The organism is Cyclobacterium qasimii M12-11B, from assembly GCF_000427295.1.
Lineage (GTDB): Bacteria > Bacteroidota > Bacteroidia > Cytophagales > Cyclobacteriaceae > Cyclobacterium > Cyclobacterium qasimii.
The window spans coordinates 1-57,671 of sequence record NZ_ATNM01000097.1; the positions used below are offsets into that span (position 1 = coordinate 1).

Below are 57,671 nucleotides of genomic sequence, written 5' to 3' on the forward strand. Positions count from 1 at the left end.
AAAGAGAATATAGTCATAGAACCTGTAAGGTAATTGCTAAAATTAGTAATGGTTTAAAAGCATTTGATAAGAATTATTATATAAAGGGGGATACCCTATTTCCAAAAAAATGGAAATATTGGGGGAATGATGATTTGTATATTTTAAGTAGATATTTTAAAGCAAATTTTGTTACTGTAACGTGGATATTAGGATTGATTACAATCTTAATTTTATGGCTTTAACCTTAAGATTAATAGATGGGCTCTAACATCTATTACATTGAAAAGTAGCCTACACTTTAGGTTAGGACTTCCTATTCAGCCTGTATTAAGGTGGGAAAAAGAAAATCTTTCAAAATCTGTTTTACAATTTTTTTTTCAATGATGCATGATTTATTAGTTTATGATGACTAGGTTTTATCAGGCATAATTGTAATATTTATTTAGAGATATTATAATATTTAAAGATTAATTAAACCTTTTTAAGGTGGTATAGTAGAGATTACCTGAATTTTTTTTTGATAACTTACTTTTCTCCCACAATTATAAGCAAACCTAAATACCGTTTCGGATTGATTTTTTTAATATATCAAGAAGTGGTTTTTCAATCCATCCTCAATATTCACCTGTAAAACATTTTTTTACATTTAAAATACAAAAAAGTTGGTTTAAAAATAATTTAATTATTAGTTTTGCCATCTGTTATTCTTTCTTCAAATAGATTTGATACCGTCTAATCATTGGATTGGGCTTTAATTAGGCTGGGTACATATCTTAACGGTAGGAAGTAGCAGAAGGTGGGAATGAGTAAAGTGTAAGGAATTGTAGCTGTTGGTTCTTTTTTGAATAAAGTAGCTGGATTTTTTGACTTTTATAAGCGTGTTATTTTAAATAATTTTTAACAAAAACTTTAAGAGAATGAAAGTAAAATTTTACTTGGTGGCATTGATTTTCTTGGCACTTAATCTTGACTTGCTTGCACAAGAGAAGACAATAAACGTGGAAATTACAGATCCTACTTCAAGAGGACTTTTAACTGGTACAATTGGCGTTATTGGTACGGCAGAAGATGGATACTTTTTATTGCGAGCCATTTCCAAAGGTTTTTCATTGTATGGAGTGGGTGTAGGTACCAAAGGGGTGTTGGTTGTCGAAAAGTTTAACAAAGACTATGTACTGGAAAAAAGCAGAAAAATAGAAGACATTCCGATGACTGTCATGAATAAGGCCAATGACAAAAGTTTTGAGTTTTTTTACCAAGACAGCAATAAAGGCATTTGGTTGTTTTATTCAGATGAATCCAATGATAAAAACCGTTTGTTCAGGAAAAAACTGGACCAACATACCTTAGCTTTTGGTGCGCCAATATTGGTTTCTGAACAGCCTATTGTAGACAAAAAACTGGACAGAAGATCAAGCTATAGTATTGTCCCTTCTGAGGACAATAGCAAATTTGCTGTTTTCTCCTTTGTGGGTAACAAGAGCAATGAAGGGTCCGAAGCATATGTCGAAGTGTTTGATTCCTCGATGAACTCCGAATGGCAAATGAACACCAGCATACCAGAATACAATAAGGGTGGATTGGATACGAAATTATATGGTATTATAAAATCCTTAAATAGCAATGGAAATGTTCGCCTTTCTAATGAAGGGGTGTTTAATATGTTGAGTAAGGTGGATATAGTAAAAGGGGGCAATGAATTTATGCACTTCATGTATTCATTTTATAGGGGAATTGATGATCCAGTCATTAATTATTTGAAAAACACGGACAAATACCTTTTGAGAATGTCACTGGTTCAGGACAAGAACAAGGATGTTAGATTGGTTGGTTATTACTCCAATGATAAGAAACTTAGACAAATTGATGGGATGTTTGTTCAGAGTTTAAACCCTTTTACTTTGGCAATAGACAATGAAAAATTCATCCCATTTTCTGACCAAAATAAAATGGATTTTTTATACCAAAGTGAGGAATACTTAACCGGTAAAGACAAAAGAAAAGTAGAAAAGGGGAAAGAAATGGATGTTCCTCCCAATACTTATATCAAGTCGATTTTTGTCAATGATGACAATAGTATTACGTTGTCTTCAGAGTATTATCAGGCCTATACCTATAATGGTAAACTGTATCATGTTAACGAAGATTTTCAGTTTACCAACATCTCGGAAAATGGTGAAATCAATTGGATTCAAAATTTCAACAAACGACAAAAAGACATTAGCCTGCATACGAATGGTATTTACCAAATGTATGAAAATGGCACCATTTATTTTATTTACAATGAGCCCCTTAAAAAGGAAATTCATGTAGGTCATATAAATAGTGACGGGGAAATAAGTTCTAAAACGGTTTTGAAATCTAGGAAAGGTGGTGAATTGAAGAGTTTTTGGTTGGTTCCTGGCACCATATCAAGAGTAGGAGATAACACTTATGTAGGAGTAGCCGCCAAATTTTTTAAAGAAAGATTGGTGAAAATTAAGATTGAGTAGTTTATAGCAACATCATTACTTCTAAAACCAAATATTAAATCACTTGTTACCATGGGCTTAAAGCCTCTGGTAACAAGTGATTTATCCTTTCATTAAAAAAGTAAGAAATTAAATTATCAGGCCTTAGGCTTTCAAACTCCCATATCTATAACGATTTTACTTAAAATTGCTTCTGGTTTTGTTAAATTGGTAAGGATAACATAGCGGAAATGGCAATTGAAAGACACTTACTGAAAGGCACATTAAACCAGTACATTGAGGCAATATTTCACTTTAAGGATTTTATGACTAAACATTCTATTGAGCGTGTAGTTCCTACCGGGAATGTATTTATCATTTTTGAGTTAGATGGCTTCCTTAGAAACACCTATGACAATGAAATTTTAAAACCGATAGCCTTTATTTGATAAGTTCCTTATTCAATAATTTTTATTTGTTATGATTCCTAAAACTGTTTTTGCCATTTAACTTTCAGTTTGTTGTAACTGCCCTTAAGTTTAATATTTTTTATAACTCTTTAAGAAAATCTCACTCATTTTGTCAGAATTATTTATAGTATTTTTTTGTAAAAGCACTTATTGGAGATAAAAATTAATTAGCTTAATTTCAGATGAATTTTATCCTAGTTTCAGGAATTTCATTTTCAATTAATAATTTACCCAATAACCACATGAGATCAATCCCATTCCTGTTGACCATAGCCTTAATTTTTAGCTATAATTTTAGTGTTGCTCAAAATGAAGCAACGAAGGAAGCATCTGAATCAAGCCAAAGTGTTTTTTATATAAAAGAGGTTCTACAAGATGGAAAAGGGGATTTTGACCCTTGGAATACCCAACGCTGGTCTGCTTGGTACAATGAAAAGGGAGAAATAATACGACAGTTTGATGTGGATACTTCTGTTAAATTCAAATCAAGAAATGAGCCTTGGTTAGTGAAGATTAGTGAGAAGTTTACCAATAAATCTCTTTTTACCATCGCCAAACAAGGCATAGTAATGGATGGCAATGGACTGATCATGGATGTGAGAACCGAAAGGCAAAAGCTTCCCCTTGATGAATTGTATGCTTTAAAAAAGGAGCCATGGACAGATGGAAACGAACTTAGGGGAATTTTTTATAATCTTCCCCAAATAGAAGGAATCCAAGCCACAAAAATAAAGAATTTCACGTTTATGGGCTGGAAACGAGGCATTAAAATCAATGGCACAGGTGATCAGGAACAGCACCGGTTGATTGTGGAAAATTGCGTTTTTACTCGAAACAAGATTGGGTTCTATACGAATGGTTACAATACACTTTTGAGGAATTGTGACCTCTTTGAGAATGGCTATGGGGCCATTTATTCAGGAAGTCGCAGTCGGCGCAATCAATTTATTGGCAATACCTTTCGAGACAATACTTTGAGTCAAAATCAACATTCCTATGGGGATTTTATAGGTGATACTTTTTTTGACAGTGAAATAAGCAGCAATACGTTTGCTAAATCCCATATAAAAACCGATCAAAGGAGAATTGGGATTTCCATGTTCAGAAATATGGGGGAAAGCAATAATTTGAGGGAACAGATGCCCCACAATAACATTATTCGTGGCAACCATTTTGATGGTTATTCGGTAGCCATTCATATAGGTTCACGCATGGGAAGGGACACAAGAAATGACATTACGGACGAGGGGCGTGACTATGCTTTTTATAACCTTATAGCGGACAATACCATTGAGAATTCAACCATCGGAATAAAAATCAACACTGAAGGAAACACAATCAGTGGCAATGCCTTCACCAATGTAGAAGAAGAAATTGTTTTGCAATGTGTGTTCTTTAAGCTAGAGAATACCACGATCAATTATCAAAAAGATGATGAAGTGAAACTCTGGTATGTCACCGAAGATTATGCCCAGTATTCGGATTGGTTCAGGTTTCAGGATGATCTGAATGGAAGTATCAAAAAGGAAGAGAAATTGATTACGGTGTTTTCGCAAAGGGAGGGTCCTAGTTTCTCGCAAAACCAAGATGAAAATTTTAAGCTTAATCCGGTAAAGGCCAGTGGTAAAAACCTCCTGGAAGACTACAGGCTAGGCGTTCCTATGGCCACTGCTACTGGAGAGTTCAGTTTGGATTTGCCGGGGAACGAGTTTGTTGCCATCTGGGATCAACCAATTTCACGTATCAATGAAAAGGATTATTACAGCATCTTATTTTTTGACGACAAGGGTACGGAGATCAACAGGTGTGGAAGGTCTGAGGTGAAATGGAAGGAGATTGCTGTAGGATACTTTACTAAAAAAGAGGGGGAAATGGAAGTTGCCGCCATTCCTGCAGAAGCAATTGAAGGCAAATACCCTGTGTATATTTTTGACCGGGGATTTCAGGTTCCTAAAGAAATCCTATATGGGGACAATGAGAATCCAGATATTACCATTAAGACAGATATGAATCAGGAGCTTATGGTGCTGTTTCAATAGCGCTAACCCAAATTGATGTAGTGAATGAAATTTTGTTTGTTTAAAAGGAGAGGCTTTATCGAAGCTTATAGCTTAACATTCTATGGTGATGTTTATTGTGGCTTTTTGTATTCTGGGGCCAGAGCTTTTCTTGTTAACCAACCATACCGTTTTTAGGCTACAATAGTCAATCCATGGCATTTATTCTATTTGGGAAATATTTTAACGCATATTAACGTTATGAAACGCACACATGAGTTGTATAACTCATGTGTGCGTTATATATTTATGCTATGAAAGAATTAACGCAAAGAGAATTGGCAGTATTGGAGATTCTTTGGGAGATAGAAAGCGGTTTTGTAAACGATGTGCTTGATAAGTTTCCAGACCCAAAGCCCCCCTATACAACGGTGTCTTCCATAATTAGAATTTTGGAAACCAAAGGATATGTAAATCACAAGGCCTTTGGAAAAACCCATGAATACGCACCTTGCATTTCTAAGGTTAAGTACAAAAAAGGGTTATTGAAAAATATGGTCTCTCATTTTTTTGAGGGTTCTTTTGATAATGTGGTGTCCTTTATGGCCAAGGAAAACGAACTAACAGAAAAAGAGATTACAGAGATTTCTACCCTTATTGAACATTATAAAAACAAGGGCAATGAATAACTGGCTAGTTTATTTGCTTGAAGTTTCTGTTTGCCAGATCCTATTTGGTCTTCTTTATTGGACTGTCTTTCGTAATCTTTCTTTTTTTCAGGCCAATAGGGTCTTGCTGTTAACAGTTACCATATTAAGTTTTATCATTCCGCTATTAAGTATCCCTTTTTGGAATGCACCTGCAAGTGAGGCATCACTGACCGTTTTTCAGAGACTTCAGCATATAGAATTGGCATTTGTACCAGATAAGCCCTTGTCAACGCATGCTACTGGTTTTAATGTTAACTGGTTGGTGACCATTTTGGGTTTGGTTTATTTAATTGGGTTTTCATATCGCCTTTGGAAACTCTTCAGTGGAATTATCGCGGTTGTAAAACTTACCCGAAAATATGAATCCTACGAAGAGGATGGCATTAAAATCATATACATAAACAGTGGCCCCTCATTTTTTTCGTTTTTGAATTATATATTCATTAACAAGAGCCATTTAGCTATTTCAGAGGAGGAATTTTCTCAAGTAATTGAACACGAAAAAACACATGTTACTCAGCGACATACCCTTGATAACCTCCTAATGGAAGTGTCTATCCTAATATGTTGGTTTAACCCAGTCTTAAGGCTTATAAAAAAGGAGCTCAACAACGTCCATGAATATTATGCCGATGCAAAAGCCTCAGCATTCAAAGGAAATAATGAAAGCTATTCTAAGCTCATTTTAAAACTTGCCTCTAACAACGGGAGTAGTTTATTAACGCATCAATTTTCAATGAACACTATAAAAAAACGAATCATTATGCTAAATGAAACAAAATACAATAAGCGTATCGCGCTACGATACATGCTGGTGGCGCCATGTTTAATCCTGCTATTGGTAGCATTTTCCTTCGTCCAAAAGAACCCCAATTCTCCTGAGATTCTTGCTAGCTCAGAAACACCCCATGTAATTGGAAGTATATCTTGGGAAGGGAATACCCTTTACTCCGATGATTATTTGTCTGGATATTTAGGGCTTAAAAAAGGGGGTCAGTTCAATGAAGAGGGAATTAATGAAAGTCTTTCCTACCAGCCGGAAGGAGGTGATCTAGGTTCTTTATTTATGGACCAGGGTTACCTGTACTTCACTATAGAAATGAAAAAAGAGATCACAGGAAATAAAGTTGATATAACTTTTGAAATTTCAGAGGGAAAGGTATCGGTAATTGACAAGGTTTTAATTACTGGAAACAATAAGGTGCCAACTGAGCAAATCCTGAAAATGGTAGATACTGTGAAGGGTGAACTGTTTAGCAGAAGTAAGCTGGTGTCTTCTCAAAAGAAGATCATTGAATCAGGTCTATTTGATTCAGAAAAGCTTACTCCTAATATTATTCCTCATCCAAGCGATGGAACGGTAGATATTGAATTTAATGTAGTAGAGCTTTAACGAGTACCAACAGCCATTCCCACCAATTATTCTTTCAAGTTTGTTTTGGGATCAGGGAGTGGCTGTTATTTTTATTGACTATAACTAAAAGTGTGATATATCAAAAAATGATTTTTTAGATTTTACCATAGTATTGATTTTTTCTTCGCTCTATTGCTGAAATTCTATAAGAAATTACTATTTTGTAATTGACAATGAACAGCTTATGCGATTGTTTCCAGAAATTGCTTTTTAGCATGGGGTACTGAGGGAAGTAATATAAGTCTATTTCAATAATTACGTTAAATAGGTGCATTTAGGTTAACTATCCTGATTTTTTGAGAGAATCTTACACCTGATGAAAATTTCACGGTTAGGATTTGTTTAAAAAAACATAAGGGTAGAAAGAGTGTTATGAATACCATTTGTATAAATAAATGAGCGAAAGCTCAAATTGAATTTGTAAAAGATTTAAAATAATAAACTTTTCAACTATGGACAATAACAAAAACCCGAAATCATCAGAGGATGAAAGCAAATGCCCACACCATCCAAATCAGGAGGAAGGAGTAACCATTGCTGAAGGCAACGATAATTCGTCTTCCAATGGCGGTTCTGCTGGTAAATGCCCTGTGATGCATGGCGGAAATACTTCCACCAAAGCATCTGTTATGAGTTGGTGGCCTAATGCCCTTAATCTTGATATCTTGCATCAACATGATGTTAAAACAAATCCTTTAGGGCAAGATTTTGATTATCATGAAGAACTTAAAAAACTAGATGTTGAGGCATTAAAAAAAGACATGCATGCCTTAATGACCGATAGTCAGGATTGGTGGCCGGCAGATTGGGGACACTATGGAGGATTATTTATACGAATGTCTTGGCACTCCGCAGGATCCTACCGTATTTCTGATGGTCGTGGTGGTGGTGGATCAGGAAATCAACGCTTTGCACCGTTAAATTCATGGCCTGACAATGTAAGTCTGGACAAAGCAAGAAGATTGCTATGGCCGATTAAAAAGAAATATGGAAATAAAGTTAGTTGGGCTGATTTAATAATTTTAGCAGGGACCATTGCTTATGAGAGCATGGGATTAAAAACCTATGGTTTTTCTTTTGGACGGGAAGATATTTGGCATCCTGAAATGGATACTTATTGGGGAGCTGAAAAAGAATGGTTGGCACCTAGTGACGAACGATATGATAACGTAGAAAACCCTTCTACAATGGAAAACCCTTTAGCCGCTGTACAAATGGGGCTAATTTATGTGAATCCAGAAGGGGTTAATGGCAAACAAGATCCTTTAAAAACAGGCGCTCAAATTCGTGAAACGTTCGCAAGAATGGCAATGAATGATGAAGAAACGGCAGCCTTAACTGCAGGTGGACATACAGTAGGCAAAACACATGGCAATGGGGATGCAAGTATATTGGGGCCTGCCCCTGAAGCTGCGGATGTAGAAGAACAAGGAATGGGCTGGCACAATCCTACCAAATCCGGAAAAGGTCGCTATGCAGTAACAAGTGGGCTAGAAGGTGCATGGACTACCCACCCAACAAAATGGGACAATGGGTTTTTTGACATGTTGTTCAATCACGAATGGGAGCCTCGTCAAAGTCCTGCTGGTGCGTGGCAGTGGGAACCGGTGAGTATCAAAGAGGAAGACAAACCGGTGGATGTTGAAGATCCAAGTATCCGTCTTAATCCAATGATGACGGATGCAGATATGGCCATGAAGGTAGATCCCATTTATAAGGAAATCTGCTTAAAATTCATGAAAGATCCTGAATACTTCTCAGATATCTTTGCACGTGCCTGGTTTAAATTGACGCATAGAGATATGGGGCCAAAAGTAAGGTATTTTGGTCCGGATGTGCCACAAGAAGATTTGATTTGGCAAGATCCCGTTCCAACTGGAACTACTGGCTATGATGTACAAGCCGTAAAAAATAAAATAGTTGCTTCAGGTTTATCTATTTCAGATAGGGTAGCTACCGCCTGGGACAGTGCACGTACTTTCCGTGGTTCAGATATGCGTGGCGGCGCCAATGGTGCCCGCATACGTTTAGCGCCTCAAAAAGATTGGGAAGGCAATGAGCCACAACGTTTGGCACATGTTTTATCTGTCCTTGAGCCAATTGCAGCTGAATTTGGGATTAGTATAGCTGACACCATCGTACTTGCAGGTAATCTGGGTGTAGAGCAAGCTGCTAAAGCAGCCGGTCATGACATTACTGTTCCATTTTCACCTGGTAGGGGAGATGCTACAGATGAGATGACGGATGCAGAATCTTTTGCTCCTCTGGAACCATTGGCTGATGGGTATAGAAACTACAGCAAAAAAGACTATGTTGTCAGTTCAGAAGAATTGATGCTAGATCGAACACAGCTAATGGGATTAACTGCACCAGAAATGACGGTGCTTGTTGGGGGAATGCGCATGCTGGGTACCAATTATGGCAATACCAAGCATGGTGTCTTTACCGACAATGAAGGTGCTTTAACCAACGATTTCTTTGCCAACTTAACCGATATGGGGAACGTTTGGAAACCGAAAGAGCAAGGACTTTATGATATTTGCGACCGCAATACAGGAGAAGTAAAATGGACAGCTACCCGTATGGATCTGGTGTTTGGTTCCAATTCTATTTTGCGTTCGTATTCTGAAGTTTACGCACAAGACGACAGCAAAGAAAAATTTGTAAATGACTTTGTGAAGGCCTGGACAAAAGTAATGGATGCGGATCGATTTGATTTGAAGTAAAGAAAAAGACGTTAGCGTTAATTGTGTGAAAATAATGGCGGCTTCGATTCTGTATCGAAGCCGCTTCTTTATTTTCACGTAACGATGCTTAGGATTTCTCTATTAAAATTTGCTGTTTATTAGCGTTAGTCTAATAGGTCAAAGGTTAAGAAAACGCTAAGCTAAGTTTTAAAGAGTTTTATGGGATTCTCAAAGCTCAATAAAAGAAGAGATTTTGGCGGTATTGTTGCAGAAAAAAAGCAACAATACCGCCAAAATCGTGTTGTGCTCATCGTTTTACCAGGGGCTGATGCCTCTGGCTATAATCATTTCACCCCTGTCTGGGTTTTTAGGATTCGTTGAATTTAACAGTTAAAATCACTATAGAGTGTGATTTTAAGCTATTAAGCTATAGGTTGAATTAGGTGATAGGGTTTGTAGCTTCTTTCCCGTTTTTCAGTAAGGGATTCAGTCACTTATTTGCTGGTTCAGTTTTAAGCGGCCAACTTTTCTTTTGTTACTTTATCTAAAACGATGGCAATAGCGCCGTCGCCGGTAACATTACAAGCAGTACCAAAACTATCCATAGCGATGTATAAGGCAATCATTAAACCTATCATCTCTTCGTTAAACCCTAACATAGATTGAAGGATGCCTACAGCAGCCATTATGGCCCCTCCTGGAACTCCTGGTGCTGCTATCATGGCAATTCCTAATACAAAAATAAAGCCCGAAAAGAGCGCAAAAGTAAATGGCATCCCAAATAATATCATTAATGCCATGGCACAAGCAGTGATTTTCATTATGCTCCCGGATAGGTGAATAGTTGCACATAATGGAATGACAAAACCTGCAATTTTCTCTGAAACACCATTCTTAATTGTTTGTTCCAAGGTCACAGGAATGGTGGCTGCAGAAGATTGTGTGCCCAATGCCGTAAAGTAAGCAGGCATCATCGTTACCAATAGTTTAAAAGGATTTTTCTTCGTAACCAACCCTGCAATGGTGTATTGAAGCAATAATAGTAAAATGTGCAAGGCGAAAATGACGCCGATTATGCTTATAAATACGGATAGAATTGAAAAGACTTGTCCGCTAAATGACATGCTTGCAAATATGCCTAGGATGAATAGTGGCAAAAGCGGGATGATGACATTCTCTATCACTTGCATGATGATTTTCTGAAAGTCTTTAACCACCGATTTTAAACTGGAATTCTCTTGATAGGAAAGCCCTATGCCGATCACAAAAGCAAGTACCAAGGATGACATCACATCTAGTAAGGGTGGTATAGTAATGCTAAAGTAGGGCGTTAATTGCGGGCCCTCCCCGGCAATTGGGGCAACATCATTAACATGTGATGCCAAAAGCATTGGAAAGAGGTTGGATGTTGTGAAATAGGTCATAAACCCAGAAAATAGAGTCGAACCATAAGCCACTGCGGCGGTTAGCAATAATAACTTACCGGCCCCTTTCCCTAAATCAGCTATGGCAGGCATTATTAATCCCATGATAATTAAGGGGATAGCGAAATTTAGAAACTGTCCGAAAAATGCATTGAATGTGGTAAATATCCGATTGATTGATTCCGGGAGGTATTGCCCGAAAATAAGTCCCAATACTATGGCCAGAAAAACTTTAAACAGTAAGTTTGAAAATATTCGCTTCATAATTTATGCTATATGATAGGGAATCTCGTCCCAAAAGTAATTTTACGTTTGCTAATATACAGCCATTGTCAGAAAGGAGCATTTTCTAGCATGGCTTATTTTGTGTGAAATGCGTATAATACCTTATGGCTTTAATTGCCAATTTCTCAATGAGACCGTATTTCTATTTAACATCCCTTAAATAAATTGTTCATTGTCAATAGGTGTCAGTTACCTGTTCAGTTATCGTAGGGCCTTTAAAAACAAGGGGAGAATTAGCATTAATGCGATTTTAAAGGAATAATAAATTAATTAACAATTTGTTATTCAGTGTTCTACCTGTTATTGTGGGTTTTGATACAAAAAGCCCCAAAGCTTTGAGCCATTACTTTAATTTATTGAATGGTGTGATTATTCCAGACGAGGACTTTCAAAAACACATTTTCCCAGCAGTAAAACAGCTTTTTTTGGCAAGTTTAAATGTGGAATTGAATAAATAATTATGACAAATGTAACAAAAGCAGTATTTAAAAAAATGTATGGCAACTTTATTGGCGTTAAATTAGAGGTACTTATTCATGATAAACTTTAGAATGAAAGTTTCCCTACAGGTAAGGAGAACCAAGACGGTCCTAAATATCGTAGATTGAGGTGCTAATTGGTAAATTGCCCGAAGCTATAAGTCGCAGCTTGAAAGAGGGGAGATCAAGTTGAAGTATCACGAATCAATTTATGTCGCAATTTAAAAGTGAAAATCAGAAGAAAACACTAAAATTGTACCTTGGGATACAATTTTAGTTGCCTAAATACCTTAACTTAATAGTATTGTGGATTAAGTAGACGACATTGCAGCTTAATTGGAATAGTTTCATTTGAGGGAATTGATAAATCGATTTGTAGTATTTAATTTACCTGGAAGTTGACTCTTTTCAGGGTCTATTTTCTGATACTAATGCAAAGGTTGCACCCATTTTATACCTATTGTTTATTTATCGCAAGATCGAAGTCACTAGGATTTTTATTGAAGTCACAGTTGTTATAGGTGTTGTTTAAAAATTCAATCAAAACCGACATTGGAATTTCTGTAATGTTTAAGTGATTGTTAATGAATAGTTTGGTGATTCATTCAATATTGAAATAGATAAAAACCATTTAAAAATTGCTGAATACGTCACAAAAAAATTATACTTAAAAAGAATGAATTATAACCCGATAACAGCCCTTGCCATATTTTTTGGAATATGTTTGCTGCTTTATTTTGCTTTTAGACCTAAAAAAGGGATTTACTTTTTACTTAAAAGCATGTATAAACAAAAGGATAAAGTTATCATAGAGGACATCTTAAAATTTTTGTACCACAATCAATTGTCCAATAACTCCATAACAACTATTGGCCTGACAAATTCACTAAACTTTTCCAATTCATTGATTATCGAAAGTCTCAAAAAAATGATGGACAATGAGTTAATTGTTTTAGAAAAAGACAGCTATAAGCTAACTCCAAATGGCAATGAATATGCTTTTCAAATCATAAGAGCACACAGGTTGTGGGAAAAATATTTATCAGAAAAAACGGGGTTCCATAAAGAAGAATGGCACGAAAGAGCAGAAGACAAAGAACATGAATTAAGCGAATCTGAAATCAACAAGCTTTCTGATCTTTTAGGCAATCCAAGATTTGACCCACACGGAGACCCCATACCCACGAGTAAAGGGAAAATGAAAAGCAAAAGGGGGGTGTCTTTGTCTTCACTTAAAGAAAATGATATTGGTCAGATTATTCATATTGAAGATGAACCAGATATTATTTATAAGCAGATTTTAGCAGAAAACATTCACCTATATTCCACTATTAGAGTTATTGAAAATAACCACACCAGGGTAGTTTTCCATTCAGAGGGGGAGCAATTTGTTTTAGCGCCAATAGTAGCAGGAAATATTACCATATCTGTATCAGAGAAAAATGAGACTCTGGAAGAAAATATTGCTCGGTTATCCAGTTTAAAAATAGATGAACAGGCAAAAATTGTTGGTTTATCAAAAGAATGTAGGGGAGAAAGTAGAAGGCGATTATTAGATTTGGGTTTTGTAAAAGGGGCAACTGTAGCCATTGATTTATTAAACCCTTTGGGTGATCCTAAAGCATACTATATAAAAGGAACTGCCATTGCTTTAAGGAAAGACCAGGCTTCAAAAATTTTAATAAACAGAATTGAGTAATGGAGAATAAACCGAATAGTGCTTGCGAAACTTGTGGCCTTTTCAATGCTGATGGGCTTAAAAAGCTTGGTGTGAAAACGGATGATTTTGACTTTGTTGTTGCCCTTGCTGGCAATCCAAATACAGGTAAAAGTACTGTTTTTAATGCCCTTACTGGTTTGCGGCAACATACAGGAAATTGGCCTGGGAAAACTGTCCTTAGAGCTGAGGGTGCTTTTGAGTACAATCAGCAAAAATATAAATTGGTAGATTTACCAGGTACTTATTCTTTGTTATCAACTTCAGAAGATGAAGAAGTTGCAAGAAATTTCATCCTATTCGGCAAACCCACAGTAACGGTAATTGTTGCAGATGCCAGCAGGTTAGAACGAAATTTAAACCTCGTTTTGCAAATTTTAGAAATCACCAATAATGCTGTTTTATGCCTGAACTTAATAGATGAAGCAGAAAGAAACAATATTAAAATAGATACCAGGATTTTATCTAAAGACCTGGGAATTCCCGTTGTGCCGACAAGTGCACGGTTTCAAAAAGGAATTCCAGAACTTATTCAAACGATAAGTGAATTGGCTAATGGAAAGATTCAGTGCAAACCACGCAGGATAAAAAACATCCCTAAAAACATTGAGAATTCTGTTCAAAAATTGAGTGATTCCTTGACAAAAGAATATCCCAACATTTCTAATAGTAGGTGGATTGCTTTTAGACTTTTAGAAGGAGATACTCAGATTATAGAGGCGTTAAAAACAGGTAATATAGCAACCAATGAGTACTAAGAATATAGATGATATAATCGCATTATCAGAAGAATTGCGTTGGGAAATTGGTGATGATTTTCACGATAATTTAGCCGAAAGTATTTATTCGGATGCCTCTAAAATTGTAGAGGATGCTGTAACAAAAGACAACAATAAATCTAAATTTAGATTAGATGCTAAAATAGACAAAATTGTTACGAGTAGAATTTGGGGCTTTCCGATCATGCTTTTTATTTTAGGAGCCGTATTGTGGCTTACTATAATAGGTGCCAATTACCCATCTTCGATGCTTGCTATATTATTATTAGACACCATTCAACCAATGTTGAAAAGTTTTGGTGCCAATATTGGCTTTCCCTGGTGGCTAAGCGGTTTTTTATTCGATGGCGTTTATTTGGCTGTTGCTTGGGTTATAGCAGTGATGTTGCCGCCAATGGCTATCTTTTTTCCTTTGTTTACCCTCTTGGAGGATTTTGGTTATTTGCCAAGAGTCGCATTCAATATGGATAACCTATTCAAGAAATCTGGGGCACATGGAAAACAAGCATTGACAATGAGTATGGGGTTTGGTTGTAATGCAGCAGGAGTGGTTGCGACGCGTATTATTGATAGTCCCAGAGAACGTTTAATTGCCATAATTACCAATAATTTTTCATTGTGTAATGGTCGTTGGCCAACACAAATATTATTGGCCACCATATTTATAGGTGCGGTTGTTCCAGCCTCTTACTCTAGTTTGGCTTCCTTAACTGCCGTTATAAGCATAGCTGTTTTAGGCATTGCCTTTATGTTTTTCTTTTCCTGGGCATTGTCCAAAACCGTATTGAAAGGAGAGGTTTCGACCTTTAATTTAGAGTTGCCTCCTTATAGACCACCTGTTTTTTGGAAAACAATTTATACCTCATTAATCGATCGAACTTTGATTGTGCTATGGCGAGCGATTGTTTTTGCAGCCCCGGCAGGAGCAGTCATTTGGTTGATTTCTAATATTTATTTAGGAGATGAAAGTATAGCTTCTTGGTTAATCGGTTCCTTTGATGGGTTTGGATTCCTGATAGGTTTAAACGGTGTTATTCTGTTGGCCTATATTGTTGCCATTCCTGCCAATGAAATCGTAATACCTACCATTTTAATGCTTACCGTAATGGTTACAGGTGTAGCTGGTGGCGTAGGAGATGGGGTAATGTTTGAACTGGATTCTGTATCAGCCACTGCAGATATCCTGAGGTCAGGTGGTTGGACTTTACTTACAGCTGTAAATGTAATGTTGTTTAGCTTATTGCATAATCCATGCAGTACGACAATATATACCATCTACAAAGAGACAAATTCTGTGAAATGGACCGTAGTTGCGTCAATATTACCGGTTATTGCTGGTTTTATTGTTACTTTTTTAGTGGCTCAAATTTGGAGAATTTTTGTTTAATAGCTATTCTTAAGAAATGAAAATTTAGAATAGCTAGCTTCCCAAAGTTTTAACAAATAGGCCCATCCAAACAAAAGCTTTTCTGAAAATTTATCAAAGACGATATTGGTCATTTCTTTATTAATTGAAAAGAAACCCAATTTACTCTATACTGTAAGCCGGATTTAATCGACGCTAATTTCAATTTTTTGGTGTTTACTTACAAGATATTGCTCTAATCCTGGTTTAGTATTCCCCAAATAAACCTTTTCATTAAACTATTGTCAAACGATTCAGTAAGCTTAATCATTTATAACTATGGATAAATATTTATTTTCTATTTTATTATTAGTGCTTTTTTCCTGTAATACGATTGAAGACGATATAATTGAAAACAATAGCAATGTTTACAAACCCAAAGGTTTGTATTCCAGTTCTTTTGGCAATGTTTCAGCATTGGACAATGAGGAGGTTCAGGGCACTTTAATTCGTGTTACCTGGAGTGATCTGGAACCAAGTGAAGGCGATTATGATTTTTCAAAAATAGAGCAATTTCTTGTCTCAATTAAATCAAGAGACTTAAAATGGAGTTTGGGGATTATTGCTGGGGGTAGTAGTCCATACTGGTTATTTCATTCGCTTAATGTGGATTCTTTTGAAATTACAGATTATTACAATAATGTAAAGAAAATCCCTAAAATTTGGGATCCTATAGTCAATCAAAAATTAGCGCAGTTGGCCCAAGCATTGGCAAAGGAGTATGGAAATGATGAAGACTTAGCCTTGGTATATGTCCCTCAAATGACTGCAAATGGCATTGAAGGGCATTTTAATGGGGTCCCTGTCTCCTTGCTTACTGATGCTGGATTCACTGCTGACAGGTGGGTAAATTCTGTTAAAGAAACAGCTGAAAATTTCGCATTGGCCTTTCCTGATAAAGCCATTGCAGTCGAAGTACATGATGTGATAAATGATACCTCTATTCCAAACCGAATCATTACGGACTTGTGGAATGACAGTTCTTTGAATCAACGTGTTGGGGCTGCAATTTGGTGGATTTCTGGGAAGACAACTTACCAACCCAATTTGTTGGATGTGTTAACCGCTTTTCCAGGAGATATCTATGCCCAGGCCATTGGTAGGTCTGACCAAACCGAAAGGTTTAAAGACGATGATTACAATAGCATGTTTGTTCAGGCAAAAACCATGGGAGTAAGGTACATTGAACTTTGGGAATATGAGTTTGTAAACAATACCTACCCCCAATATTTTGCTGATTTTAATGCTTATGCCAACAGTACTTATGAATAGCGATTAGAGCCCGGAAGGCATTAAAAGTTTTTAAATTCCAGTTGGTGTTTTATTGATGGGGTGGAATGTACCCATCAATAAAAACGTAAATGGAATGCCATTTTAAGATTATCAGGATCACCTTTCGTTTGAAGCTAAGAGGTCGTCCTTTACTTGTCGTGGTAGGATTTGTTCACTTTGCAGTAGTTACTATTAAGGTTTAAACCTTAGACAAAGTTTATAAATTAGTTGCCTTAATTTCGATAAGGTAAAAAGCGGCATAAGATGAAAACAATCGCAAAGTTTTGGCTATTACTAATGGCATTAAATGCTTTTTTAGCCTGTTCCGAACAAGAACAAGAAGAGCTGGATCTCTCGGAGGCAAAAATCTTGATATCTCCCCAGATTAAATCACCTATCAAGGATACCGCAGGAGATATTCTTCTGGAAGAAATTGAAAAACGAACAGGGCTTCATCTTGGCTTAACAAATAACTGGGATGCCAAAACCACCATTGCGCTGGCATTAGCAGAAGAAATTGAATTGTTTGGGGAAGAGGTTCCTGCACGGGGTGCTAAAAGTGCAGAAGAACTACAAAAAGAAGGCTATCGCATTTTCAATGAAAACAAAGGAGGTAAAAACACCATTTGGATCCTTGGGGCAGATGCACGAGGGATTTTATACGGAATAGGCAAATTGCTGAGAACTGCCAAAATGAGCAATGGAAATATAACTATTGATTCCAAAATTGATTTTTCCGAAGCTCCTGAATATACCCTCCGTGGCCATCAGTTTGGCTATCGGAATACCGCCAATTCCTGGGATGCCTGGACGGTGGAGCAGTTTGACCAGCATTTTAGAGAACAGGTGCTTTTCGGCGCCAATAGTTTTGAGAACATTCCTTTTCAGGAAGTAAATTCGAGTCCTCATTTTAAAGTAGATCCACAGATCATGGAAGTGGAACTAAGCAAAATTTGCGAAAAATACGATGCTGAGTATTGGGTTTGGACACCAGCTCCACATGATTTGAAAGTTACAAATGCCCACCAGGAAGGGCTTGAAGAACAAGAAGCTTTTTTTGCAAAATGTCCCAGATTAGATGGGGTATTTGTCCCAGGTGGCGATCCAGGAGAAAACCATCCTGCCCAGTTAATACCTTATTTGAATGATTTGTCGGCTAGATTGCACAAGTACCACCCAGATGCAGGGATTTGGGTTTCTCTACAAGGCTTTAATAAAGAAAAAGTTGATTATTTTTTCGCTTACCTGGAAGAAAACAATCCTGACTGGCTCAAAGGTTTGGTTTATGGGCCCAGTAGCCCGCCAATAGATTTGGAAAGAGAGCGGTTACCCAAAAAATACCTGCATCGCTTTTATCCAGACATTACCCATACCGTTAGATGCCAATATCCAGTGGACAATTGGGACCAAGCGTTTGCATTGACTTTGGGAAGAGAACCTTGTAATCCACAACCATTAATGTATACTGAACTCTTTAATAGAGACAGCAAATTTACAGATGGCTTTATCACTTATTCCGATGGTTCCCATGATGATGTGAACAAAGTATTATGGAGTCAATTGGGTGTAGATCCCAATAATGATCCCAAAGAAATCGTCTTGGAATATACCCAATTCTTTTTTGGTCCTGACGTAGCTGAAGCTGCTGCTCAAGGAATATTTGCCTTGGAAGAAAACTGGGATGGGCCAATTTTAAAAACAATTCCATTAAGGAAACCCTGGCCTTATGGAAAAGGCTGGAAGATAGCAATCCACATTTGTCGAGCAATTGGAGGTGGCAACAATTGGTGATGAGGGCTTATTATGATGCTTACATCCAAGACAGGCTGGCCTTTGAAAAAATGCTTGAAACCGAAGCCTATGTAATATTGGAACAAGCCAATACAATTGGCGCAGACAAAGCTATGGCGCAAGCTTTGAAACATATTAATAAAGCGGATACAGAACTCGTTTCACAAGACTTGAAGGAGAAAGTATTCGATTATGGCGAAAAATTATTTCAATCCATAGGCGCCCAAAGCAGTGTTGAAATGTACCAGGCACGCAGTGCAGAAAGGGGAGCAGTCCTGGATTTTATAGATTATCCTTTGAACAATAGGTGGTGGTTGGAAGATGAATTTAAGAAGATCGCCATGTTTAAATCTGAGGAAGAAAAGTTAACGCGGTTGGAATTTATCAAAAATTATGAGTTTCCAGGAGAAGGTAGCTTTTATGACAATATCTCTAGTGCGGATGCCATGCATGTCACTTCCAAAACGGATGATGCCATAGATTTTTTATGGGAAAATGATGGCTTAAGCAAAAAACGGCTCTCAACACAATTGTTTCAGTTTAGCCCCACTTTGGAGTACAGTGGGTTAGATGCAACTTCCGATTACCTGATTCGTGTTTCAGGGTATGGTGAGGCCCTTTTAAGAGCCAACGGGCAACGGCTTCAACCTACCAAATACGAAAAGAATTTTGAAGAATTTAAAGAATTCCCCCTTTCTAAGGATTTGATTACGGATGGTAAATTAAAGATTAGCTTTGACAAACCCGATGAAGAACACTTGAATTGGAGAAAGCAATCACGTGTTACCGATGTTTGGGTTATCAAACAATGACAATGGAATCAAACGACAAACCTTTAGTTGAGAAAGAGCTTTATCCCTTAAAGGGGATAGTAACAGTACTCAATACACCGTTTACCAGGGAGGATACAATTGATTATTCGGCGTTAAAAAACAATGTTCTTGAAGCTTTAAAAGCAGGTGTTGCGGGTTTTTTAGTTCCTGCAATGGCTGCTGAAGTTTATAAACTGTCCTACACCGAACGACAAAAAATGCTTGCACTTGTTTTGGAAACGGTGGAGAATAGGGTCCCGGTTATTGGAGGAGCTGGGGAACAGGATTTATCCAAAAGTAAAGCCCTATTGAAAACCTATTTAAATCTAGGTTGTAAAAATGTACTGTTCCAAATTCCGTTTGTGGATGAGCTACAATTCAGGAATCATTTTATGGAATTGGCGGCACTTGATCCGGAAATGATCATGTTGCAAGATTGGAATGCTTCAGGATATGGTTTATCGGACGACCTTATTTGCAATTTATTTGAAGAAGTGCCTAATTTCAGATGTCTGAAAATTGAAACTGTTCCGGCAGGTCCAAAATATTCACGGATCTTGGAATTGACAAAAGGGAAATTGAACGTTAGTGGAGGCTGGGCAGTTTCCCAAATGATAGAAGGCCTGCATCGTGGGGTCCATGCTTTTATGCCTACAGGCATGCATTCTATTTACACAAGCATTTACCATCTTTTTGAGGAAGGGAAATATGAGGATGCGGAAGCGCTTTTTGAGAAGATCATTCCTGTTTTGGCCTTTTCCAATCAACACCTGGACATCTCCATACACTTTTTTAAACGCTTGCTTTACCGCCAGGGTATTTATCCCACTCCCAATGTGCGAAATCCCATTCTGCCCTTTGATGCGCTACATCAAAAATTGGCAGACAAACATATAGATCGTATTTTGCAAATTGAAAACGAATTGAAAACCCTCAGTTCGAATTTATCCTGATTTCCTCATGGTTTCATTACTACCCCTGAATAAAGATCAGGCGGTGCTAAGAAGGATCAGGAAATGCCATTTCATGATCTGGGTTAAATAATCACTTGTTTTTTTAGATGAAGAAGTTAATAATTATTGGCGGAGGTCCTGCCGCACTTATACTTGCAGCAGAGCTTGACACCAAAAAATATAAGGTGACACTTTTCGATAAGAAAAAGACAGTGGGGCGAAAATTTTTAGTGGCTGGAGAAGGTGGATTGAACCTGACCTACAATGCTTCCTTAGAAGCCCTCACAAATCAATACTTTCCAAGAGAATTTATGGCTCCTGTCCTCCGTCAGTTCACCAATCAGGATCTGATGAGCTGGCTAAATAAACATGAAATCCCAACATTTATTGGCTCTAGTAATCGGGTTTTTCCTGAATTGGGAATTAAGCCTATTGAGGTACTTAATAAAATCACAACTTATATATCAGACAGGGATATAGCGTTTCAGCTAGGTGCAAAATGGGAAGGCTGGAATGAGGAAGGGCACTTGTGTTTCCATGAAATGGAGGGTGTTCTTGCTGACATTGTTGTATTTGCGATGGGTGGAGCCAGCTGGCAGGTAACGGGCTCCGATGGTGACTGGAGAGAAACCTTCGAAGCGAATGGGGTAAAGGTAGAGCCATTTAGAGCTGCCAATTGTGCTTTTGAGGTGGATTGGGATAAAACTTTTATTTCTACACACGAGGGGAAACCTTTAAAGAATATAGCCCTGTCTTTCGATGGACATAGTTCTAAAGGAGAGTTGAATATTTCCAAATTTGGTCTTGAGGGCAATGCCATTTATGCCTTAAGCCAAAAGATTCAAGAAAAATTGCTTGACGAAGAAAGTGTCCTTGTCCATTTGGACTTAAAGCCTACCATGACAATAGATCAGTTGAAGGCAAAATACAAACGTTCTCATCGATCCAAGGTAACTGATGTTTTGAATAAGGATTTAAATCTTGACCGTACGGCCATTTCATTGTTAAAGCAATGCTGCGACAAAGACGCCTTTTCAAATCCTGACATGCTGGTAAAAACAATCAAGTCTGTACCAATTGTCATCAAATCTGCAGGTGAATTGGATGAAGCCATTTCAACTTTAGGTGGTGTCGCTTTGGATGAAATAGATGAAAATTTTCAGTTAAAAAAAATACCTAATTCTTATGCTATTGGAGAGATGCTTGACTGGTATGCACCCACTGGAGGGTATTTATTGCAGGGTTGCTTTAGTATGGGGTTTGTCTTAGCAAAATTTTTGAATGCACTGGAGGATAAAGAGTAGGGGTGATGGTCTTGTTCTAAGTGAAATTTTAAGGTTAGGACCAAGGAAATTAAATTTTAGTTATTCTATATATTGGTAGTTTGGTCTGAAAAAATAGATTCATAATTTGAGATTTTAGGCCCTCCTCATTAATGGGCCATTATTTCAAACAGGGTAGCATCTACCTTATACCCAAGCTGTATACAAGGGAATGCATCCCTTTTCATGGATATTTCGAAGGTTATTATTTGTCCAAAGTCTTTTATATATTACGTTCAGGAAATATTAAAATGAGCAGAAGCTCTAATTCATGTGTTAGAAAGTACATTAAGAAATCCGTAAAGCAGAGGGCTTTAAGTCAAGTGCTTTTAAGGGATTATCTCAGGTGGATTGTAATCACCCTTATGCATTTAACTCAAAAAGTTGAGAAGAATAGCACCATAACTTTTAAAATTTCAATTGAAACCCAACCCAAAATATACTCATGAGCAGCGATTTTGAAGAGTTTGAAGAAATAGACGAAGAACAATTACCAGTTGCCAAAAATAAACTTCATAATTGGACACATTTTGCAGGATTATATGCTGCAGAACATGTCGCCGCTACAGAGTTCGTTATAGGAGCAACATTCGTTGCATTAGGTGCTAAGACAATGGACATTGTGCTGGGCCTATTGATTGGGAATGTTTTAGCTGTTCTCAGTTGGACCTTTATTACTTCGCCCATTGCGGTGGATACAAGACTTAGTCTCTATACTTATCTCAATAAAATCGCAGGGGATTCGATGACCAAGCTCTACAATTGGGCGAATGTGATCATCTTTTCGGTTATATCTGCAGCCATGATCACTGTATCTGCTACAGCGGTTCGGTTTGCTTTTGATATACCCGCCCAACTCAACTGGTACCCTACCAATCCCTGGTTTGTTTTGATCGTATTTGCGGTTGGAATAGTTGTGGTGTCTATAGCGCTTTATGGGTTCAATGCCGTTTCTGAGTTTTCCAGTATTTGTGCACCATGGTTATTCGTAATGTTTACTAGTGGAGCAATGGTGCTTTTGCCTGCCTTAAGTCTTGATGTTTTGGGCAAAACATTGCCCGCTGGCTGGGACGATTTTATATCCTTGGGAAATCAATCTATATGGACCGGATTTGATAGTAATGGAGAACCTGGCATAGGCTTGGTTGAAGTCATTGGTTTTGCCTGGGCGGCAAATACCATTACCCATTTTGGACTTATTGATATGGCATTGCTACGTTTTGCAAAGAAGAAGTCTTATGGATTGGCTACAAGTACGGGAATGATGTTTGGTCATTACGTTGCCTGGATTGCTGCAGGTATTATGGGGGCAGGAGCTGCCGTGATTTTAGGGAAATCAATAGTGGAACTTGATCCCGGAGATGTGGCTTACTATGCGCTTGGTTGGTCTGGATTTGTAATCGTAATAGTAGCTGGATGGACCACTGCCATAACAAATTTATACAGGGCAGGCTTGGCAGCTCAGGCCATTTTCTATAACCATTCCCGAAAGAAAACCACCATAGTGGTTGGGTTGGTTACCATTGTGATAGCCTGTTTTCCTTTCGTTTTTTCACAAATTCTCCCACTATTGACCTATGCAGGTTTGCTGGTTGTTCCTGTAGGTGCCATTGTATTTGCAGAGCACCAAATCTTCCCCAGAATAGGATATACCCGCTATTGGTTGTCCTACCGACAATTGGCATTCAGTACACCGGCCGTGGCTTCCTGGGGGTTGGGCTTAGTATTTGGTTTTGGACTAAATGCACTTGATGTAATGTCCTTCTTTTATCTATTTGTTCCCACTTGGGTTTTTACAATCTTGGTATATACATTGCTAGCAGCCCGCTATGGTGCCAAACAAAAATATCCAGAGGCTGAGCTAAAGGAAAAATTACGCAACGAAAATATTAAGAAATTTCAAGAGCAAAAAGGCAAATTTGAAGTCCCCCATTCCACAGATAATTCGACCTTCTCAAGTGTATTAAGAGTCACAGGTATTGTTGCGCTCCTCATAACTTTGGTTTTGGCGTGCATCGTACTATTCGGTAGTTCTGATGAAAGCCTATATTTGGCAAATAGAGAAGTGTTTTATCGATACGCATTCATTTGTACTGTACTTTATTTCGTTGTAGCCTATTGGGCTTTGCTTCGTGGAAAACAAAAAAACAAAATTGAAATGAAAAACATTATAGCACTTAATCAAAATAACCTAACAAATATCGCCAAGCAAATCCCTTGCCCTACCTACCCTAGAAATGAGTTAACTGTAGGCATGGTGCATGTTGGCGTTGGAGGTTTTCATAGGGCCCATCAGGCGTATTATACCAATATGTTACTGGAGAAATTCAATGTCCGTGACTGGGCTATTTGCGGAATTGGGCTGCGAAAAGGGGACCAAAAAATACATAACGTTCTTAATGAGCAAGAGGGTTTATATACCTTAATCGTCAAACATCCTGATGGGAAAATTGAACCTCAAATTATGGGGGCAATAATCGATTTTCGACTGGGAGTTGATAGTCCTAAGCCTGTTATTCAACGAATGGCCCATCCTGACACGAAAATTGTTTCGCTTACAATTACAGAAGGAGGGTATAATTTTAATCCATCCACTGGAGATTTTGATTTTGAGAACCAGGATATCCAACACGAATTAAAAAACCCAGACAGTCCAAAAACAATTTATGGGTTTTTAACGGCTGCGCTGAAAAAGCGTCGTGATTCTGGCCTGCCGGCATTCACCATCATGTCCTGCGATAATATTCAGCACAACGGTGATGTCGCGCGAAATATGTTGCTATCGTTTGCTAAAAGACAAGATGAAGAATTGGCCAATTGGATTGAAAAAGAGGTGTGTTTTCCCAATAGCATGGTTGATCGAATAACACCGGTTACCACCCAATCAGACATTGATTATTTAGAGAAAACCTTTGGATTACAAGATGAATGGCCAGTAACCTGTGAGCCCTTCATTCAGTGGGTTGTAGAAGATAATTTTTCAAATGGGCGACCTGAATTCGAGAAGGTAGGGGTGCAATTTGTATCGGATGTAAAACCTTATGAGAAGATGAAACTTCGCCTCTTAAACGCAGGACATTCTGTATTGGGTATTTTAGGTGCTATTCACGGGCATCCAACGATCAATGCCTGTATGGAAGATGAAACTTTCGTCACTTATTTGAGGGCATTTATGGACGAGGAAGCGACTCCTACACTAGATAAACTGGAAGGGATTGATTTAAATGTGTACAAAGACAGTTTGTTGGAGCGTTTTGCCAATCCCAATATTAAGGACAGTGTTAGCCGAATTTGTTCAGAAAGTTCTGCCAAATTGCCGAAATTTTTGATTGCTACGCTTCAAGAAAATTTGGATTCAGGGGGAAGTATTCAATTTGCAACCCTGGTGATCGCTGCCTGGTGTTATTACAGCGACAAAGGAATGGATAAAAATGGCCAGCCAATAGAAATAATCGATGCCATGGCTGCCGAATTACAACAAGCAGCCAGACAAACTAAAACGGACACGCTCGCTTTTATAAAACAAAAATCACTTTTTGGAGACCTTGGTCAGAATGAGCGCTTTACTAAATTGTATACTGAATTCGTTCAGCAAATCTATAAGGACGGAAGCATCAAAAATCAAATGCAAACCATGATTTAATTCCAGGCATTAAACACGTACATAGATTTAAGAAGAAATCAATTAATTCGTACTATTTGGAGGCTCTTCCATAATAGTGAAAGGGTATTGTCATTGTTTTAACAACGAATAAAGCTGCAGTCGATTTTTAGCCAGGTCAAGGTTCAAAATTGGCTCGAAGTAATTTATAGAGATAATTTATGAGTGAACTATTTTACCATTTTGGAGTGGCATTGGCAATCGGCTTATTAATTGGGCTGGAAAGGGAATTTAAAAAGTCCGATGAAGCGCAACAATTTCTTTTTGGCGGGATTCGTACTTTTCCTTTGCTGGCGCTTATCGGTTGTTCAGCTGGATTATTAGGTGATTTGATGGATTCACCTTGGGGCTTTGCCATTCCTATTGTTATTGCAGGAGCTTTTTTAGTTGTGGCCTATACTGGGACTGTTAAAAAGAGAGACTTTGGAATGACCACCGAAGTAGCCGCATTGCTCACTATTATCATCGGCATTATATGCTATTATGGCGAAATAGAACTTGCTGCAGCCTTGGGTATAATTGTTTTGGTTTTACTGTCCTTTAAAGTAAAGCTCCACGAATTTAGTAAAATGCTTACACGTGAAGAGATTGTAAGCTTGGCCAAATTTGGCCTTATGACAGCAATTGTGCTACCAATACTTCCGGATGAACCTACGCTTCCTGCCCCATTTGATGTTTTGATCCTAAGAAATATATGGTTAATGGTAGTGTTGGTGACTGCCATAGGAATGGTTGGTTATTTTCTGAAAAAGCTTATTGGAAACCGAAAAGCAATTGTTTTAACTGGTTTCATTGGAGGCTTGGTTTCAAGTACAGCAGTAACATTGTCTTTTTCTTCTCAAAGTAAAGGTCGTCCAACCTTATCCAAAGCATTTGCCATTGCAATCATCGTCTCCTGGATTACTATGTTTCTTCGTATTCTTGTCGAAGTAGCTGTTGTAAATTCAAGATTGATTATAGAGATGTGGATACCAATGGCTGCAGCAGCAGTTGTAGGAGGCTTGTATTGTTGGTTCCTATACATGAAAGATGGGAAACACGAAGCCATTGCTGAGGAGGTTGACGTAGAAAAGCCTTTTTCCTTGAAGAAATCACTAATTTTTGGTGGCCTTTACGCCGCTGTTATCGTTATAGCGAATATCGCGCAGATTAATTTTGGTGATAAGGGGATTTATTTGTCGGCAATTGCCGCTGGATTCACAGATGTGGATGCAATTACACTCACGATGGCCGAAATGAGTCAGGCAACAGGAACAGTAGAGCCCAGCGTGGCCATTAGGGCAATATCCCTCGCGGCGGTTTCAAACACCTTAGTGAAAGCAGCCATCGTCTTGTCTACGGCTCATATAGCCCTTAAAAAGGAGATTTTACCCGGTGTTTTTCTAATTGTTTTTGCCGCCTTGGTGGCTGCTTTTATTGTCTAAGAAAATAGTATTTGGAATGATTGTATCGAGCAGTTTAAAGGAATATAATCTAGTCTTTAAGAATTATCATTCCCATATTTACCATTTTTAGCAATGCATTTACCTTTAAATACCAAAGTGATATAACGACCTTTGACTAAATTAAAATGAGTTAAGTAGTGGGAATCCCCAACTGTGACTGTAAATCAAAAAAATATGAAAATAGCCGTAACATCAGCAAGTGGGAAATTGGGTGCCTCCATCGTAAAACAATTGGTAAGAGAAATTGGAAAAGATCAGGTTATAGGGATTGCCAGAACACCGGAAAAAGCAGAACACCTTGGTGTTGAAATTAGGAAGGGCGACTACAATGATAGGGAACAACTTGACCAAGCATTGAAAGGCATTGACACAGTTTTATTGGTTTCTGGTATGGATGAGCCTCAAAAAAGAATTCAACAACATAGAAATGTGATTGAGGCAGCAAAGCAAAATGGAGCTAAAAAAATTGTATATACAAGTATAATAGGGGATGAGAAAAACACCGCATTTAGCCCAATAGTAGCGAGTAACAGACAGACTGAAAAAGATGTACAGGCTTCCGGTCTTCAATGGGTAATCGGAAGGAATGGAATTTATATTGAGCCAGATATTGAGTACATCAGCCATTATATTGAAGAAGGTGGAATTAGGAATTGTGCTGGAGAGGGAAAATGTGCTTACACCAGCAGGGAAGAGTTGAGCCAGGCTTACGCACAAATGCTATTGCATGAAAAGCACAATGGCCAGGTATACAACCTTGCAGGAGATCCAATTACACAGGCAGAATTGGCCAACATTATTAATAAAGTTTATGGAACCAGCCTTTCTTATTATCCAGTGTCCGTGGCAGCATATCAAAAAGAAAGAAAAGAGGCCTTGGGGGATTTTATAGGAACTGTTATTGCGGGTATCTATGAAGGGATTCAAATTGGGGCGAATAACGTGCAGTCAGATTTTGAAAAGGCTACAGGAAGGGCACACAAAGCTCCATTAGCAATGATTGAGGAATTAAAGGATATCCTAAAATAACGCGTATAACTATTATTGAACTCTTATTGGGAAATTGGAGGACTATTACCTATTCTGGATGGAATTAGGATTACAAAGTAAAAAAATCGAGCAAGTTTTAAAATCGGTACAATGGGAATTATTGATAGTATCTTAAAAAAAATAGTACTACAAGAAGCAGTTATTGTTGAAAAGTCTAAGCTTTCTGAAGGAGCTTATAAAATTCGTTTAAAATCCGAAGGAATTGCGTCAGTAGATTTTGTTCCAGGCTATTTTTTACGTTTAGGAATAGGTATAGATAAGGAGGATATTTCGTTGAAAGACAAAATGAGGAGCTATAGTGTTTGGGACATAAACAAATCACAGGGATACATAGACCTGGCCATAGCCACCCACAGTAATGGAATAGGATCCGTTTGGGCAAAACAATGCAAGGCAGGTGATAAGGTTTACTATAAGTGGAAAAAAGGCAATTTTTTAGTAGACAATTCAGCAGACAGTTACCTGATGATAGGAGATTTGTCCGCTTTGTCCCATTTGTATATGATAAATAGAAACCTTCCCAAAGAAAAGAAAGTAACAGGCATAATTTACAGCCAAGACAAAAATGAATTGTTCCCGGATTTAGCCGGTACAAAACCATTTGATTTTCATGAATTGGCTCTAAATCCCAAAGAAGAGATTATGGCATTGGTAAAAGAAAGCGTTTCTAAGATGTCAGGTAAAAAAATGGTTTATATCGCAGGGGATAGCCGGGTATGTGTGCAGTTAAACAAGTATTTTAGAAAGGAATTGAAATGGGAATCCAAACAAATTAAAATCAAACCTTTTTGGAACCCAGACAAAAAAGGACTTGAGTAAAAATACCCTATGGGTAATAGAATGAAATTACCATTTTCCAAATTGTGTTGCTTTTTAAGGCCCACAGAATCAAAGGATTTTTTAAACCAATATCATTCCCAATAATCCGCTGTACTTGTAAAAACCATAGTACAGGAATAGGAACAACATTCTTCTATTTCCCTGCCTTAATTTACCTTAATTGGTATGTCAACCGATTCCGAAAAATAGTACCATTATTTGAGATAAAAGTAATAGTGTCTCTAAGAGACCTGTGTTATATTTGATCAAGCAAAAAACGGATATGACTATAAAAATGAGAGAAAGCCTGGTACTAAAAAAGTTAAGGGCCGGAGAAAACGTTTGTTCTTTTAAAGTAAACCTGGCAGATGCACGAGTTGTAGAAATTGCTGCTCAGGCGGGTTTTGACTGTTTGTGGCTAGATCAAGAGCACATAGGTCAGGATTGGTCCATTTTGGCGTCCCAGATCTGGGCAGCCAAATCTCAGGGAAAGGACACCTTGGTAAGAGTACCTAGAGGTAGTTATAGTGATTATGTAAAGCCTTTAGAGCTTGATGCCAGTGGCATTATGGTGCCACATATAATGAACTTGGCGGATGCTAAGAAGGTAATCGAAATGACACGTTTTCATCCGATTGGCAAGAGAGCCATTGATGGTGGAAATGCAGATGGAGGCTATGCAGCTGGTAATTTCAAAGACTACCTAAGAGATGCCAATCAACAGCGTTTTGTCATCTTTCAAATAGAAGATCCAGAACCTTTGGAAGATATAGAAGCCATCGCACAGTTGGATGGTTTTGATATGTTGTTTTTTGGCCCTGGAGATTTCAGTCAGGCCATAGGAGCTCCTGGGGATATGGATCATCCCAAAATCCAGGACGCAAGGCAAAAAGTGGTAGAAGTGGCTAGGAAATACGGGAAATTTGCTGGCACTACAGGTCCTTTAACAAAAGTAGCTGAATACCAAAAAATGGGTTACCAGTTTATTAGTATCGGAGCAGATGTTTTGACATTGACCAAATATTGCAGTGACCTGGTGACTGGTTTCAAAAATGGACCGGAAGAAGAAGGGGATAAGGATAAGGACTATTACGCAGCCAAGAAATGATTAATAAGGCTTTAGGCAATACTGGAATAGAAGTTTCTCAAATAGCTTTCGGAGGAGTGGAAATTGGTTTACCTTATGGTCCAGGTATAACTTCCGAAAAGGACATGCTTCAGGAAAATGAAGCGATTGACTTGCTACTTCAAGCCCTGGATTCGGGCGTGAATTTTTTCGATACAGCGAGAATGTATGGGAAAAGTGAGGAATTAATCGGCAAAGCCTTTGCTCAGCACCGTAATGAAGTAGTCATCTGCACAAAATGCCAGCATTTGAGAGATGTTTCAGGGAATTTACCTGATGAGAAAGCTTTGGTTAAGATTATCCGGGAATCTCTTGTAGGAAGTTTGAAAGCACTTGGAATGGAGGCCTTGGATGTATTAATGTTACACCAGGCGGACATTGAGATTTTACAGAATGAGGCAGTTTGTCGTACTTTTGAGGACATTAAAAAGGAGGGGCTTTCCATTGCAATTGGGGCTTCAACCTACACTGTGGAGGAGTCAGAAACAGCTATCAATTCAGGTTTGTGGGAAGTAATTCAATTGCCTTATAATCTACTGGATCAGCGCCAAAGCAATATATTTGACCTGGGAGTTAAAAAGGGAGTAGGTATGGTGGTCCGTTCCGTTTTGCTTCGTGGCATGCTTAGTGACCGTGGAAAAAATCTAAAAGAGCCTTTGGCTGAAATTGAAAAACACATTGCCAAATATGCTGCCCTCGCGACACAAGAAGGATTGACATTGCCTGAATATGCAACGCGATTTGTTCTTGATCAACCAAACGTATCATCCGTGTTGGTAGGTATAGACAAATCGCTTTATTTGGAAAAGGCATTGGAAACAGCCAATCTTCCGGCCTTAAGTAAGAAATTACTTGCTGGGGCCATTCCATTTCCAGATCCGGAATTTATTAATATCCCCTATTGGGATAGAATGGGTTGGCTTTAGTCTGAAATGTAAGGGCTATAATACATTTAACCAAGTTTATCTTCAAACGAAAGAAACATGTTAAAAATAGGAATGATAGGAATGAGTCCGGGAAATGCCCATCCCTATTCCTGGTCCTCAATCATAAATGGGACATTTGATGGCGAGCTTATCAGTGCCATCGGTTATCCTGCTGTGGCAGATTATCTCCAGGCTAACATAGACACGCTGGGAATTCCAGGGGCTTCGGTCAGTCATGTGTGGAGCCAAAACCTTGAGGTTAGTCAAAGCATTGCGAAAAATGCTGGGATCCCTTTTGTTGTGGACAAACTTGAGGACATGATTGGTGAGGTGGATGCAGTGATCCTTGGAAGAGATGATCCTGAAAATCACGTGGGAATGGCAAAGCCTTTTCTGGATGCAGGTATACCGCTTTTTATTGATAAACCATTGGCCTATTCCCAAGAGGATCTGGATTATTTTGCTCAACAACACCATTTAGGAAAAGTTTTTATGTCCTGTTCCTCTATGCGTTATTCGCAGGAATGTAGGACCGTTAAAACAGGCATAAAGTCCTTGGGGAAAATTCATTTGGTTACGGCAGTAGGAAAAAAAGATTGGAAAAAGTATGGCGTACACCTGTTGGAAGCGCTCTTTAGCACCCTGGATGATCCGAAACCAGTAAAGGTTCAGCATATCGGAGAAGAGGATGAGGACATTGTATTGGTTACTTTTGAAAATGGAGTCAAAGCCACTGTACATTTATTTAAGGATATCTGTGGAACTTTCCAACTCAGTTTTTTTGGAGAAAAGGGTTGGAAAATAGCTGATATCCAGAACTCTTATTCTATGTTTAGGGACAACCTCATAGTATTTATTGATGCGCTTAGGGATGAAAAGCCCTATTTAGAATTCGCTAAAACAGCTGCTATTATGCAAGTAGTGATTGGAGCGAAAGAAAGTTTTGAAAATGGAGGTAAGGTGATTAATTTAGAAAAACATGGACGTTAAAGAATTATTTAGCTTAAAAGGAAAAATAATTGTAGTCACTGGTGGTTCCGGTCAATACGGTAAATGCCTTGTTGAAGGTTTGGCCGAAGCAGGGGGGACTGTTATTACTACTTCTAGAGACATACAGTCGGCAGAAAAGACAGCTGCTTTATTTCGCGAGAAAGGCTTAGATGTGCACCCTATGGAAGTGGACCAAGGGGATACCGAGTCAGTAAGTCGCTTTGCCAAAAGCCTACAAGATAAGTTTGGTAAATTGCATGTTTTTGTAAACAATGCCGTTTCCAGGCCAATGAAAGGTTACAATGCTCCTTTGGCAGATTTTGATGAATCGATGCGGGTAAATGCTACAGGAATGTGGGATTTGCTAAAGTCCATGTCAGACCTGATCATAGGAAGCGGGGGTGGAGCAGTGATCAATATCAGTTCCATGATGGGCATGAAAGGGCCAGATTTAACTAATTATGAAGGCACCAGTATGGGAGATTTACCTCCTGATTATTTCTTCCACAATGCAGGATTGATCAATCTTACTCGCTTTATGGCCAAGATGAATTCAGGAAAAAATATTAGATTCAACTGCATCTCTCCTGGTGGATTGTTTAATAATCAGCCCGAGAGATTTGTTGAGAATTATAACAAAAAAGTACCAATGAAGCGGATGGCCAATAATGATGACATCAAGGGTCTAGCCGTTTTATTAGCTTCTGATGCTGGAGCTTACATCAATGGCGAAAATATTTTAATGGATGGAGGATTGAATGCCTGATTCAAATTCCAGCCCCGCTATAAAGTCTCCATTCTCTTTAGAAGGAAAGTGTATTTGGGTGGTAGGCGGAGCAGGATACTTGGGTCAGGAAGTTGTGCGTCTCCTATGTTCGCAAGGAGCAAAGGTTTTATGCATAGATAGAGAAGACAAGGCAATGGTTTTTGAAAAAGAAGCCATGCTTGGTAATTCATTAGTGTCGGCCAGTTTTGATCTCTCGAATACGGATGACATCCCTGGTTTTGTCATCGAAAACAAGAAAAATTAGGCATACCTGATGGTCTGGTAAATTTGGCCTATTCTGCTAGTGGAAAGTCTTTTGAAGCCATGGAAGCTGCGGACTTTGATCAGGTAAATCATTCTGGGCTCACGGCAACTTTTGTACTTGCAAAAGCGGTAGGAGCCATAATGTCAGAAAAAGAATCGGGAAGCATATTGTTGTTTGGCAGCATGTATGGAATGCAAGCTCCTGATATGCACATGTATCAGCCCCCTATGATGCCAAACCCTATAGAATACGGGGTAGAGAAAGCTGGAACAATACAGATGGCGAAATATTTAGGAATGTATTACGGCCCTAAAAACATTAGGTGCAATAGCATATCCCCAGGGCCATTTCCCAATAGCCAAGTGCAGCAAGATCACCCGGAATTTGTTAAACGATTGGAACAAAAAACCTTCCTAGGAAGAGTAGGAGTGGCCCGTGAAGTGGCAGGAGCCGTTTGTTTTTTACTCTCGGATGCTTCCAGCTATATTACAGGTCATAACTTGGTAGTGGATGGTGGATGGACTGCCTGGTGATAAAATAGTTAAAACAATAAAAAAGATTAAAATGAAAAAGATAGTACACCCCAAAAGAGATTTAAGTTTTGATACAGGCGCTTATTCAGACGCTATATTAACGGATGGATTTTTATTCGTTTCAGGACAAGCATCAGTAGATTTTGAAACCTCTGAGTTTAAGTTAGGAACCATTGAAGAGGAGACGCAAAGAACGCTGGACAATATAAAAGCGATTATCGAAGCTGCTGGAGGAACAATGGACAATGTAGTAAAGTGTACCGTTCATTTGTCAGATATCTCTGAATTTGATCGCTACAATAAAGTGTATGCCAGCTTTTTTAAAAACACCAAGCCTGCCCGTATCACGGTTCAATCTGTCTTGGCAGAAAACCTTAAGGTGGAAATAGACTGTATCGCTAAAATACCTACTGAAAAATGAGCAAACGACTGATTCTAGATGCGCATTTAGACTTGTCTATGAATGCCATAGAGTGGAACAGAGATTTGAGTAGACCTCTTTCGGAAATCAGGCAGTCAGAAATGCACATGCCAGACAAGCCCGATAGAGGCAGGGGAACCGTTTGTTTACCAGAGCTTAGAAAAGGTAAAATTGGCATAGTGGTGGCCACGCAATTGGCCCGGTATTCTCCTCCTGATTCTGCCCTTTCAGGCTGGAATTCACCCCAACAGGCATGGGCCATGACGCAGGCTCAGTTGGCCTGGTACCGTGAAATGGAAGTTCAGGGAGAAATGAAGCAGATTTTGAACCGAAAGGACCTGGATCAGATGGTGGGTTTATGGGAAGATGATTCCATTCCAGATGAGAAGAAGCCGATTGGTTATCTACTACATCTTGAGGGTGGCGATTCTTTGGTGTCCCCTGATTATCTTGATAGGGCTTATGCTTACGGTTTACGGGCATTAGGCCTTTCTCATTTTGGTCCGGGAAGATATGCCCCAGGTACAAAGTCTGAGGGACCTATTACCGAATTGGGTAAAGAGTTGCTTGAAAAAATGGGGCAGTATAAAATGATTTTAGATGTAACCCATCTTACTGATCAAGGATTCGAGCAGGCCATGGATTTGTATACTGGACCCATTTGGGCCAGCCACCACAATGTGCGCAAAATTGTACCGAACCAGCGACAACTGACAGATGATCAGATTAAAAATCTGGTGAAACGTGGGGCTGTCATTGGTGGAATGCTAGACTGTTGGGCCATGGATATTCGCTTTATTGATACCATTTCTGACCCTTGGCAGTTAGACATTAAATTGGAGCATCTGGTAGACCATTGGGACCATATTTGTCAATTGGCGGGGAACAGTGAGCATATCGGTATAGGCAGTGATTTGGATGGAATATTTGGTACAGAGCAATCTCCCTGGGACCTTAATTCCATAGCAGACCTTCAGAAGTATGAAGAGATTCTAGATAGAAGAGGTTATTCATCGGAAGACATTGACAATATATTCCATGGCAACTTTCTTCGATTTATGAGAAATGCTTTACCAGAAGGCTAATTTTTACATTAAATAATTTACGCCAACGATGTCAAATAATTTTCAGGCTGGTGCAGCCAGTGTTGTTACTACTCCCCCTTTAGGTACCATTATCAATGGTGACTTTGTCACGCATTACGCACAGAAAGTTCATGATCCCTTGCATGCCAAAGCTTTGGTGTTGAAAAATGAGGCAACTACTTTGGTATTGGTGGTTGTAGATATTTGCATTTTGGGTAAAGAATTACTCGATAGTACAAAGGCAATCATCCAAAATAAATTTGGGATTTCACCCGAACAGGTACTGATCTCAGCTACTCATACTCATGCCTCAGGAGCAGTAGAAGATGTACACATGGTACCTGCTGATTTGGCTTACAGGAAACGCTTGCCAAACCTAATAGTGGAGGCAGTCGAAAAGGCATTAAACACATTAAAGCCTGCTCAACTAGCCTTCGGGACAGCTGATGCACCTGAGTATGTGATGTGTCGTCGGTATTGGATGAAAGACAGCTATACTTCTCTAAATCCTGTGACAGGGAAAGCAGATTTGATGAAAACCAACCCTTTTGGAGTGGAAGATGAGATCATTAAACCCCTTAATACGCCAGACCCTGAATTAGGGTTTTTGGCAGTCAAAGGTTTGGATGACCAATGGATAGCACTTCTAGGGAATTACTCCCTTCATTATGTTGGAGATTGGGAAAACGGAACCATCTCAGCTGATTACTTTGGGGAATTTTCAAATGCCTTGAGAGAAAAGCTGGAAGCGGGAACTGAATTTGTGGGCATAATGAGCAATGGCACAAGTGGAGACATCAATATTTGGGATTTTAGCGGAGAAAAGAAATTTCCTGATGGAGAACTGGCTAAAAGTAAGAAAATTGGCAATGACTTAGCAGACAAGGTGCTGGCTAGTTTGGAGAATGTGGCGTGGAATAAGGATCCATACCTCAACAATAGTTTTGCCCTTGTAAAGGCAGGTCGAAGAATGCCAAGTAGGGATGAACTGGAATCAGCCAGGGCAATTTTGGCGACTGGGGGTTTGGAGGAGTTGAAGCCGGACACAGAGGGATGGCGAAAGCTTTATGCAAGGGAACAAATGTTGCTCCACGAATTTGCCGATGCAGCGGAAAGTCCAGTGCAGGTATTTCACATTGGAGAAGGGAAAATAGGCGCTTTGCCTGGGGAGTTCTTTGCTGAATCGGGGCTCAAAGTAAAAGCTGAAGTTGATTTCCCCTATTTTACCATTAGTCTTGCCAATGATAACGTTGGATATGTTCCTCCTGCTCATGAAATCGAAAAAGGGGGGTATGAAACCTGGAGGTGTAGAATAAGCAATTTATTGCCGGAAGCAGAGGAATTGTTTAGAAAAAAACTGGTTCAACTGATTCACGAAGATAAAAATACTTAATTTTGAATTCAGCTTAAAGACAATAGGTGAATAAAGAAAAGTGGTTGGAATTATTAAAGGATAAGGTGCCTCAAAACGCCTTGTCCTATTGTTTTTCCCTTTGGGAAGAAGAACCTTTTGCCTTTGAAATCACCAAGTCAAGAAGTTCTAAATTGGGTGATTTCCGCTATCGAAAGGACAAAAGCATTCAAAAGATCACCATCAATCATGACCTTAATCAATACCAATTTTTAATTACTTTCATCCACGAGGTGGCCCATCACCGGGTTTTTAGCAAATACAAGGATAGAATTGGGAACGGTATCATGCCACATGGCATAGAGTGGAAGCAATCGTTCAGATGGCTTATGGCACCTATGTTACATGAGCGAGTGTTTCCAAAGGATGTTTTAATCCCGCTTCGGTTACATATGGGGAATCCCAAAGCGTCGACCGGCGCTGATTTTTTCTTAATGAAGGAGTTGCGGAAATATGATAAAAATGCCTTCACTTTTGTGCAACCGCTGTTGGGAGATCTTCCGCAACATGCACATTTCGAATTGAAAAAAAGAGTGTTTCAGAAAATGCGTACCCAAAGGTCAAGAGTACTTTGTCAAGAAATTTCTACTGGAAGAAATTACCTGATATCAAATAATGCGGTGGTCAAAAAAGTGGATGATCCAGGAGATGTTCCGTTTTAGTCCAGGTTTATAGTTATAAATAAATCCGTCCGTACCGATTTATTGCTCTCCTGAAATTTTATTCCGGGCATTGATACCCAAAGTTCTGAGTTTTTCAGCTTGTGAAATAAGATTCCCTTTGCCGGTTTTAAGTTGCTTGATGGCTGTTGCATAGCTGTCCTGCGACCTGTCCAGGTGTTTGCCTACATCTTCCAGACTATTTACAAAATTTGATAGTTTGTCATACAGTTTGCCTCCTCTTTCAGCTATTTCCAAGGCGTTTTTTGATTGATCATCTCTAATCCACAAATCTTTAATCATCTTAAGGGCTGCGATAAGATTGCTGCTACTGATCAATAATACCCGTTTTTTGTAGGCATATTCCCAGATTTGAGGGTCTGCCTGAAGGGCTACAATATAAGCAGCTTCTAGTGGGATGAACATGATCACAAAGTCCAAGGCCTTTGCATAGCTCTCATACTGTTTGGCAGAAAGCTGGTCTATATGGGTTTTTATAGCCTTAATATGAAGATCAAGAGCTAACTTTTGTTCACTTTCATCGATAGCACTACTGTATTTTTCGTAGGCGATCAATGATATTTTACTGTCTATGATTACTTTCTTGTCGTCAGGGTAGTGAATGATCACATCAGGCTGCATTCTTTTGCCGTCTGGCCCAATGAGGGGATGACCATTTTCATCTTTCAAAAATCCCTGAATGCTATAATGCCGGTCTCTTTCCAAACCGGAGTTTTGAAGGATGGTTTCCAAAATTGCCTCACCCCAATTGCCTCTGATTTTTGCATTTCCTTTCAAGGCATTGGTTAGATTTTTGGCTTCCTGGCTGATTTGCTGGTTGAGCAATGCCAATTCTTTTACCCTTCCTTCAAGAGAAAAACGTTCCCTGGATTCCATAGCATAGGCTTCCTGAACTTGTTTTTTAAATGCCTCCAATTCTTTCCCCAATGGTTGGAGAATGTTTTCAATGTTTATTTGGTTTTGGCTAGTGAATTTTTTGGCTTTTTCTTCCAGGATTTTGTTGGCCAGCAATTCAAATTCTTGCTGAAATTGGCTGCCAATTTTGTTAAGCTCTTGTTTTTGGAAGGCTAGTTTTTCTTCTAGATAAAGCAATTGGCTGTCCAATTTTCCTTTATCCAGTGCAAGCTGATAATTTTCTTTTTCGAGGGACTTGATTGAAATCGAAAGGCTTGAATTGTTTTGTTTGATACTTTCCTGTTGTTCCAGGAGGACTTGGTATTTCTCGCTGTAGCGTTCCTTTTCTAAGGTTAGCGCATTCAGGCTTTTATCCAAAAGGTCACGCTTTTGTTGAGATTGATACAAGATAATAGCCAATACAGCTATGATCACTACCATCAACACCAAAAGCGCAACCAGTTCAATTGCCATTTAAACTTAAATTAAGAATCGGCTTGTTTTCTTTGTCGAATCGCTTCGTATATCACTATTCCAGTGGCTACAGAAACGTTAAGACTTTCAATCTGACCATGTACAGGTACTTTTACGAACTCATCGCACAAGCCCAGCAATTCATCAGAAACCCCATCTTCTTCAGAACCCATTACCAATACAGTAGGAGTCGTAAGATCTGCCGCATACATCATTCGGTCCGTTTTCTCAGTTACTCCCACCACTTTTAAACCTGATTTTTTCAGGTCTTTGAGTGTGTAGTAAAGGTTTCTTACCCTACTTACAGGTAAAAAGTTCAATGCACCAGCTGAAGTTTTAACAGCATCTGAATTGATCTGAGCACTGCTTTTTTCAGGAATAATAATCCCATGAACACCAGCTACTTCTGCCGTTCTGGCGATAGCGCCAAAATTACGAACATCTGTAACTCTATCCAGCATCAATATAAGTGGTGCTTCCCCTTTGGTAAAGGTACTGTCGACCACATTTTCCCATGAAGCATAGGCTATAGACGAAATATAAGCGATTACCCCTTGATGGTTTTTTCTGGTAATCCGATTAAGTTTGGTATCTGGAACCTTCGTTACCGGAAGTTTCTTTTCTTTTGCTATAGCAAGTAATTCTTTTAGGAGGTCTCCTTTGAGTTCCTTATTGACCAATATCTTGTCTATTTCTCGGTCTGCATTCAAAGCCTCCATTATAGGCCTGATGCCAAATATAAAATCTTTTTGGTCTTCGTCTTTGTCAATTAAAAAACCATCCTTCCGTTTCTCCATGCTGTGATTGTTTTGAACCATACAGGCTGATAGGCTCTGGATCGATTCAATGTATAATATTGGGGGGTTAAAATATTCTTTACACGTGCAAAGGTAAAGGTTATTTTGGAATTTGAATCCTGAGCCAGGTAAACCCAGGTTTCTTTGTCTAAATTAAAGTAAACTTCTTGTGGAGGACCCATAATAATATAAACCATTCCACGGTCTGTCGCCCATCCTTCTTTGTAGTCAGTAAAAAGGATATTGGCGAATTCCACTTGTCTAAAATATTCTTTGATCAATACTTTGGCTGCTTCCTCATCTCTGGTCATTCTGATCCAGTATTCATCCAATGCTATTTTTTTATTTTCAGCGGCAAGGAGGGTTTCATGTTCCTTTCGGGTGGAAATATAAGCGACCATTTGGATCATTTCTTCCCAGGTAGATACCTTGGGAAAAGCTTTTCCTGCAGTTTTTATCATTAGACCTGACGCTGAGGAGGTGTCCTCTTGTACAAAATAATATCCTGATTTCTCAAATGGAACAGGCACATTTACCAAAAAGTCACCATCGTCAATTACTTGGGTCTCCTTGGCTATTTCTGGTGACTTTGTTTCCATTGGAGGAAGTGGGATTGGGAATTCCTGGGGATAAAAGTACCTGTACAAACTTACACTGTGCTCACTTTTGAAAAGCAGAGACTCTTCAGCGTTTAAGAAATTTTGATCATAAGGGATATCATTTCCGAAATAAGCGCCGAAAGAAGGTTGTTCTGCAATAAAAGGGCTTATTAAATCTGCATGGTAAACATATTCATCTTCCTGTCGGGTGTCTGTTGCCCTGAAAATCACATAGGCCTGATCATTAGAGGAAGGTATTTCCACCGTTTCTTCAAAATAAAAATGACTGTCTGTGTCTTTTTTAAGCAGGTCTCGGTCCAGCGCGATTACATTGTCATCATCAATTCTTTGTTCAAAACTATTGACTATGCTGTAAGAAAAAGGTAATCATCAAAATTGGCCCCATCTTCTATTTTTTCGACCAACATTTGAAGTTTAAAGGTTCTGTCAGAAGTTTCAATAGGAATAACTTTTAATGATATTCTGGAATACCTTGAATACCTTAAGCTTTGGTTGATACTTTGCAGGTTATTTTGTGCAAAGGTAGGAAGGTAAAGCAGGGTTAAAATAAATAAAAACCCAATAAATCGTTTCATATGCAATGACTTTATTTTTTCCATAGTTGGTTTTAAAAATTAACCTTAATTTTGTTGAAAATAATAAAATTTTAGATGGCTACCTATACAACGGAAATTACTTCCGATAAGTTGATCAGTGACAACCCAATTCATCAACGCCTTTTTAAAGCATACATTGTTGCTAAAGAGTATGTTTCAGGCAATCTGCTGGAAATAGGCTGTGGTGAAGGTCGAGGGGTACATGTTCTCGGCCCTTTGGTACAACATTACCATGGCATGGACAAGATAGGAGAAATCCTGGACAGACTAAAGGATAAATTCCCTGAATTTACTTTTGAACAGGCAATTATTCCACCCATGGCTACCCTAAAGGACAATTCCTTCGACTCAGTGGTGAGTTTTCAGGTGATAGAGCATATTCAAAATGATAAAAAATACCTTGAAGAAATCTATCGCGTGCTAAAACCTGGTGGAATGGCCTTGATTTCCACGCCTAACATCCGATTTTCATTGACTAGAAATCCCTGGCATATCAGGGAATATACTCCAACTCAATTAAAAGAGTTATGTGCTTCTATATTTGATAAAGTAGAGACGAAGGGCGTTGGAGGCAATTCCAAAGTTTGGGATTATTATGCTGCCAATAAAGAATCTGTTAATAAGATCACCCGTTGGGATGTGCTTAATCTACAGTACAGACTACCTTCTGCATTGCTTAGAATTCCCTACGAAATACTTAACAGGGCCAATAGAAACAAGTTGCATAAAAAACAGGGGAAGGCTGTAGAGCAGTTAAATCATGAGGACTATCTATTTGTGGATGATCCTGAAAATGCCCTTGACCTTTATTATATTTTGCATAAAAAATAGCTTAAAAAAACAATCGACTGCCCATCTGTGACGGGCAGTCGATTGTAAATAATTACGCCATTATGGCTTATTTTTTGATTCCAAACCTACCGTTGAGGTATTAGAATAGTTATTATCTCCTTTGTAGCCGTTGGCTACCAGCTGATGTGCCGAAAATTCGTGTAAATTCCTGCTGAATTTGATTGGCTTTTTCTTCATAGCCTTGTTCAGTTAACACTGGCCCAAAGTAACGTAACATTTCCATTGAAATTTGAGCTTCTCTATCCATTGCTCTTCCAGTCTCTTGGTAGAAATCAAGCATCTCTATTGATTTTTTAGACATTTGATCTATTATATCCAGGGCTTCATCATTCATTCCCAATTCAAATAATATTGGAACAGCCTGTCCGCTTGCCAAATCATAAGGGATCGCCTTGCCCGGTAGTCTTTCCAGGCTCAAACGCATAATGTCTGCTGCCCTTTCTTTATCCTCTTCTTCCAGCAATGCAATGGCAATACTATTCAATGCGCTTCTGTGATTGGAAGTGAATCTCCTGTACTCGTCATCAAAATAGTTGTCCGGATTGTCCATTCCCCTAAAGGCGAAATTCTCAGTGACATTCGTATAGGCCAAATCTGTATTGATCAGCTCATCCTGGTTGTCTGGTTTCTGAATAGGAAGCAAACGATAGGTAAGGCCTTCCATTACTACATGGTTACTCATGTCAAAGCCTATTGTAGCCAGAGAAGTGTTATTGAAATAAATAGGCCTTTCCCAATTATTGGTCGCAATTAAGTCCAGAAGCATCAAATTGCCTTTGGTTACATAGTTTCCTTTAATACGGATGTTGATGCTTGGTATTTTTAAATCCTCAAACTGCTCTGGTACAATGCCAGATTTATCAACATTCTCTGTGTTGATAGGCAATGTTAGGATACGAGAAGGGACGGTGTTGATATTGCTGCTTGACCTGTTGCCAGATAATTTTAGCAAGTCACTGTCTTCTTTTAACAATTTAAGGTAGTCTACCAAAGGAAGACTTTCAATTCTCTCTGTGACGTATAGCACATCATTGGTGCCTTTTTTATAATTGTCAAAGTCCAAGGAGAAATCCAGTGCCGCAGATTCATTAACTGGCCTGGCCATTTGTTTTACATACCAGTCAGTATCAAAATAACTCAGTACAATAACCCTAACATCAGTTCTGAAGCCTTCTACTTCCTGAACATACCATAGTGGAAAGGTGTCATTGTCTCCTCCTGTAAATAGGATAGCGTTTGGAGCGCAAGAAGCTAAGAAATTCCTTGCAGAATCCACTGAGAAATAACGATCAGATCTGTTGTGATCATTCCAGTTTTCTGCGGCCATTAATAATGGTACAGGAAGTGTGATTAAAGCAGCATATACGCCTGCCATCACCAGCCCTTTTTTCATTTTTCTAAGTTGGCTGCTAATTGCCATTACACTAAACCCTATCCAGATGGCAAAAGTATAGAACGAACCAACGTATATATAATCCCTTTCCCGTGGTTCCACCGGTGGTGAATTGAGATATAGTACCAACACTACGCCCATCATTAGGAATAGTGATAAGGTAAGCCAGAATGATTCCGGATCATGCTTGGCTTGGAAAAACATTCCTATCAGTCCTAAAATTAAGGGGAGCATAAGGTAATTGTTATGTCCCTTGTTTTCTTTGATGTAATCCGGGAAATCTGTGGTAACGGTATTCCATATACTTAAATAGGCAGCATTACTCAGGTCACTTTCCCTGCCGCTGAAATTCCACATAAAGTATCGCCAGTACATGTGCCCAAGCTGATGATCAAACATGAAATAGATGTTATCAAAGAAAGTAGGGTCTTGGCCTTCTCTCAATCCTAGTTTGGTCCTATAGATTTGCTTGTGGCGCTCTTGAGTAGAGTATATTCTTGGTAGGAGCGTTGTTTTCTCCGAATCGTAGATATTCTTTAGTTGGTAATCTACAATCTCATATTTCTCTTTGCCTTTTGCATAAACAGGATCTCCCTCTACCTGATCTACAATGTCAGCGGTGAAATATTGTCCATGAACCAATGGTCTGTAACCATATTGTTCTCTTTTAAGGTAACTGACAAAGCTGATAATGTCTTTTGGATCGTTTTCATTGATTACAGGTTCGGCGTTTGCTCGGATTACAATCAATGCGTAGCTACTGTATCCAATAAGGATAAAGGAGAAACATAATAATATGGTGTTAAGGATAACTTTCTCTTTGCGGTAAGAGTAAATAACGGCAAATACAAGGCCTCCTAAAAAAGCGATTGAAAAGAATATTATTCCAGAACCGAAGGGTAGCCCAAGGTTATTGACGAAAAATATTTCCAAAGAACCAGCAATGCTTGGAAGACCAGGTATAATAAAGTTATTGATAAGAATCAAAGCAACACCTCCTAATAAAAAGGCAATGATTCCACCTTTTAAGTTGTGGTTTTTGTATTTCTTAAAATAAACAACCAATGCAAGTGCTGGAAGTGTTACAAGATTCAAGAGATGGACTCCTATTGATAAGCCTACCAGGTAAGCTATGAAGATCATGTACTTGTTTTCATCCCTGGGGTCTTTAATAACGTCCCATTTCAAAAAGGCCCATATAACTATGGCGGTAAAAAAGGAAGACATGGCATATACTTCAGCTTCTACAGCTGAAAACCAAAAGCTATCTGAAAAGGTGTACGCCAATGCGCCGATAAATCCCGCACCAATCAAGGTGTAAACCTGCTCTTGATCAGGAGTGTCAGTGTTCTTAAGCAATAACTTTCTACCAAGAAGTGTAATGGTCCAAAAGAGGAACAGTATGGTAAATGCTGAAAGTAAGGCACTACCAACATTCATCCAATAGGCAATTTCCAGACCATCCCCGAGTGCTAGAAAACTAAACATTCGGTAGATTAGTAAAAAGAAAGGAGCTCCCGGGGGATGAGGCACTTGTAATTTATAGGCTACAGCTATAAATTCTCCCGGATCCCAGAAACTAGCAGTTTCTTCGATGGTGAGCAAATAAGTAATAAATGCAATAAAGAAGGTGGTCCAACCTGCAAGATTGTTGACCCTGGCATAATTTAGCATGTTACCTGGTTATTTATGAAAGGCGAAAATAAAAAAATTATAATGAATTATAGGTGAATTGCTTCATTTAAAAAACTAAAAAAGCTTCAGTTGCCTGAAATCTTAGATGATTAACCATTAAATGCGGAATAGAATGAAAAAAAAATGAAATTAAAAGGATCGAAATTAAATTTCTTAAATAGACTTATTTGTGTTATATTATCCCTATGTTTTTTACAAAAACCTAGTTAAATAGGAGGTTGTAAAGGTTTGAATTGACATAAGGAATTTAATACGATCCGATTTTTTAACATATTTTTTATGTATTTTAAATACAATAAAATGGTTTTTAAATTTTTTACTTACCTTTACATTGTCAAGTATAAACAGCGGACAAACAGCAAACAAAATTTTTAAAGATGAAAAGTATAAACAGCAAAAAACTTAGGATTGGGATAGTAGGTACTGGTGGGATCGGGAGAGGTTTGGCTAAACTTATTGCTAGAAGACAGGACATGGTCATCTCAAAAATATTGACCAGAAGAGAAGGATCAATTAACGATCTTGGAGTTAGTCAGGAACTTTTAACCACTTCACCTGAAGAGGTACTTGATTGCTCAGATTTAATTGTAGTAAGCACTGGAGATCCTATTTATTCAACAGAAATCATTGATAAAGCATTTGTTTACGGACTTCCAGTTGTAACTATGGATGCAGACACTCAGGTAGTTACTGGTTCTTGGTTGTCTAAACGTGGTGTGATTACAGAGGCAAATGGTGACCAACCTGGTTGTCTAGCCGCTCTTAATAAAGAAGTGATTCAAATGGGTTTTAAGCCTTTGGTATATGGTAATATTAAAGGTTTTCTAAACAAGAATCCAACATTAGAAGACATGTTGTTTTGGGGGCAGAAACAAGGTTACAGCCTTAGTTCTGTTACTTCCTTTACAGATGGAACAAAACTACAGATTGAACAAGCGCTTATCGCAAATGGCCTTGGCTTGGATATCGTTAAGCGCGGGCTAGTAGGTTACGAAACAAGTGACTTTGAAACCGGGGCTTTTGCTTTAGGTGAAATAGCCCAAAAAGAAAATGCTGTAATAAGTGACTATATTATCTCCAGAGAGTCACCTCCAGGTGTGTTTATCACTGCTACTCACCAAGAAGATTTGGCAGGAGAATTGACAACCTACAAAATGGGTAAAGGACCATTTTATTTACTATACAAGCCCATGCATTTGTGCTTTTTTGAGATACCTAACAGTATTTTAAATTTGGTGAATAACAATGAAATTTTACTTGACAATGGAGATGTGCCTTCCATTAGTGTAGGTACGATTGCAAAGAAAAATTTGACTTCAGGTTCTTATATTGACAAAGGAATCGGTGGGATGGAAGTAAGGGGTGAAGCAATCAAGATTACTGATTGCCCAAACCATGTCCCTATTGGTTTAATGAGCAAAGTTCAATTGAAGCGAAATATTGAGGAAGGAGAAATAATTACATTCGACGATATTAATATACCCGATTCTTTGGCATTGAAAGCATGGAAAAGCACCATCTCAGATGTATCCAAGAAAAATCGATTAGGTATTAAGGTAAGCTGTTAATTTTTTTATCTTATTGCTGTTTACAGATCCATTGACCTAAATTGCATTTATTGCAATCGTGGTTTAATGGGTCTGTTTTTTTATGGCCACTCTGAATAAAATGGTGACCAGGTTTTACTCAGGATTTTCACATCAGAACCTGTTTTTTAGTAAGTCAAAAGAAATTCTTTGGGTTTTCGAAATTAATTATCGTCAAATAGCGTTTATGCTGTATGAAAATGAGTTTTATAGAAAACCGACTTAATGAAATATACCCAGATAGTATTACCCTTATTACTATTAATTAATAGTATTGTTCCTGCAGTGGTGCAGGCTCAGGAGGATGTCATTACAGATGTTAACAAGCAAGAAAACGGATATCTTTTGCTTGATAAAGGACTCCAGTTTAGAATTACCGATGCTATTAATAGTATGTATAACTTTGATTTTGAGAAAGTTGAAAGGGGTTTTCTTGTCATGCGTTATACTTACCCAGAACACCCCCTTCCTTATTTTTTAATGGGATTGAGCCAATGGTGGAAAATTGTTGTGGCTGTAGACAACAAAAGCCATGATGCGCTCATGCTTAAATACATGGATCTAACCATAGAAAAAGCGGAGAAAATGCTGGGAGACAATCCTGAGAATAAAGAAGCCGCTTTTTTTCTTGCTGGAGCTTATGGTTTTCAGGGAAGGTTACATAGTGAAAGAAAAAATTGGACAAGTTCGACCTTTGCCAGCAGAAATGCGTTGAAATACCTGGAACTAAGCAGGGGTGAGGAAGAGTTGAATCCTGAATTATTATTGGGGGATGCGTTGTTCAATTATTTTTCAGTGTGGATACCTGAAAATTACCCATTGTTAAAGCCATTAATGTTGTTGTTTCCTAAAGGAGATCAGCAATTGGGGTTGAAACAGTTGGAAGAAGTTGCGAAAAGTTCTTTCTATGCTAGGGTAGAAGCTCAATATTTTCTGTTTAGACTTTATGCTACAGAGGAGAAAAAGCCTTTTAAGGCGTTAGAAATTACGAGTTATCTCCATAGTAAATATCCAAATAACCCCTATTTCCACCGACATTTTGCCAGGCAATTGTATGCTGTAGGCAGGGGACGGGAAGCAAAGGATGTTTCATTGGAGATTCTTAAACGAATTGATGAGAAATGGACTGGTTATGAAGCAACCAGTGGGAGATACGCTTCTTTCTTTGTGGCCCAGAATTACGAAAGAATGGGTCAGTCAGAGAATTCCATGCCCTATTACCTAAGATCTGTTGCTTTCGGGAATGAGTTGGATGCTCAGGAAAGTGGGTACTATTTGTTTTCCCTTCTTCAGGTAGGCAAAATTTTATTTAAGCAAGGAAATAAAAAAGAAGCCAAACGTTATTTAGACTTAGTAAAAGAAAATTCGAAGCGCCGTCACCCTGCTAATAAGGAAGCACGAGAATTTTCCAAAAAGAATAAACTTTTATAAGCACTAAATTGTTCATTGTTAGCCTAATCGAGGGTAAAACCACGTTTTTTAGCGAATCACGAAACAGTAAGCACAATAATTTTAAAAATAATGATAAATAAACAACAATATTCCGTCCGTGCTTGCGTTTTTTTCGTAAATGTCTTTAAAATAAATATAAATTAGATTACCTTTGTGCCACATATAATTCGGTAAATTCTTTACAATATGGATAATAGTATAAAAGTGAAATTTGACAAAATTGACCGTAAGATTTTAGAAATTCTACAAGGCAACGCAAAAATTACAAATGCGCAGCTTTCAAAAGATATAGGATTGTCTCCAGCGCCAACTTTAGAGAGGGTTAAAAAATTGGAACAATCAGGAATAATTAAAAGCTATCACGCTAAGTTAGATCCAGAAAAAATTGGACTTGGAGTTAGTACTTTTGTTTTGGTAGGTTTGATTGGTCATAATAAGTCTAACATAGACGCATTTATGAAAGAGATCAATCAAATCCCAGAAGTGATTGAATGTCATCACATCACAGGAACAGGAGATTTTATTTTGAAAATCATATCTAAAGACATTAATTCTTATCAGAAGTTAATGTTGGAGCAAGTAAGTGAGATTAAGGAAGTGGATTCTATGCAATCTATGGTTATCCTTTCCACTTTTAAAGACAGCAAAGTTTTGCCTATACCGGCATAAGCTTACAATTATTTAAAGCGTTTAAAGGGTGGCTTTTAGTCACCCTTTTTTTATTATGAAAAATCCGTGGACAACAATTTCTAAAAAAGAGGTGTATGACAACCCTTGGATCAAGGTAGAAGAACACCAGGTAATAACTCCTACTCAAAAAAAAGGTATTTATGGGAAAGTGATTTTTAAAAACCTGGCAATAGGTATTCTGCCACTTGATGAAAATGGTTATACCTGGCTAGTAGGTCAATACCGCTATACTGTGGATGAATATGCCTGGGAGATACCAATGGGAGGTGGACCGGCCGATCAGACAGCTCTTGAAAGTGCCAAAAGAGAACTTAAAGAGGAAACTGGTTTACAGGCTAAGGAGTGGACAGAATTACTAAAGATACATACATCAAATTCTGTAACAGATGAGGTTGGTTATGTGTACCTGGCCAAAGGCTTGACACAGGGAGAAACTGAGTTCGATGATACTGAAGACCTGAAAATATGGCACTTACCGTTTAATGAAGCCTACCAGATGGTTATGGATGGACAAATTACTGATGCCATTAGCATGGCCGCAATTTTAAAAACCGCCGTTTTATTGAAGAGATAATACTTAATTTTTATGTTTAAGGGCTTTAGAAATAATTTTGACAAGACATTTACCCTAGCTTACCCAGTGATGCTAAGTCAACTTGGTCAAGTAATGGTGGGAGTGGCTGACAATATTATGGTAGGTAGATTAGGAGCCGTTCCACTCGCTGCAGCCTCTCTTGCTAATAGTATTTTTTTCGTGATTTTAATGTTTGGAATAGGGATTTCCATGGCAGTAACTCCTATGGTTGCTGCGGCTGATGGTGAAGGAAAAACTGGTAAAATAGGTAGGTTCCTAAATCATGGTTTTGTGATCAATACAGTGGCCTCTGTTTTTCTATTTCTTTTGATTTTAGCCATTTCTCCTGGTTTGAAATTGATCAATCAACCCCAGGAAGTTGTGGTGCTTGCCATTCCTTATTTGTTGATTATCACCTTTTCTTTACTGCCGTTTATGTTTTTCCAAACCTATAAGCAGTTTATAGAAGGGCTTTCTCAAACCAAGCAAGCCATGTTTATTACGGTCGTATTTAACCTTTTGAATATAGGGCTAAACTGGTTGCTAATTTATGGCAATTGGGGTTTTCCGGCATTAGGATTAAATGGTGCAGGATGGGCTACATTGATTTCTCGAATCCTTATGGCTTGGGCATTGTACCTGTATGTGACCAAATCAAAAAGGTATAAAAAATATATTAGAGGCATACATTTGAAGCAGTTAAGGTTGCCTATTATTAAAAAAATGCTCGCAATAGGCATTCCTACTGGGTTGCAATTTATTTTTGAAGTAGGGGCCTTTAGTACTGCAGCCATTATGATGGGTTGGATAGGTGTCAATGCCTTAGCAGCGCACCAAATTGCCATTAACCTTGCTTCCATAAGTTATATGATGGCTTCAGGTTTATCAGCAGCAGCTATGGTAAGGATAGGGAATCAACTGGGCAAAAGAGATATTTCGAAACTTCGAGAAGTAGGTTTTTCTATCTTTGGGATGGTGACCGTCTTTATGTCCGTGTTTGCAATCACCTTTCTTTTGTTGAAAAATTACTTGCCATTGCTTTATATAGATGATCGTCAGGTAGTAGAAATGGCTGCTAGCCTCTTGGTTATTGCTGGGATTTTTCAAATCTCTGACGGCTTGCAAGTCGTTGCCTTGGGTACATTGAGGGGATTGTCTGATGTCAAAATACCTACAGTGGTAACACTCATTGCTTATTGGGTAATTGGGCTCCCATTGGGGTATTATCTGGCTTTCACGCTTCATTGGAACGAATTGGGTATTTGGGTCGGATTGTTGATTGGTCTTACCCTTACCGCTATAATGCTTGTTTATCGCTTTCATTCCTTAAGTTTAAAGCTAAAGCACCGTGTGGAAGCTTCCGAAACATAACTCCCAAAATACCTGGCCTGAAACTTAGGTTAAAAGACTCCTTTCTTCAATGAAACGGACAATCCTTTATTCAGGAATGACTATTGAATATTTCCCGTAAAATAAAGTTGAATTTGGGTTTTTGAAAAGGAATGGCGTTTTCAACAAATAAATAAAAATAAATATTTAAAAAATGGAAGGACAATCCCTCTATATACTAACAGGTGCTAGTAAAGGACTTGGTGAAGCACTAAAAAATCTATTGTTGAAATTGCCAAATACAAGAGTAATTGGTATATCCAGAAGTCCCCTTCAGCCAGAAGATAATTTTATTCCTTTGCAAATTGACCTTTCTGACACCAATAGCTTGATCGATAAATTGCATGAGATTTTCCCATTTGGAAATTATGACAAGGTAGTATTGATTAATAATGCTGGGTGGATAGGGGAAATCGCTTATAATGGAAATATTTCTCCAATGGCAATCAAGACAATTCATTCGGTGAATGTAATTGCTCCGGCAATTCTAATGAATGCCTTTATGCGAAAATACAAAAACAACAAAGGTACTAAAGTCGTTGTTAATGTAAGTTCAGGTGCGGCAGCAAAGGTAGTAGATGGTTGGTCGGGCTATAGCTCATCAAAAGCCGCTTTAAATCAAATGACTTTAATTGCACAGGAGGAATCTGACCTTAAGGATCAAGGGTTTAAATTGTTTGCGTTGTCACCGGGCATCATCGATACTCCTATGCAAGAATCAATTAGAGCAGCTTCTGAAATTGATTTCTCTGGACTTTCTAAATTCAAATCTTTTAAGGATAATGGAGACTTAAGTACTCCGGAAGAAGTCGCTGATAAAGTCCTGTATTTGATTGAAAATCCTTCAAAATTTGAGTCCGTATTGCAGGATGTTAGAAAATTTTAGGTGATGTGTTTTTAGGGAAGTCAAACATCCAATATGATGCATTGTCACTACTTATGTTTTCCCAACTAGTAGCATCAAATTTAAATCCCATAATTGCAGCTGTTGGAAGATTTTCTAATGGCTGCCCGAGATAATTGGTCAATTCTGTCAATCCTGGATTGTGGCCAAAAATAAACAGGCTGTCTATCTTATTACTTGTTTTCTTTATCTCTTTTAGAAGTTCGGTTACAGAAGCCATGTAGAGAGCATTTGAAACTTCGTATACTACGTCTATTTTTTCAAAAGCTTTAAGATAAAATTCAGCAGTCATTTTAGCCCTTGTAGCATCTGATGTAAATATTTTTTCAGGAAAAATAGAATTGGTATTCATCCTTGCCGCCATCATTGGTGCATCTCTTAAACCTCTATTAGACAAGGGCCTTTCATGATCTTTTAACTTTGGATCATCCCAAGAGGATTTTGCATGTCTACAAATAACTAATTTTTTCATGAGGGGCTGGTAATTAAGTTTGACGTAAGGCAATTGTAATCTTAAAATTTCAAATACTTAAATTATGCATTAACTACTTACTTGTTTAAGGTTCTTGGTTATAATTCCGTCTCTATACCTTCATATTATCGGTGGATAAGGATAACAATCCTGGCACTATTCCTTGTTCCAGGTTTAATAGCCTTTTTGCTTCAAACAAAAATGATATATTTGTTTGAAACATAACTATGAATTAGATGCGTAAGGTGAAATTGCATAAAAATATTTGCTATTTAATGGTTTTCTCCACTTTATTGGCCTGTAGCACTGGGCAAAGCTCAGATCAGGTAGCAGAGGAGAATTGGCCGGCTTACCTTGGAAGTAAAGGTAGTTCCCAATATTCTGCATTGGAACAAATCAACAAAGAAAATGTTCGCAATTTACAGCCCGCCTGGCAGTATCGAGCAGGAGGCCATTCTGAAAATGGTAAAAGTCAGATTCAATGTAATCCACTCATAATTGATGGTATCCTCTATGGTACAAGTCCTGATTTAAAGGCTTTTGCCTTAAATGCAGCTACAGGGGAACAGCTTTGGGTGTATGACCCTCATAAAGATTTTAAAATAGGAGTAAGTGTCAATAGAGGTCTTGTTCATTGGGCCTCAGCTTCTGAAGCGAGATTGTTTTATTCTGTTGGCTCTTATTTATTGGCATTAGACGCTAATACCGGTGAGCGGATAAAAGATTTTGGTAAGGATGGCAAAGTCTCCCTCAAAGAAGGGTTGGGAGATTGGGCGCAGGACTTTTCTGTTTCATCTTCCACGCCTGGTGTGATTTACGAAGATAAATTAATAGTAGGGACTAGGGTTTCAGAAAGCAAAGATGCTGCTCCAGGATATATCCGTGCGTTTAATGTGGTGTCTGGTAAGGTAGAATGGATATTCCATACAATTCCCAGGCCGGGTGAGTTTGGGTACGATACATGGCCAAAAGATGCCTATAAAAATAGAGGAGGAGCCAATAGTTGGGCGGGAATGACTTTGGATGAAAGCACTGGAATTGTTTATATTCCTACTGGATCTGCCGCATTTGATTTTTGGGGAGGGCATCGTTTGGGAGAAAATTTATTTGCCAACTCTTTGCTGGCATTGAATGCCGCAACAGGTGAGCGAATTTGGCACTATCAAACAGTTAGACACGATCTTTGGGACAAGGATTTGCCTGCTCCTCCAAACCTTGTTCAGATCAATAGGGGAGACAGTACCATTGCTGCAGTTGCTCAAATCACCAAATCAGGTAGAGTTTTCGTTTTTGATCGTGCCAATGGTACACCGCTTTTCCCTATAGAAGAGGTTGAGGTGCCACCTTCCACTTTATTAGGAGAAGAGGCCTGGCTAAGTCAACCTTTGCCTCTTTCGCCACCGCCATTTTCCAGGCAAATATTTACGGAGGAGGAAGTGACCAATATTTCGCCAGAGGCTACTGCCTATGTAACAAGTAAATTGAAGGGTTTAAAATATGGGCAGAAATTCATGCCTCCTAGTACAGAGGGGACCGTGATTTTACCAGGTTTTGATGGAGGAGGAGAGTGGGGGGGAGCAGCATATGATGCTTCTACAGGTTTACTATATGTGAATGCCAACGAAATGCCTTGGATACTAACCATGGTTCCCACTAATTCAGGAAAATTGTCATTAGGGAATGCTGCCTATCTTACCAATTGTGCGATGTGTCATGGCCCAGAGAAAAATGGAGATGGGACAGGAGCTTATCCTTCACTTGTAAATCTTGATAGTCGTTTACTCAGAGAAGAGGTGGCAGAATTGATAAGTAACGGAAAAGGAAGGATGCCCGCCTTCAAACAATTGAACACAGAAGTAAAGGAACAAATTATTGATTATTTGTTTAGTACCGAAAAGCCTGAAGATTTTCAGAATTCGGGAGCAACAGCCAATGTTAATGAAGTGCCCTATACCACTACGGGATACAATAGGTTTTTCGATGAGGAAGGATACCCAGCCATTAAGCCGCCTTGGGGTACACTCAGCGCGATCAATCTTAATAAAGGTACTATGGAATGGACTGTTCCATTGGGTGAGTTTACGGAGCTTACAGAGAGGGGAATTCCTCAAACCGGAACAGAGAATTATGGAGGTCCAGTGGTAACAGCAGGAGGACTGGTTTTTATCGCTGCGTCTAAAGATGAACATATTAGAGCATTCGATAAAGATACAGGGGAAGAACTATGGAAGTACAAACTCCCTGTTGGGGGCTACGCTACGCCTGCCATTTATTCCGTTGAGGGAAAACAATATGTAGTAATCGCAGCTGGAGGAGGTAAAATGGGTACTCCGTCTGGCGATTACTACATAGCATTTGCTTTGGATTAAAAATATTATTTTATCGGTGTTCCTTTTCTATCTTTTGGTACATATTGCTCATGTGCATACGTATCTGGAAGCACTTTTATACCTGTGGTAAATTTCAAAGGTGCTTCACCAGCATAAGTAAGTTCAACGTAATGACCAGACCAGCCTTTAGAAGGAGCAGCTATAGCTATAGTATATTCGCCATCTGCTTCAAAAGGGATATTTGTGGCTTTCCATTGAGGGCCTAAAACATCTATCCTGAAATCTCTAGTAGTTTCATTGGTAGCAGACCATAGTTTTACAGCTACTGGTGGATTATTGATGTCTGTTTTAATTTGTATGGCATCGTCTTTTACCTCCCAACTGTAAGAAGGTCGTTTTACGTTATTGATAATGTGAGAGTAAAATCCTAAAAGGATTTGAGAAGCATCGGAATCCCTTAAGCCATGACCAGCATTAGGGATATATGCCAAATGGCTTTCTCCTGGCAAATCATTCCAGTAATATCTCCAGCTGTCTGGAAGGAAAAACTGATCTCCAGATCCGTTGATTAGTAATTTAGGGATGTCTTTGTATTCTTCCAGAAACTCATAAGGTTCTACGATTTCAACCAATCGATTAAATTCCTTACTGTCCATCCAATCAAATATTCCTTCATGTGAATAATCATTTACTGCAGGAGCCCAAAATCCGTAAGTCTGCCAATGGTGTTTAAATGAAGGTGTTAAATTAAGCATGTCTATTACTATAGGAACCATTCCGATTACTCTGTCATCTACCGCAGCAGTTGTCCAGGTAGTCCAACCTCGTTTAGATGCACCTGCAACTACGTACTTCTCTAGAGATAAGTCTAAGTTGGTTTTAGAATAGTCTACAACTGCATCCATTGCTGAAACAACAGCTTTTGTCATAGGAAATCTAGCCAACCAAATCGCATCTTCATCTTTAGCGCCATTCTCCATAAATTCTCTCCAACCATAGGCGATTAATCCGTCTTCAGTTCTTAAACCAAGCGTGTCTCCTACAAATTGTACCGGCTGAAAAGGTATGTTATGAACCTTTATAGCAGTAGATCCGGTGGCAAGTGCTGCCTGAAGAATCATGTCGTCTGGCTTTTCAGGTACAGTGGTGTTCTTGCTTCCACCGGAAATAACCAATAAAGAGGTGTTGTGTTTAAGTTCATCTGGAACTACAAAGGAAACCCAATGCCACCAGGTGGTTTCGGTTACTTCTTTCTCCGTCAACCAATTTTGCGAAATGACCTTAAGGACATAATAGGAATATCCATCACCTTTGGATTCAAAAGCCAATTCGTAATTGTATACGTCCTGGTCCTTTTCTACGTAGGCCTTTAAAAGGTCAAAACCTCTTACCTTGGTTTCTTCTGCTTGAACTTCAGTGTCAGAATTGACTTTTGGCTGGCAATTGGGGAAACAAAAGAGGCTAATGCCAATTAAGAGTGCCAGTTGTAACGCTTTGTGTATCTTGATTGTATTGAACATGTATTATAGGAGTAGTTTATAGATGTATTACCTAAAAGTAATAAAAAAGACCATTAATAAAATGGACCTTCTTCTAAAATAATTTCCATGTCCGGTTTATGCTTTTGAAGGGCAGCTATAACCTCAGGCTTCACTGGGGTACCAAAAAGATAGACTTTTTGAAGATTTTTAAAATCAAGAAGATAAAGCAAGTTGCCGTCATCTAATGGGGTGAAGGATAGGTTAAGCTCTTCGAGATGAGGAAGGTCTTTTAAATAGGGAAGGCCCTCTCCGTTAATATTGGTTTTTTGTAAGATAAGCCTGCGAAGTTGAGGCATTTTTGCCAATAGAAATAGTGCATCATCATCTATGCCCGAAGAAGCTAAAGAAAGGCGTGAAAAGTAAGGGAAATAAACCGAAAATGCTTTAATCTCTTCATTTCCTACAGGAGCTGGAGGGAACTTCATTTTCATTCCAAAGTATTTGTTATTCGTCAATTCATCTGCAGAAATTTCTACTCCTACTTGCTTGCCGATCTCCTGTAATTCCTGCAAAGCAGCATTAAAAGCCTCCTTTTCTTCAAGAATCTTATATTGGGCATGTTGAATCTCGGGCATTAACCCTTCAATTTCTGCCAAGATCTCCTGATTTTCAATGTCTCCGTACTTTAGGGTATCAGAAGCACCATTGGTTATCCAATAAGATAGTAAGGTGATTTCATTGGACGTCAATCCTGGCTTTCCTTCAGGGGGCATTCTATCGTCATGATCTTCGGGAAGCAACACCCGCACAATAAGTTCACTTTTGCTTGTGTCCTCGGGTACAACAGCATGTTTTTCGCTTTTACCCGCTTCCAATAAAGCCATATAGCTGTTGAGGAGCAGATCTCCTTTGGTTTTATTTTCATTGTGGCAGGAAACACATTTTGTATCTAAAATTGTGGCTACCATGTCGGCATAAATCAACATTTGTTCAGGGGATTTGTCGATTTTTTTTGCAGGCAGTAAAGCTTCTAAAGGAGCTGTTAGAAAATCTTCCCCATGCGTAAGGGATCCGCCAAGATGACTGGTGTAAGCCAGTGAGAGATTTGCTAGTCCAAGAAACAAGTAAAAACAAAACCGCCTTTAAGTTTTTGATGCAGATTTGATTCGTAAATAATAAGGCAAACCGATATGGATATACCTGTGATCAGAGCACCATCAAGGTGATTGTTTACCATGTCTCCTGAATAAGCTTCAGCAATAAATAATAGAAATCCAGCAACAATGGTGATAAATGAGAAGAATACTGATGCCCAAAGAAGTGATCGGATTATAATTGGTTTATTGAAATTGGGATTGAAAAAACCCATTAAAATAAAGCCAGTGGTTATCAGGATCAATACTATTGGGAAATGCAGCACAAGTGGATGGAACCTGCCGAAAAAAACGAGCAAATGACTTTCTTGTTCAAGGCTAATAGGTACAAAAAGGATGGTGAGGTAAAGTAGGATAAGAATAGTGGGTAAAAATATTTTTTTACTAGAATAAAGGTTCCACTTTTTATCGTTTGGTGGCAAGTCGTTGTTGTCCATATGATTCCTGTATACCAGGTGCTAAGAACCTGTTATTGCGGTGATGCTTTTTGATAGTATGAGAAATTAGGCTAAAATGCCATTTAGGGTGCCAGTACTGTCTGCAAATTGTGTTTGTTCTAAACCAACAGATTGCATCCAGGTTGTATAGAGGTTGGCCAGTGGAGTGTTTTCCTCATAGATAAGGTTTTGGCCGGATTTGATTTTATGTCCTCCATGACCCCCAACAATAATGGGCAGATCTCTTGGAGAATGTCTGTTTCCATCTCTTAATCCAGAAGCAAACATTACCAAAGAATTGTCCAATAAAGTGCCATTCCCTTCTTTAATTGACTTTAACTTGTCTAAAAAATAAGCGTATTGCTCAAGGTGCCATTTGGTAATACGGTCATATTGTTCCATGTTCCCTGGATGATTCATATGGTGAGAAAGAGAGTGGTGGGCCCCATTCACACCTTCTAAGAATGAAAAATTTCTGTTACTTACGGAGTTGCCAAACATGAAAGTGGCTACTCTACTGGCATCACTCCACATGGCTAGCGCAATGATGTCAAACATTAACCTGGTTTTCTCTGTCACATTTACACCACTGTGTACTTCAGCATATTCTTCAATATTCTGGTTTACGCTTATTAATTCACGCTTGATATCAGGGGTAATACTGCTTGCAAAATCCTTTAAACTATCCTGATTATTAATTCTTTTTTCAATTGAGCGGATAGATTCTAAATATTCTTCAAGCTTGTCTTGGTCA

At 38.5% G+C, this 57,671-nt stretch carries 49 protein-coding genes (1 of these 49 running past the window's edge); 38 read left to right on the forward strand and 11 right to left on the reverse strand.

Annotated elements, in window-relative coordinates:
• From ADICYQ_RS28465 to ADICYQ_RS27405, 8 genes are all read left to right on the forward strand, one after another.
• On the forward strand, positions 1-224 hold a 224-nt coding region (locus tag ADICYQ_RS28465), incomplete at its 5' end, for a hypothetical protein (RefSeq protein WP_040415627.1).
• A 675-nt stretch (positions 225-899) separates the two neighbouring features.
• On the forward strand, positions 900-2,474 hold the full coding sequence (locus ADICYQ_RS10135) for a hypothetical protein (protein WP_020892240.1): 1,575 nt from the start codon (positions 900-902) through the stop codon (positions 2,472-2,474).
• A 209-nt stretch (positions 2,475-2,683) separates the two neighbouring features.
• Complete coding sequence (locus tag ADICYQ_RS10140; RefSeq protein WP_020892241.1) at positions 2,684-2,881, forward strand: hypothetical protein; 198 nt, start codon at positions 2,684-2,686, stop codon at positions 2,879-2,881.
• 263 nt (positions 2,882-3,144) lie between these two features.
• Positions 3,145-4,941 (forward strand): right-handed parallel beta-helix repeat-containing protein, encoded by a 1,797-nt coding sequence (locus ADICYQ_RS10145; protein WP_146947323.1) that lies wholly within the window; start codon positions 3,145-3,147, stop codon positions 4,939-4,941.
• A gap of 272 nt (positions 4,942-5,213) precedes the next feature.
• Positions 5,214-5,588 (forward strand): BlaI/MecI/CopY family transcriptional regulator, encoded by a 375-nt coding sequence (locus ADICYQ_RS10150; RefSeq protein ID WP_020892243.1) that lies wholly within the window; start codon positions 5,214-5,216, stop codon positions 5,586-5,588.
• Positions 5,581-7,002 (forward strand): M56 family metallopeptidase, encoded by a 1,422-nt coding sequence (locus ADICYQ_RS10155; protein WP_020892244.1) that lies wholly within the window; start codon positions 5,581-5,583, stop codon positions 7,000-7,002. The genes ADICYQ_RS10150 and ADICYQ_RS10155 overlap by 8 nt, the downstream gene beginning before the upstream one ends.
• A 473-nt stretch (positions 7,003-7,475) precedes the next feature.
• Positions 7,476-9,749: a catalase/peroxidase HPI gene (gene katG, locus ADICYQ_RS10160; protein ID WP_020892246.1), complete on the forward strand. Its 2,274-nt coding sequence runs from the start codon at positions 7,476-7,478 to the stop codon at positions 9,747-9,749.
• 180 nt (positions 9,750-9,929) lie between these two features.
• Positions 9,930-10,091, forward strand: coding sequence for a hypothetical protein (locus ADICYQ_RS27405; protein WP_020892247.1), 162 nt, complete (start codon positions 9,930-9,932; stop codon positions 10,089-10,091).
• 131 nt (positions 10,092-10,222) lie between these two features.
• Here the strand turns inward: ADICYQ_RS27405 and ADICYQ_RS10165 are convergent, their stop codons facing one another.
• Positions 10,223-11,398, reverse strand: a complete 1,176-nt coding sequence (locus ADICYQ_RS10165) for a dicarboxylate/amino acid:cation symporter (RefSeq protein ID WP_020892248.1) — start codon at positions 11,396-11,398, stop codon at positions 10,223-10,225.
• Positions 11,399-12,679: 1,281 nt separating this feature from the next.
• Here ADICYQ_RS10165 and ADICYQ_RS30240 point away from each other — a divergent pair.
• The 22 genes from ADICYQ_RS30240 (at position 12,680) to ADICYQ_RS10280 (ending at position 37,109) form a co-directional block, all read left to right on the forward strand.
• Complete coding sequence (locus ADICYQ_RS30240; protein ID WP_161625594.1) at positions 12,680-13,597, forward strand: metal-dependent transcriptional regulator; 918 nt, start codon at positions 12,680-12,682, stop codon at positions 13,595-13,597.
• Complete coding sequence (locus ADICYQ_RS27650) at positions 13,597-14,373, forward strand: FeoB small GTPase domain-containing protein (protein WP_020892251.1); 777 nt, start codon at positions 13,597-13,599, stop codon at positions 14,371-14,373. The genes ADICYQ_RS30240 and ADICYQ_RS27650 overlap by 1 nt, the downstream gene beginning before the upstream one ends.
• The gene (locus ADICYQ_RS27655; RefSeq protein WP_020892252.1) at positions 14,363-15,781 is read left to right on the forward strand and encodes a nucleoside recognition domain-containing protein; all 1,419 of its coding nucleotides are present in this window, start codon (positions 14,363-14,365) and stop codon (positions 15,779-15,781) included. Before ADICYQ_RS27650 ends, ADICYQ_RS27655 begins: the two co-directional genes overlap by 11 nt.
• A gap of 297 nt (positions 15,782-16,078) precedes the next feature.
• Complete coding sequence (locus ADICYQ_RS10190; RefSeq protein WP_020892254.1) at positions 16,079-17,071, forward strand: beta-galactosidase; 993 nt, start codon at positions 16,079-16,081, stop codon at positions 17,069-17,071.
• A gap of 264 nt (positions 17,072-17,335) precedes the next feature.
• Positions 17,336-18,862, forward strand: coding sequence for an alpha-glucuronidase family glycosyl hydrolase (locus ADICYQ_RS10195; RefSeq protein ID WP_235114554.1), 1,527 nt, complete (start codon positions 17,336-17,338; stop codon positions 18,860-18,862).
• Positions 18,862-19,674: a hypothetical protein gene (locus tag ADICYQ_RS28470; RefSeq protein ID WP_235114556.1), complete on the forward strand. Its 813-nt coding sequence runs from the start codon at positions 18,862-18,864 to the stop codon at positions 19,672-19,674. Before ADICYQ_RS10195 ends, ADICYQ_RS28470 begins: the two co-directional genes overlap by 1 nt.
• A gap of 2 nt (positions 19,675-19,676) precedes the next feature.
• Positions 19,677-20,627: a dihydrodipicolinate synthase family protein gene (locus ADICYQ_RS10200; protein ID WP_020892257.1), complete on the forward strand. Its 951-nt coding sequence runs from the start codon at positions 19,677-19,679 to the stop codon at positions 20,625-20,627.
• 107 nt (positions 20,628-20,734) lie between these two features.
• Positions 20,735-21,931: a BaiN/RdsA family NAD(P)/FAD-dependent oxidoreductase gene (locus ADICYQ_RS10205; RefSeq protein WP_020892258.1), complete on the forward strand. Its 1,197-nt coding sequence runs from the start codon at positions 20,735-20,737 to the stop codon at positions 21,929-21,931.
• 463 nt (positions 21,932-22,394) lie between these two features.
• Positions 22,395-25,592 (forward strand): mannitol dehydrogenase family protein, encoded by a 3,198-nt coding sequence (locus tag ADICYQ_RS28475; protein WP_020892259.1) that lies wholly within the window; start codon positions 22,395-22,397, stop codon positions 25,590-25,592.
• Between the two features lie 179 nt (positions 25,593-25,771).
• The gene (locus ADICYQ_RS10220) at positions 25,772-27,034 is read left to right on the forward strand and encodes an MgtC/SapB family protein (RefSeq protein WP_020892260.1); all 1,263 of its coding nucleotides are present in this window, start codon (positions 25,772-25,774) and stop codon (positions 27,032-27,034) included.
• Between the two features lie 195 nt (positions 27,035-27,229).
• Complete coding sequence (locus tag ADICYQ_RS10225) at positions 27,230-28,084, forward strand: SDR family oxidoreductase (protein ID WP_020892261.1); 855 nt, start codon at positions 27,230-27,232, stop codon at positions 28,082-28,084.
• 111 nt (positions 28,085-28,195) lie between these two features.
• A complete protein-coding gene (locus ADICYQ_RS10230) occupies positions 28,196-28,924 on the forward strand; it encodes a siderophore-interacting protein (protein ID WP_020892262.1) in 729 nt (242 codons plus the stop codon).
• Positions 28,925-29,219: 295 nt separating this feature from the next.
• Positions 29,220-30,032 carry an HpcH/HpaI aldolase family protein gene (locus ADICYQ_RS10235; RefSeq protein WP_235114558.1) on the forward strand — a complete coding sequence of 271 codons (813 nt, stop codon included), beginning with the start codon at positions 29,220-29,222 and terminating at the stop codon, positions 30,030-30,032.
• A complete protein-coding gene (locus ADICYQ_RS10240; RefSeq protein ID WP_020892264.1) occupies positions 30,029-30,976 on the forward strand; it encodes an aldo/keto reductase in 948 nt (315 codons plus the stop codon). The genes ADICYQ_RS10235 and ADICYQ_RS10240 overlap by 4 nt, the downstream gene beginning before the upstream one ends.
• 57 nt (positions 30,977-31,033) lie before the next feature.
• Positions 31,034-31,966, forward strand: a complete 933-nt coding sequence (locus ADICYQ_RS10245) for a Gfo/Idh/MocA family protein (protein ID WP_020892265.1) — start codon at positions 31,034-31,036, stop codon at positions 31,964-31,966.
• Positions 31,956-32,732 (forward strand): SDR family oxidoreductase, encoded by a 777-nt coding sequence (locus tag ADICYQ_RS10250; RefSeq protein WP_020892266.1) that lies wholly within the window; start codon positions 31,956-31,958, stop codon positions 32,730-32,732. The genes ADICYQ_RS10245 and ADICYQ_RS10250 overlap by 11 nt, the downstream gene beginning before the upstream one ends.
• Positions 32,725-32,997, forward strand: a complete 273-nt coding sequence (locus ADICYQ_RS28480) for an NAD-dependent epimerase/dehydratase family protein (protein WP_020892267.1) — start codon at positions 32,725-32,727, stop codon at positions 32,995-32,997. Before ADICYQ_RS10250 ends, ADICYQ_RS28480 begins: the two co-directional genes overlap by 8 nt.
• Positions 32,998-33,020: 23 nt before the next feature.
• Positions 33,021-33,530, forward strand: coding sequence for an SDR family oxidoreductase (locus ADICYQ_RS28485; protein WP_020892268.1), 510 nt, complete (start codon positions 33,021-33,023; stop codon positions 33,528-33,530).
• Positions 33,531-33,561: 31 nt separating this feature from the next.
• Positions 33,562-33,951, forward strand: coding sequence for a RidA family protein (locus ADICYQ_RS10265; protein ID WP_040415660.1), 390 nt, complete (start codon positions 33,562-33,564; stop codon positions 33,949-33,951).
• Positions 33,948-35,036 carry a dipeptidase gene (locus ADICYQ_RS10270; protein WP_040415633.1) on the forward strand — a complete coding sequence of 363 codons (1,089 nt, stop codon included), beginning with the start codon at positions 33,948-33,950 and terminating at the stop codon, positions 35,034-35,036. Before ADICYQ_RS10265 ends, ADICYQ_RS10270 begins: the two co-directional genes overlap by 4 nt.
• A gap of 28 nt (positions 35,037-35,064) precedes the next feature.
• Positions 35,065-36,429, forward strand: a complete 1,365-nt coding sequence (locus ADICYQ_RS10275) for an alkaline ceramidase (protein WP_020892271.1) — start codon at positions 35,065-35,067, stop codon at positions 36,427-36,429.
• 26 nt (positions 36,430-36,455) lie between these two features.
• The gene (locus ADICYQ_RS10280; protein ID WP_020892272.1) at positions 36,456-37,109 is read left to right on the forward strand and encodes a hypothetical protein; all 654 of its coding nucleotides are present in this window, start codon (positions 36,456-36,458) and stop codon (positions 37,107-37,109) included.
• 39 nt (positions 37,110-37,148) lie between these two features.
• Here ADICYQ_RS10280 and ADICYQ_RS10285 read toward each other — a convergent pair whose 3' ends face one another.
• The 4 genes from ADICYQ_RS10285 to ADICYQ_RS29665 form a co-directional block, all read right to left on the reverse strand.
• Positions 37,149-38,495, reverse strand: coding sequence for a DNA recombination protein RmuC (locus ADICYQ_RS10285; RefSeq protein ID WP_020892273.1), 1,347 nt, complete (start codon positions 38,493-38,495; stop codon positions 37,149-37,151).
• Between the two features lie 11 nt (positions 38,496-38,506).
• Positions 38,507-39,292: a 23S rRNA (guanosine(2251)-2'-O)-methyltransferase RlmB gene (rlmB, locus tag ADICYQ_RS10290; protein WP_020892274.1), complete on the reverse strand. Its 786-nt coding sequence runs from the start codon at positions 39,290-39,292 to the stop codon at positions 38,507-38,509.
• Entirely contained in the window at positions 39,265-40,155 is an 891-nt protein-coding gene (locus tag ADICYQ_RS10295) for a GWxTD domain-containing protein (RefSeq protein ID WP_020892275.1), read from the reverse strand. Before ADICYQ_RS10295 ends, rlmB begins: the two co-directional genes overlap by 28 nt.
• A 101-nt stretch (positions 40,156-40,256) precedes the next feature.
• A complete protein-coding gene (locus tag ADICYQ_RS29665; protein ID WP_316929293.1) occupies positions 40,257-40,487 on the reverse strand; it encodes a hypothetical protein in 231 nt (76 codons plus the stop codon).
• Positions 40,488-40,562: 75 nt separating this feature from the next.
• Here ADICYQ_RS29665 and ADICYQ_RS10300 point away from each other — a divergent pair, with 75 nt between their 5' ends.
• Complete coding sequence (locus ADICYQ_RS10300; protein WP_020892277.1) at positions 40,563-41,339, forward strand: class I SAM-dependent methyltransferase; 777 nt, start codon at positions 40,563-40,565, stop codon at positions 41,337-41,339.
• A gap of 112 nt (positions 41,340-41,451) precedes the next feature.
• Here ADICYQ_RS10300 and ADICYQ_RS10305 read toward each other — a convergent pair whose 3' ends face one another.
• Positions 41,452-44,427: a glycosyltransferase family 117 protein gene (locus ADICYQ_RS10305; RefSeq protein WP_020892278.1), complete on the reverse strand. Its 2,976-nt coding sequence runs from the start codon at positions 44,425-44,427 to the stop codon at positions 41,452-41,454.
• A 398-nt stretch (positions 44,428-44,825) separates the two neighbouring features.
• Here ADICYQ_RS10305 and ADICYQ_RS10310 point away from each other — a divergent pair, with 398 nt between their 5' ends.
• The 6 genes from ADICYQ_RS10310 (at position 44,826) to ADICYQ_RS10335 (ending at position 51,025) form a co-directional block, all read left to right on the forward strand.
• A complete protein-coding gene (locus ADICYQ_RS10310) occupies positions 44,826-46,016 on the forward strand; it encodes a homoserine dehydrogenase (protein WP_020892279.1) in 1,191 nt (396 codons plus the stop codon).
• A gap of 243 nt (positions 46,017-46,259) precedes the next feature.
• Positions 46,260-47,465 (forward strand): tetratricopeptide repeat protein, encoded by a 1,206-nt coding sequence (locus tag ADICYQ_RS10315; RefSeq protein ID WP_020892281.1) that lies wholly within the window; start codon positions 46,260-46,262, stop codon positions 47,463-47,465.
• 207 nt (positions 47,466-47,672) lie between these two features.
• Entirely contained in the window at positions 47,673-48,155 is a 483-nt protein-coding gene (locus ADICYQ_RS10320; protein WP_014018107.1) for an Lrp/AsnC family transcriptional regulator, read from the forward strand.
• Positions 48,156-48,210: 55 nt separating this feature from the next.
• The gene (locus ADICYQ_RS10325; protein ID WP_040415637.1) at positions 48,211-48,750 is read left to right on the forward strand and encodes an NUDIX domain-containing protein; all 540 of its coding nucleotides are present in this window, start codon (positions 48,211-48,213) and stop codon (positions 48,748-48,750) included.
• 12 nt (positions 48,751-48,762) lie between these two features.
• On the forward strand, positions 48,763-50,121 hold the full coding sequence (locus tag ADICYQ_RS10330; RefSeq protein WP_040415639.1) for an MATE family efflux transporter: 1,359 nt from the start codon (positions 48,763-48,765) through the stop codon (positions 50,119-50,121).
• Between the two features lie 172 nt (positions 50,122-50,293).
• Positions 50,294-51,025 carry an SDR family NAD(P)-dependent oxidoreductase gene (locus tag ADICYQ_RS10335; protein ID WP_020892285.1) on the forward strand — a complete coding sequence of 244 codons (732 nt, stop codon included), beginning with the start codon at positions 50,294-50,296 and terminating at the stop codon, positions 51,023-51,025.
• On the opposite strand, the gene ADICYQ_RS10340 is transcribed toward ADICYQ_RS10335, so the two are convergent.
• Entirely contained in the window at positions 51,012-51,515 is a 504-nt protein-coding gene (locus ADICYQ_RS10340; RefSeq protein WP_020892286.1) for a SixA phosphatase family protein, read from the reverse strand. The genes ADICYQ_RS10335 and ADICYQ_RS10340 overlap by 14 nt on opposite strands.
• Positions 51,516-51,751: 236 nt before the next feature.
• On the opposite strand from ADICYQ_RS10340, the gene ADICYQ_RS10345 reads away from it, so the two are divergent.
• Positions 51,752-53,884, forward strand: coding sequence for an outer membrane protein assembly factor BamB family protein (locus ADICYQ_RS10345; protein WP_040415640.1), 2,133 nt, complete (start codon positions 51,752-51,754; stop codon positions 53,882-53,884).
• Positions 53,885-53,889: 5 nt separating this feature from the next.
• On the opposite strand, the gene ADICYQ_RS10350 is transcribed toward ADICYQ_RS10345, so the two are convergent.
• The 4 genes from ADICYQ_RS10350 to ADICYQ_RS10365 all read right to left on the reverse strand — a co-directional run.
• Positions 53,890-55,365 carry a PhoPQ-activated pathogenicity-related family protein gene (locus ADICYQ_RS10350; protein ID WP_020892288.1) on the reverse strand — a complete coding sequence of 492 codons (1,476 nt, stop codon included), beginning with the start codon at positions 55,363-55,365 and terminating at the stop codon, positions 53,890-53,892.
• A gap of 53 nt (positions 55,366-55,418) precedes the next feature.
• Entirely contained in the window at positions 55,419-56,450 is a 1,032-nt protein-coding gene (locus tag ADICYQ_RS10355) for a c-type cytochrome domain-containing protein (RefSeq protein WP_020892289.1), read from the reverse strand.
• A complete protein-coding gene (locus tag ADICYQ_RS10360) occupies positions 56,435-56,917 on the reverse strand; it encodes a DUF2231 domain-containing protein (RefSeq protein WP_020892290.1) in 483 nt (160 codons plus the stop codon). Before ADICYQ_RS10360 ends, ADICYQ_RS10355 begins: the two co-directional genes overlap by 16 nt.
• A 66-nt stretch (positions 56,918-56,983) precedes the next feature.
• Positions 56,984-57,671: the end of a DUF1552 domain-containing protein gene (locus ADICYQ_RS10365; protein ID WP_020892291.1), read on the reverse strand. Its footprint extends 698 nt past the window's final position; the window shows 688 of its 1,386 coding nt (coding positions 699-1,386); its start codon lies off the right edge, out of view; the stop codon is at positions 56,984-56,986.

What these genes read in the sequence shown, in the direction of transcription:
- ADICYQ_RS10135 (WP_020892240.1), top strand. Translation starts at nt 900, where the DNA reads ATGAAAGTAAAATTTTACTTGGTGGCATTGATTTTCTTGGCACTTAAT.
- ADICYQ_RS10140 (WP_020892241.1), top strand. Translation starts at nt 2,684, where the DNA reads ATGGCAATTGAAAGACACTTACTGAAAGGCACATTAAACCAGTACATT.
- ADICYQ_RS10145 (WP_146947323.1), top strand. Translation starts at nt 3,145, where the DNA reads ATGAGATCAATCCCATTCCTGTTGACCATAGCCTTAATTTTTAGCTAT.
- ADICYQ_RS10150 (WP_020892243.1), top strand. Translation starts at nt 5,214, where the DNA reads ATGAAAGAATTAACGCAAAGAGAATTGGCAGTATTGGAGATTCTTTGG.
- ADICYQ_RS10155 (WP_020892244.1), top strand. Translation starts at nt 5,581, where the DNA reads ATGAATAACTGGCTAGTTTATTTGCTTGAAGTTTCTGTTTGCCAGATC.
- katG (WP_020892246.1), top strand. Translation starts at nt 7,476, where the DNA reads ATGGACAATAACAAAAACCCGAAATCATCAGAGGATGAAAGCAAATGC.
- ADICYQ_RS27405 (WP_020892247.1), top strand. Translation starts at nt 9,930, where the DNA reads ATGGGATTCTCAAAGCTCAATAAAAGAAGAGATTTTGGCGGTATTGTT.
- ADICYQ_RS10165 (WP_020892248.1), bottom strand. Translation starts at nt 11,398, where the DNA reads ATGAAGCGAATATTTTCAAACTTACTGTTTAAAGTTTTTCTGGCCATA.
- ADICYQ_RS30240 (WP_161625594.1), top strand. Translation starts at nt 12,680, where the DNA reads ATGTATAAACAAAAGGATAAAGTTATCATAGAGGACATCTTAAAATTT.
- ADICYQ_RS27650 (WP_020892251.1), top strand. Translation starts at nt 13,597, where the DNA reads ATGGAGAATAAACCGAATAGTGCTTGCGAAACTTGTGGCCTTTTCAAT.
- ADICYQ_RS27655 (WP_020892252.1), top strand. Translation starts at nt 14,363, where the DNA reads ATGAGTACTAAGAATATAGATGATATAATCGCATTATCAGAAGAATTG.
- ADICYQ_RS10190 (WP_020892254.1), top strand. Translation starts at nt 16,079, where the DNA reads ATGGATAAATATTTATTTTCTATTTTATTATTAGTGCTTTTTTCCTGT.
- ADICYQ_RS10195 (WP_235114554.1), top strand. Translation starts at nt 17,336, where the DNA reads ATGAAAACAATCGCAAAGTTTTGGCTATTACTAATGGCATTAAATGCT.
- ADICYQ_RS28470 (WP_235114556.1), top strand. Translation starts at nt 18,862, where the DNA reads ATGAGGGCTTATTATGATGCTTACATCCAAGACAGGCTGGCCTTTGAA.
- ADICYQ_RS10200 (WP_020892257.1), top strand. Translation starts at nt 19,677, where the DNA reads ATGGAATCAAACGACAAACCTTTAGTTGAGAAAGAGCTTTATCCCTTA.
- ADICYQ_RS10205 (WP_020892258.1), top strand. Translation starts at nt 20,735, where the DNA reads ATGAAGAAGTTAATAATTATTGGCGGAGGTCCTGCCGCACTTATACTT.
- ADICYQ_RS28475 (WP_020892259.1), top strand. Translation starts at nt 22,395, where the DNA reads ATGAGCAGCGATTTTGAAGAGTTTGAAGAAATAGACGAAGAACAATTA.
- ADICYQ_RS10220 (WP_020892260.1), top strand. Translation starts at nt 25,772, where the DNA reads ATGAGTGAACTATTTTACCATTTTGGAGTGGCATTGGCAATCGGCTTA.
- ADICYQ_RS10225 (WP_020892261.1), top strand. Translation starts at nt 27,230, where the DNA reads ATGAAAATAGCCGTAACATCAGCAAGTGGGAAATTGGGTGCCTCCATC.
- ADICYQ_RS10230 (WP_020892262.1), top strand. Translation starts at nt 28,196, where the DNA reads ATGGGAATTATTGATAGTATCTTAAAAAAAATAGTACTACAAGAAGCA.
- ADICYQ_RS10235 (WP_235114558.1), top strand. Translation starts at nt 29,220, where the DNA reads ATGAGAGAAAGCCTGGTACTAAAAAAGTTAAGGGCCGGAGAAAACGTT.
- ADICYQ_RS10240 (WP_020892264.1), top strand. Translation starts at nt 30,029, where the DNA reads ATGATTAATAAGGCTTTAGGCAATACTGGAATAGAAGTTTCTCAAATA.
- ADICYQ_RS10245 (WP_020892265.1), top strand. Translation starts at nt 31,034, where the DNA reads ATGTTAAAAATAGGAATGATAGGAATGAGTCCGGGAAATGCCCATCCC.
- ADICYQ_RS10250 (WP_020892266.1), top strand. Translation starts at nt 31,956, where the DNA reads ATGGACGTTAAAGAATTATTTAGCTTAAAAGGAAAAATAATTGTAGTC.
- ADICYQ_RS28480 (WP_020892267.1), top strand. Translation starts at nt 32,725, where the DNA reads ATGCCTGATTCAAATTCCAGCCCCGCTATAAAGTCTCCATTCTCTTTA.
- ADICYQ_RS10265 (WP_040415660.1), top strand. Translation starts at nt 33,562, where the DNA reads ATGAAAAAGATAGTACACCCCAAAAGAGATTTAAGTTTTGATACAGGC.
- ADICYQ_RS10270 (WP_040415633.1), top strand. Translation starts at nt 33,948, where the DNA reads ATGAGCAAACGACTGATTCTAGATGCGCATTTAGACTTGTCTATGAAT.
- ADICYQ_RS10275 (WP_020892271.1), top strand. Translation starts at nt 35,065, where the DNA reads ATGTCAAATAATTTTCAGGCTGGTGCAGCCAGTGTTGTTACTACTCCC.
- ADICYQ_RS10285 (WP_020892273.1), bottom strand. Translation starts at nt 38,495, where the DNA reads ATGGCAATTGAACTGGTTGCGCTTTTGGTGTTGATGGTAGTGATCATA.
- rlmB (WP_020892274.1), bottom strand. Translation starts at nt 39,292, where the DNA reads ATGGAGAAACGGAAGGATGGTTTTTTAATTGACAAAGACGAAGACCAA.
- ADICYQ_RS29665 (WP_316929293.1), bottom strand. Translation starts at nt 40,487, where the DNA reads ATGAAACGATTTATTGGGTTTTTATTTATTTTAACCCTGCTTTACCTT.
- ADICYQ_RS10300 (WP_020892277.1), top strand. Translation starts at nt 40,563, where the DNA reads ATGGCTACCTATACAACGGAAATTACTTCCGATAAGTTGATCAGTGAC.
- ADICYQ_RS10305 (WP_020892278.1), bottom strand. Translation starts at nt 44,427, where the DNA reads ATGCTAAATTATGCCAGGGTCAACAATCTTGCAGGTTGGACCACCTTC.
- ADICYQ_RS10310 (WP_020892279.1), top strand. Translation starts at nt 44,826, where the DNA reads ATGAAAAGTATAAACAGCAAAAAACTTAGGATTGGGATAGTAGGTACT.
- ADICYQ_RS10315 (WP_020892281.1), top strand. Translation starts at nt 46,260, where the DNA reads ATGAAATATACCCAGATAGTATTACCCTTATTACTATTAATTAATAGT.
- ADICYQ_RS10320 (WP_014018107.1), top strand. Translation starts at nt 47,673, where the DNA reads ATGGATAATAGTATAAAAGTGAAATTTGACAAAATTGACCGTAAGATT.
- ADICYQ_RS10325 (WP_040415637.1), top strand. Translation starts at nt 48,211, where the DNA reads ATGAAAAATCCGTGGACAACAATTTCTAAAAAAGAGGTGTATGACAAC.
- ADICYQ_RS10330 (WP_040415639.1), top strand. Translation starts at nt 48,763, where the DNA reads ATGTTTAAGGGCTTTAGAAATAATTTTGACAAGACATTTACCCTAGCT.
- ADICYQ_RS10335 (WP_020892285.1), top strand. Translation starts at nt 50,294, where the DNA reads ATGGAAGGACAATCCCTCTATATACTAACAGGTGCTAGTAAAGGACTT.
- ADICYQ_RS10340 (WP_020892286.1), bottom strand. Translation starts at nt 51,515, where the DNA reads ATGAAAAAATTAGTTATTTGTAGACATGCAAAATCCTCTTGGGATGAT.
- ADICYQ_RS10345 (WP_040415640.1), top strand. Translation starts at nt 51,752, where the DNA reads ATGCGTAAGGTGAAATTGCATAAAAATATTTGCTATTTAATGGTTTTC.
- ADICYQ_RS10350 (WP_020892288.1), bottom strand. Translation starts at nt 55,365, where the DNA reads ATGTTCAATACAATCAAGATACACAAAGCGTTACAACTGGCACTCTTA.
- ADICYQ_RS10360 (WP_020892290.1), bottom strand. Translation starts at nt 56,917, where the DNA reads ATGGACAACAACGACTTGCCACCAAACGATAAAAAGTGGAACCTTTAT.